At 65.8% G+C, this 57,366-nt stretch carries 47 protein-coding genes, 1 tRNA gene and 1 pseudogene (2 of these 49 running past the window's edge); 18 read left to right on the plus strand and 31 right to left on the minus strand.

Translation table 11 applies throughout. From position 1 onward, the window contains the following. Positions 1–174: the 5' end (the start) of a DsbA family oxidoreductase gene (locus ACOYJQ_RS03265; protein ID WP_433456306.1), read on the minus strand. 486 nt of this gene lie to the left of the window's left edge; only the first 174 of its 660 coding nucleotides appear in the window; it begins with the start codon at positions 172–174; its stop codon lies off the left edge, out of view. A gap of 30 nt (positions 175–204) precedes the next feature. Further along, a complete protein-coding gene (locus ACOYJQ_RS03270) occupies positions 205–2,106 on the minus strand; it encodes an extracellular solute-binding protein (protein WP_433456307.1) in 1,902 nt (633 codons plus the stop codon). A gap of 319 nt (positions 2,107–2,425) precedes the next feature. Between ACOYJQ_RS03270 and ACOYJQ_RS03275 the strand changes: the two genes are divergently transcribed. After that, positions 2,426–3,142, plus strand: coding sequence for an invasion associated locus B family protein (locus tag ACOYJQ_RS03275; RefSeq protein ID WP_433456308.1), 717 nt, complete (start codon positions 2,426–2,428; stop codon positions 3,140–3,142). A 42-nt stretch (positions 3,143–3,184) separates the two neighbouring features. On the opposite strand, the gene ACOYJQ_RS03280 is transcribed toward ACOYJQ_RS03275, so the two are convergent. Continuing rightward, positions 3,185–5,092 carry an AsmA family protein gene (locus ACOYJQ_RS03280; protein ID WP_433456309.1) on the minus strand — a complete coding sequence of 636 codons (1,908 nt, stop codon included), beginning with the start codon at positions 5,090–5,092 and terminating at the stop codon, positions 3,185–3,187. Between the two features lie 445 nt (positions 5,093–5,537). Here ACOYJQ_RS03280 and secE point away from each other — a divergent pair, with 445 nt between their 5' ends. The 9 genes from secE to ACOYJQ_RS03325 all read left to right on the plus strand — a co-directional run bounded on the left by secE (position 5,538) and on the right by ACOYJQ_RS03325 (position 18,730). Further along, positions 5,538–5,732 (plus strand): preprotein translocase subunit SecE, encoded by a 195-nt coding sequence (gene secE / locus ACOYJQ_RS03285; protein WP_433456310.1) that lies wholly within the window; start codon positions 5,538–5,540, stop codon positions 5,730–5,732. 86 nt (positions 5,733–5,818) lie between these two features. Next, the gene (nusG, locus tag ACOYJQ_RS03290; RefSeq protein ID WP_433456311.1) at positions 5,819–6,352 is read left to right on the plus strand and encodes a transcription termination/antitermination protein NusG; all 534 of its coding nucleotides are present in this window, start codon (positions 5,819–5,821) and stop codon (positions 6,350–6,352) included. Between the two features lie 219 nt (positions 6,353–6,571). Continuing rightward, complete coding sequence (gene rplK, locus ACOYJQ_RS03295) at positions 6,572–7,003, plus strand: 50S ribosomal protein L11 (RefSeq protein ID WP_433456312.1); 432 nt, start codon at positions 6,572–6,574, stop codon at positions 7,001–7,003. A gap of 10 nt (positions 7,004–7,013) precedes the next feature. Next, the gene (gene rplA, locus ACOYJQ_RS03300) at positions 7,014–7,715 is read left to right on the plus strand and encodes a 50S ribosomal protein L1 (RefSeq protein ID WP_433456313.1); all 702 of its coding nucleotides are present in this window, start codon (positions 7,014–7,016) and stop codon (positions 7,713–7,715) included. 481 nt (positions 7,716–8,196) lie between these two features. Next, entirely contained in the window at positions 8,197–8,712 is a 516-nt protein-coding gene (rplJ, locus tag ACOYJQ_RS03305) for a 50S ribosomal protein L10 (RefSeq protein WP_433456314.1), read from the plus strand. A 45-nt stretch (positions 8,713–8,757) separates the two neighbouring features. Then, positions 8,758–9,132, plus strand: coding sequence for a 50S ribosomal protein L7/L12 (rplL, locus tag ACOYJQ_RS03310; protein ID WP_433456315.1), 375 nt, complete (start codon positions 8,758–8,760; stop codon positions 9,130–9,132). Between the two features lie 377 nt (positions 9,133–9,509). After that, the gene (gene rpoB, locus ACOYJQ_RS03315; protein WP_433456316.1) at positions 9,510–13,631 is read left to right on the plus strand and encodes a DNA-directed RNA polymerase subunit beta; all 4,122 of its coding nucleotides are present in this window, start codon (positions 9,510–9,512) and stop codon (positions 13,629–13,631) included. A 191-nt stretch (positions 13,632–13,822) separates the two neighbouring features. Further along, complete coding sequence (rpoC, locus tag ACOYJQ_RS03320; protein WP_433456317.1) at positions 13,823–18,028, plus strand: DNA-directed RNA polymerase subunit beta'; 4,206 nt, start codon at positions 13,823–13,825, stop codon at positions 18,026–18,028. A gap of 138 nt (positions 18,029–18,166) precedes the next feature. Then, positions 18,167–18,730, plus strand: a complete 564-nt coding sequence (locus tag ACOYJQ_RS03325) for a chloramphenicol phosphotransferase CPT family protein (protein WP_433456318.1) — start codon at positions 18,167–18,169, stop codon at positions 18,728–18,730. Positions 18,731–18,867: 137 nt separating this feature from the next. On the opposite strand, the gene ACOYJQ_RS03330 is transcribed toward ACOYJQ_RS03325, so the two are convergent. After that, on the minus strand, positions 18,868–19,554 hold the full coding sequence (locus tag ACOYJQ_RS03330; protein WP_433456319.1) for an HAD family hydrolase: 687 nt from the start codon (positions 19,552–19,554) through the stop codon (positions 18,868–18,870). A 30-nt stretch (positions 19,555–19,584) separates the two neighbouring features. Further along, a complete protein-coding gene (gene hrpB, locus ACOYJQ_RS03335; protein WP_433456320.1) occupies positions 19,585–22,047 on the minus strand; it encodes an ATP-dependent helicase HrpB in 2,463 nt (820 codons plus the stop codon). Positions 22,048–22,405: 358 nt separating this feature from the next. Between hrpB and ACOYJQ_RS03340 the strand changes: the two genes are divergently transcribed. After that, positions 22,406–23,281: a GNAT family N-acetyltransferase gene (locus ACOYJQ_RS03340; protein WP_433456321.1), complete on the plus strand. Its 876-nt coding sequence runs from the start codon at positions 22,406–22,408 to the stop codon at positions 23,279–23,281. 81 nt (positions 23,282–23,362) lie between these two features. Here the strand turns inward: ACOYJQ_RS03340 and hrcA are convergent, their stop codons facing one another. Then, entirely contained in the window at positions 23,363–24,454 is a 1,092-nt protein-coding gene (hrcA, locus tag ACOYJQ_RS03345; RefSeq protein ID WP_433456322.1) for a heat-inducible transcriptional repressor HrcA, read from the minus strand. Between the two features lie 204 nt (positions 24,455–24,658). Between hrcA and rph the strand changes: the two genes are divergently transcribed. Together rph and rdgB are read left to right on the plus strand one after the other, a co-directional pair. After that, positions 24,659–25,372, plus strand: coding sequence for a ribonuclease PH (gene rph / locus ACOYJQ_RS03350; protein ID WP_433456433.1), 714 nt, complete (start codon positions 24,659–24,661; stop codon positions 25,370–25,372). After that, entirely contained in the window at positions 25,372–25,980 is a 609-nt protein-coding gene (rdgB, locus tag ACOYJQ_RS03355; RefSeq protein ID WP_433456323.1) for an RdgB/HAM1 family non-canonical purine NTP pyrophosphatase, read from the plus strand. The genes rph and rdgB overlap by 1 nt, the downstream gene beginning before the upstream one ends. 54 nt (positions 25,981–26,034) lie before the next feature. Here rdgB and recQ read toward each other — a convergent pair whose 3' ends face one another. The 9 genes from recQ to ACOYJQ_RS03400 all read right to left on the minus strand — a co-directional run bounded on the left by recQ (position 26,035) and on the right by ACOYJQ_RS03400 (position 38,311). Further along, a complete protein-coding gene (gene recQ / locus ACOYJQ_RS03360; RefSeq protein WP_433456324.1) occupies positions 26,035–27,906 on the minus strand; it encodes a DNA helicase RecQ in 1,872 nt (623 codons plus the stop codon). Next, positions 27,903–28,559 carry a LysE family translocator gene (locus ACOYJQ_RS03365; protein ID WP_433456325.1) on the minus strand — a complete coding sequence of 219 codons (657 nt, stop codon included), beginning with the start codon at positions 28,557–28,559 and terminating at the stop codon, positions 27,903–27,905. Before ACOYJQ_RS03365 ends, recQ begins: the two co-directional genes overlap by 4 nt. Positions 28,560–28,607: 48 nt before the next feature. Beyond that, entirely contained in the window at positions 28,608–29,753 is a 1,146-nt protein-coding gene (gene recF, locus ACOYJQ_RS03370; RefSeq protein ID WP_433456326.1) for a DNA replication/repair protein RecF, read from the minus strand. 4 nt (positions 29,754–29,757) lie between these two features. Beyond that, a complete protein-coding gene (gene dnaN, locus ACOYJQ_RS03375) occupies positions 29,758–30,876 on the minus strand; it encodes a DNA polymerase III subunit beta (RefSeq protein ID WP_433456327.1) in 1,119 nt (372 codons plus the stop codon). Between the two features lie 246 nt (positions 30,877–31,122). Further along, positions 31,123–32,700 carry a chromosomal replication initiator protein DnaA gene (dnaA, locus tag ACOYJQ_RS03380; protein WP_433456328.1) on the minus strand — a complete coding sequence of 526 codons (1,578 nt, stop codon included), beginning with the start codon at positions 32,698–32,700 and terminating at the stop codon, positions 31,123–31,125. A gap of 1,221 nt (positions 32,701–33,921) precedes the next feature. Further along, entirely contained in the window at positions 33,922–34,188 is a 267-nt protein-coding gene (rpsT, locus tag ACOYJQ_RS03385; RefSeq protein WP_433456329.1) for a 30S ribosomal protein S20, read from the minus strand. Positions 34,189–34,435: 247 nt separating this feature from the next. Next, a complete protein-coding gene (locus ACOYJQ_RS03390; RefSeq protein WP_433456330.1) occupies positions 34,436–35,257 on the minus strand; it encodes a TSUP family transporter in 822 nt (273 codons plus the stop codon). Positions 35,258–35,290: 33 nt separating this feature from the next. Continuing rightward, positions 35,291–36,301, minus strand: a complete 1,011-nt coding sequence (locus ACOYJQ_RS03395; RefSeq protein WP_433456435.1) for a polyprenyl synthetase family protein — start codon at positions 36,299–36,301, stop codon at positions 35,291–35,293. 171 nt (positions 36,302–36,472) lie between these two features. Beyond that, positions 36,473–38,311 (minus strand): ABC transporter transmembrane domain-containing protein, encoded by a 1,839-nt coding sequence (locus ACOYJQ_RS03400; RefSeq protein ID WP_433456331.1) that lies wholly within the window; start codon positions 38,309–38,311, stop codon positions 36,473–36,475. Between the two features lie 262 nt (positions 38,312–38,573). Here ACOYJQ_RS03400 and rpmE point away from each other — a divergent pair, with 262 nt between their 5' ends. After that, positions 38,574–38,807: a 50S ribosomal protein L31 gene (gene rpmE, locus ACOYJQ_RS03405; protein ID WP_433456437.1), complete on the plus strand. Its 234-nt coding sequence runs from the start codon at positions 38,574–38,576 to the stop codon at positions 38,805–38,807. Positions 38,808–38,950: 143 nt separating this feature from the next. Here rpmE and ACOYJQ_RS03410 read toward each other — a convergent pair whose 3' ends face one another. Together ACOYJQ_RS03410 and ACOYJQ_RS03415 are read right to left on the minus strand one after the other, a co-directional pair. Continuing rightward, the gene (locus tag ACOYJQ_RS03410) at positions 38,951–39,757 is read right to left on the minus strand and encodes a MetQ/NlpA family ABC transporter substrate-binding protein (protein WP_433456332.1); all 807 of its coding nucleotides are present in this window, start codon (positions 39,755–39,757) and stop codon (positions 38,951–38,953) included. A 132-nt stretch (positions 39,758–39,889) separates the two neighbouring features. Beyond that, positions 39,890–40,669, minus strand: coding sequence for a chromate transporter (locus ACOYJQ_RS03415; RefSeq protein WP_433456333.1), 780 nt, complete (start codon positions 40,667–40,669; stop codon positions 39,890–39,892). Between the two features lie 360 nt (positions 40,670–41,029). Here ACOYJQ_RS03415 and purU point away from each other — a divergent pair, with 360 nt between their 5' ends. Both purU and folD read left to right on the plus strand, forming a co-directional pair. Next, a complete protein-coding gene (gene purU / locus ACOYJQ_RS03420) occupies positions 41,030–41,890 on the plus strand; it encodes a formyltetrahydrofolate deformylase (protein WP_433456334.1) in 861 nt (286 codons plus the stop codon). Between the two features lie 3 nt (positions 41,891–41,893). After that, a complete protein-coding gene (gene folD, locus ACOYJQ_RS03425; protein WP_433456335.1) occupies positions 41,894–42,772 on the plus strand; it encodes a bifunctional methylenetetrahydrofolate dehydrogenase/methenyltetrahydrofolate cyclohydrolase FolD in 879 nt (292 codons plus the stop codon). A 148-nt stretch (positions 42,773–42,920) separates the two neighbouring features. On the opposite strand, the gene ACOYJQ_RS03430 is transcribed toward folD, so the two are convergent. The 7 genes from ACOYJQ_RS03430 to ACOYJQ_RS03460 all read right to left on the minus strand — a co-directional run bounded on the left by ACOYJQ_RS03430 (position 42,921) and on the right by ACOYJQ_RS03460 (position 48,338). Continuing rightward, positions 42,921–43,652 (minus strand): AprI/Inh family metalloprotease inhibitor, encoded by a 732-nt coding sequence (locus ACOYJQ_RS03430; protein ID WP_433456336.1) that lies wholly within the window; start codon positions 43,650–43,652, stop codon positions 42,921–42,923. Between the two features lie 246 nt (positions 43,653–43,898). Beyond that, a complete protein-coding gene (locus ACOYJQ_RS03435; RefSeq protein WP_433456337.1) occupies positions 43,899–44,684 on the minus strand; it encodes a succinate dehydrogenase iron-sulfur subunit in 786 nt (261 codons plus the stop codon). 34 nt (positions 44,685–44,718) lie between these two features. Next, positions 44,719–46,539: a succinate dehydrogenase flavoprotein subunit gene (gene sdhA / locus ACOYJQ_RS03440; RefSeq protein ID WP_433456339.1), complete on the minus strand. Its 1,821-nt coding sequence runs from the start codon at positions 46,537–46,539 to the stop codon at positions 44,719–44,721. A 2-nt stretch (positions 46,540–46,541) separates the two neighbouring features. Then, a complete protein-coding gene (gene sdhD / locus ACOYJQ_RS03445) occupies positions 46,542–46,937 on the minus strand; it encodes a succinate dehydrogenase, hydrophobic membrane anchor protein (protein WP_433456341.1) in 396 nt (131 codons plus the stop codon). 52 nt (positions 46,938–46,989) lie between these two features. After that, complete coding sequence (gene sdhC, locus ACOYJQ_RS03450) at positions 46,990–47,403, minus strand: succinate dehydrogenase, cytochrome b556 subunit (RefSeq protein ID WP_433456343.1); 414 nt, start codon at positions 47,401–47,403, stop codon at positions 46,990–46,992. A 239-nt stretch (positions 47,404–47,642) separates the two neighbouring features. Further along, positions 47,643–48,032 carry a DUF167 family protein gene (locus tag ACOYJQ_RS03455; RefSeq protein WP_433456345.1) on the minus strand — a complete coding sequence of 130 codons (390 nt, stop codon included), beginning with the start codon at positions 48,030–48,032 and terminating at the stop codon, positions 47,643–47,645. A gap of 15 nt (positions 48,033–48,047) precedes the next feature. Continuing rightward, entirely contained in the window at positions 48,048–48,338 is a 291-nt protein-coding gene (locus ACOYJQ_RS03460) for a YggT family protein (protein ID WP_433456347.1), read from the minus strand. A 268-nt stretch (positions 48,339–48,606) separates the two neighbouring features. Here ACOYJQ_RS03460 and ACOYJQ_RS03465 point away from each other — a divergent pair. Both ACOYJQ_RS03465 and ACOYJQ_RS03470 read left to right on the plus strand, forming a co-directional pair. Next, positions 48,607–48,682: transfer RNA gene (locus tag ACOYJQ_RS03465), tRNA-Ala, on the plus strand. A gap of 200 nt (positions 48,683–48,882) precedes the next feature. Next, on the plus strand, positions 48,883–49,749 hold the full coding sequence (locus ACOYJQ_RS03470) for a CPBP family intramembrane glutamic endopeptidase (RefSeq protein WP_433456349.1): 867 nt from the start codon (positions 48,883–48,885) through the stop codon (positions 49,747–49,749). A 240-nt stretch (positions 49,750–49,989) separates the two neighbouring features. On the opposite strand, the pseudogene ACOYJQ_RS03475 reads toward ACOYJQ_RS03470, so the two are convergent. From ACOYJQ_RS03475 to ACOYJQ_RS03505, 7 genes and pseudogenes are all read right to left on the minus strand, one after another. Next, positions 49,990–50,411, minus strand: a pseudogene (locus ACOYJQ_RS03475) (IS5 family transposase); the annotation flags it as partial. A gap of 72 nt (positions 50,412–50,483) precedes the next feature. Then, positions 50,484–52,376, minus strand: a complete 1,893-nt coding sequence (locus ACOYJQ_RS03480) for a LysR family transcriptional regulator (RefSeq protein WP_433456351.1) — start codon at positions 52,374–52,376, stop codon at positions 50,484–50,486. A 201-nt stretch (positions 52,377–52,577) separates the two neighbouring features. Continuing rightward, positions 52,578–53,915, minus strand: coding sequence for an MmgE/PrpD family protein (locus tag ACOYJQ_RS03485; protein WP_433456353.1), 1,338 nt, complete (start codon positions 53,913–53,915; stop codon positions 52,578–52,580). Between the two features lie 76 nt (positions 53,916–53,991). Then, entirely contained in the window at positions 53,992–54,777 is a 786-nt protein-coding gene (locus ACOYJQ_RS03490; RefSeq protein ID WP_433456355.1) for an amino acid ABC transporter ATP-binding protein, read from the minus strand. A 1-nt stretch (position 54,778) separates the two neighbouring features. Continuing rightward, positions 54,779–55,546: an amino acid ABC transporter permease gene (locus ACOYJQ_RS03495; RefSeq protein WP_433456357.1), complete on the minus strand. Its 768-nt coding sequence runs from the start codon at positions 55,544–55,546 to the stop codon at positions 54,779–54,781. Between the two features lie 88 nt (positions 55,547–55,634). Continuing rightward, a complete protein-coding gene (locus ACOYJQ_RS03500) occupies positions 55,635–56,357 on the minus strand; it encodes an amino acid ABC transporter permease (protein WP_433456359.1) in 723 nt (240 codons plus the stop codon). A 343-nt stretch (positions 56,358–56,700) separates the two neighbouring features. Continuing rightward, on the minus strand, positions 56,701–57,366 hold the 3' portion of the coding sequence (locus tag ACOYJQ_RS03505) for an ABC transporter substrate-binding protein (protein ID WP_433456361.1). Its footprint extends 234 nt past the window's final position; the window shows 666 of its 900 coding nt (coding positions 235–900); its start codon lies off the right edge, out of view — the gene reads right to left on this strand; the stop codon is at positions 56,701–56,703.

Below are 57,366 nucleotides of genomic sequence, written 5' to 3' on the forward strand. Positions count from 1 at the left end.
CGGCACCGCAGGATCGAGCTGGAACGGCCGCCAGTTGACGGAAACGTCGAGCGCCGGGCGCAGGAGAAGCGCGCGCGAGAGATGCTTCGAGCCGAGATAGCACCAGGGGCAGACGACATCCGAAACGATGTCGACGGTGAGGGCCTTGCGGGCGGGGGAATCCGTGACGGTCATGCGCGTTCCGCTTCGTTGCTTCTGTCGATGTTACGGCTCTCGCCACCAGCTGTCGATGACCGGGCCGAACAGCGGCACTTTCTCCGGCCGCCTGATCCCGGCGCGGCGCGCCATCCATTGCCCGTCGGCGTGGAACAGCGGCACGACATAAAAGCCCGAAAGCAGCGCGCGGTCGAGAGCGCGCACCGCGTCCGTGAAGCCTTCCGCCGTCCGGGCGCCGACGAGGGCGTCGATGGCGGCGTCGATGGCCGGCGATTTCGCGCCGGTGATGTTGAGCGATCCCGGCCTGTCGGCCGCGGCGGAGGACCAGCGGTTCAACTGCTCCGAGCCCGGCGACGCCGAAACGTTCCAGGTGTAGAGAATGACGTCGAAATCGGCCGCGAGCAGCCGCTTCCAGTATTGCGCCTCGTCGACGAGACGCACGCTCGCGGCGACGCCGGCGGGTTCCAGCGCCCGGGCGAAATTGAGCGCAAGGCGCTCCTGATCGCGCGAGACCACCATGATCTCGAAGGCGAGCGCCTCGCCGTCGCGCCCGCGCAGCACCCCGTCCTGCAACGCGAAGCCCGCGTCTTCCAGCAGGCCGAGCCCCCTGCGGATCATTTGCCGGTCCCGCCCCGATCCGTCCGCCTGCGGCGGCCGCCACGCGCCCTCCAGAATGTCGGCGCGCACCGCGCCGGGGAAAGGGGCAAACAGCGCCCGCTCGCCGGCGGAAGCCGGGATGCCGGCCGAGGATAATTGAGAGCCGGCGAAATAGCTGTCGGTCCGGCTGTAGAGATCGTAGAACAGGTTGCGGTTGATCCACGGAAAATCGAGAAAATAGCCGAGCGCCTCGCGCACGCGGACATCGGAGAGCGGCTCCCTGCGGCTGTTGAGGGCGAAACCGTACATCGCGCGCGGCGTGCCGACCGGCAGCCTCTCCCGAATCACCGCGCCGTTCTGCACGGCCGGGAAATCGTAGCCGATGGCCCAGCGCGCCGCGCTCGTCTCGATCCTCACGTCATAGAGCCCGGCCTTGAACGCCTCGAACTGCGTGTTGACGTCGCGATAATAGTCGAAGCGGATTTCGTCGAAATTGTAGAGGCCGCGCGTGACCGGCAGGTCCCGCGCCCAGAAATCGGGATTGCGCCGGAAGGTGATGCTGCGGCCCGCGTCCACCGCCGCGACGACATAGGGGCCGGAGCCTACGGGCGTGCGGAAGGTCGTCTGCTCGAACGTTTCGGGATCGATGAGATGGGCCGGCAGCACCGGCATCTGCGCGAGGATGAGCGGCGTTTCCCTGTTGCCCGGCTTCAGGTCGAAGCGCACGGTCAGCGGATCGATGACTTCAGCGGCTTCCACCTGGCCGTAGAAGCTGCGATAGTACATCTGCCCCTTCTCGCGCAGCAGGCGGAAGCTGAACAGCACGTCCTCGGCGGTGAGGGGATGTCCGTCCGAAAAGCGGGCGCGCGGGTCGAGGTGAAAGACGATGAAGCTGCGGTCGTCGGGCATGCGCGCCGCCTCGGCGACGAGCCCGTAGAGCGAGAAGGGTTCGTCGGCGGAGCGCGCCATCAGCGGCTGGAACACCAGCGTCGTGATGCCCTGCGCCGCGATGCCCTTCGGCACATGGGGATTGAGGTTGTCGAACGTGCCGATGATGCTCTGGACGAGCCGGCCGCCCTTCGGGGCATCGGGATTGGCGTAGGGCAGCGCCGCGAAACCTGCGGGCAACCGCGGCTCGCCGTGCATGGCGATCGACGTGCGCCGCGGCAGCGGCGTCCAGTCGTCGCGCCCGGCGGCCGCGCCCGGCCCCGCGGCGGCGAGCAGCAGGAGCCAGAGGCCGGCCGCAAGCAGCGCGGCGAAAACGCCGCGGCGCGGGCGCGCCGCCGCAACGGCGGTCGATGGCCTGGGCGTTAGGGGCAGCTTGGGCATCATGGGCACGGACGATCCCGTCATGGTGATTCGCATCGGAGTTTAGGCGATCCTCCCGTCGGCGCGGAGCGCACTTATCGCCCGATAACCGCACCAATTCGTGAACGGCGCTGGAAAGCGATCGCCAGACAGGGTAAACACCGCCTTGTCGCATGTCATCCCGGACGCCGCGCCGGCGTTCACGTGGCATGAAACTGTGGCATGAAACTGATGCCGCGCTGTCCCGTTTTCCGGGGGGCGGCCATCCGGTGCGGGCATCGGGACAGCGGGTTCGTATTATTTGCCGGGAATGGGCCGGGGGGCGATGGTCGTGTATCTGTCAATCATGAAAGAGGATCAGTCGATGAGCCGCGTGAAACAATCGGCGCCGCTGCGGGCCGCCAGCGGGATAGCGATGGCGCTGGTGGCGGGGATGAGCGCGCTTGCGCCCGTCGCAACCTACGCCCAGACGGCGCCCGCCCAGGGCCAGCAGCAGCAGCCGACCGGCCCCACCGTCGTCCAGCTCAAGGCCGAGCCGTCACAGGCGGAATGGACGAAGGTCTGTGGCCGCGACGAGGGCGCGAACAAGGAAATCTGCTACACGACGCGCGATTTCGTGAGCGATCAGGGCCAGCCGGTGCTGGCGGTGGCGGTTTATGACGTGAAGGGCGAGCCGACCAAGATCGCGCGCTTCCTCATGCCGCTCGGCCTGCTGCTGCGGCCGGGCCTGCGCTTCTTCGTGGACAAGAACGATCCGATCGCCGGGCAATACGCGATCTGCTTCCCGAACGGCTGCTTCGCCGAGGCGCCCGTGCAGGACGCGTTCATCAACTCGCTCAAGCGCGGCAACATCCTCAACATCAGCGCGCAGAACCAGGTCGGGCGCGAGGTTACTTTCGCCGTTCCGCTCGCCGGCTTCACCAAGGGTTTCGACGGCAAGCCGATCGATCCGCAGGCGCTGGAGCAGCAGCAGCGGCAATTGCAGGAGGCGCTCCAGAAGCGCTCCGAGGAGCTGCGCCAGCGTGCCGGACAGCCGGGCGGCGCACCCGCACCGGCGCCTGCACCCGCGCCGGCCCAGTAAGCGCGCCGGCCCGATCGGCGGCGGCAACGACCCCGGTGAACTTCACCGGGGTTTTTCATTGCCGGTGTCGCCGCCCGGCGAAACGGCCGGCACGGTCGCGTTCGACCGCTCGATCAGCGAGCGGATGTCGGGCGTCACAACCGGATAATCCCACGATCCTTCGATCTCGATGGGAAAGGCGGGCGAGTCGCTGCCTTCGCCGGCCTTCGCCGCCATCGCCACGGCGCGCAGGGCGAGCGTCCGCTCGGCGATGTCGACGATGCCCGACATGACGCCGTCGAGCCCGCCGTGCCCGTGCATTCTCCCCTCGAACGCGCCGACGCCGCCGTCGATCTGCAGGTTCGCCTCGATGGTCTCGAAGGGCGTGCGCCCGCCCCGCCAGTCGAGCGCGGTGGCGAGCGGACGTTGCTCCATGCGCCGGACGACGCTGTTCAGATCCACCGTCGACAGTTCGCCATCGGTGATTCGCGCCGATACCTGACCCGAGAGACCGCGCATGATGACCTTGACGGAGCGGCCCGCGCCGCGCAGGACGACCTGCCCGCCGGCTTCACCCGACAGAAACGGTGTGCCGGTGAGATCGAGCAGCGTCGCGCGCGCATCCACGCCCTCGAACGCGCCGGCGAGTTGGGCGGAGAGTCCGTCTTGATCGGGCAGCAGTTGCAGGCGGCCCTTGACGAGACCGTCTCCCAGCCGGGCCTGGTTGAGCGCGACTTCGAGCTTTCCGTTGGCGGCCAGAATGCCCGCCGCCACCTCCTGGAAGGTGAGCGGCCCCGCCCTTGCCCGCGCGACGGAAAGGCGGATGTCCAGATCGTTGCTGTCGCGCCCGGCATCACCCGATCCGTTGACGAGCGGCGTGCGCGGCCATTCGGTCCCCCCGCCTTGAGGGCGCGCGGGAGCGGGAAAGCGGTCGGGCATGAAAATGCGGTTGAAATCGAGCGTGCCGGCATCGAGCGTGGCGGAAACATGGACGCGTCCGCCGGCGGTCGTTCGCGCCGCGAGGGCGCCCTCCAGCGCGCCGCCGCCGGTATCGATCCGCGCGTCGGGAATCGACAGGCCGTCGCCTGAAAGACTGACGCTGCCCTTGATGGCGAGCTGCCCGAGCACGTCCGCGAAGGCGAGGGGAGTGCGCAGCCAGGCGGCCGTCTGGCGCAGCGAGCGCGTGCGGAAGGCGACATCGCCGGTGAAACGCGGCACGAGATCGGCCGAGACCGTGCCGGAGAACGAAAAGGTTGCCGGCCGGGCGGAAAGGCGCGCCGATACGGGAGATGCGAAGCCCGCCGCGAGGGAAGCCGGCAGGAGCTTGTCGATTCGCAGGTCGACCGGCTCGCCGCGCCACAGCGCGGATGCGGTCGCTTCGAGCGGCCGGCCGACGGAGGGCCAGTTGACGGCGGCGTTGACGCGCTGCATCAGGCGGCGATTGCCGGTGCGGTAGAGGACGGCTCCTTCGCTGATGGCGATGCGGGAGGGCAGCATCGCGGCCAGCGCCGCCACGTCGCGGCTGCCGTCCGCAGAGTCCGGCGTCGCGTTGCTCGCGGCGACGAGGGCGGACAGATGCTCGCGCGTCAGCGTCCATATCTGATGCGGATGCTCCGGCCCGAGCCATCGGATTTGCGGGTTGATCAGCGTGACGCTCGACGGCTCCGCGCGCCCGAACAGGAACGGCCACGCCTTCAGCCCGATCCTGACCTCACGCGCCCGCAGCAGTACGGCATCCGCCGTGCCCGCGCCGGAAGAGGAGAGCGAAACCCGCGATATCTTGAGACGCGGCGACGGCAGCAGACGCAATGAGGAACGCTCGATCGCCACATCGAGGCCGGTCGCGGCTTCGATCCGCCCGACGAGCTGCCGGGCGAACGGCAGATGCGTCGCGGGCCAGGACAGGGAACCGGCAGCGATCACGACCAGAGCGGCAAGCGCGGCGATGATAGAACGTCGACGTAAGGCCATATGACCTGCTTATTCCAATCCGCCCGCCAGCCCAACGGGATCGTGTCCACAATATATCTCATGCCGATGGGGAAATGCATCCGCTAAAGCCCAACACGAAAGCGTGTCCGCGAATCGGCGGGAGGGCGGCGGACGTGCATCGATTTTTATGTAAGAATTTGTTTTAGCAATAAAATTGATCCGTGGCCGACGCTTTCCTCACGGTTCGGAATGATGCCGGAGGTCCCGGCGTCACCGGCCTGCGTTCCCGCCGGCGCGTTTGGGCCTTGTGTTTCCCGCTGTGGACATTTATGTGGAGAGGGAATCCATGTTCGTGCCGGAAAGGCGCGGGCATAATTGGTGTTGGCTGGATTGCCTCCGGGCCGTCGTGTTCCCGTTAAGCGAGGCGGCGCGATTCGCGGCGATTCCGGCAGGTTCTGCCCGCAGGTCGGGCCTTGGAGCGACAATGGCGAAGACGAATCCGGTCGAGTTTCTTCAGCAGGTTCGCGCCGAGACGAAGAAGGTGACGTGGCCCACCCGCAAGGAGACGCTGGTGACGACGGCGATGGTCTTCGTGATGGTGTTCGTGGCGAGCGTGTTCTTCTTCGTCGTCGACCAGTTGATTCAACTCGGCGTCGGCGCCTTGCTCGGCCTCGGCTGAGGCGCCGCTGTCGCGCGCCGTTTCATGATGAGGATTGTCCGGTCCGGCCGGTCGCGCGGCGTCGCGGGCCTTTGGGAGAGTCGTTGATGACCAAGCGTTGGTACATTGTCCACGCCTATTCGAATTTTGAGAACAAGGTGGCCCAGTCGCTGCGGGACCAGGCGGTCCAGCGCGGGCTGGAGGACAGGTTCGACGAAATTCTGGTGCCGACGGAAAAGGTCGTCGAGGTGCGGCGCGGGCGCAAGGTCGACACCGAGCGGAAGTTTTTCCCCGGCTATGTCCTGGTCAAATGCGACCTGACCGACGACGTGTATCATCTGATCAAGAATACGCCGAAGGTGACGGGCTTTCTGGGCGCGGACAAGTCCAAGCCGCTGCCGATCCCCGATTACGAGGCGGAGCGCATCAAGGGCCAGGTGGCGGAAGGGGTGGATCATCCCAAGCCGTCGGTCAGCTTCGAGGTGGGCGAGCAGGTGCGCGTCTCCGACGGGCCGTTCGCCTCCTTCAACGGCATCGTGGAAGAGGTCGACGACGCCCGCGCCCGCGTCAAGGTGGCGGTATCGATCTTCGGGCGCGCCACGCCGGTGGAGCTTGAATACGGGCAGGTCGCCAAGATCTGACGCGAGGCTGTCCGGCGGCAGATTCCGCAAGGCGGGCGCTTGTGCGCGCCGGACTCATGGTGTATAAGGCCGCCTTCGTTCATTTCATGACGATTAACCAGCGCGGGAGATCCGCCCGGCCAGCCTGCCGGGAGTACGGATCGGACCGCGGACTGCAACGCACTACAACTCGTGGCAGCCGATTCGCTTCGGTTGCCGTTCAGTTCGGGAGCAGCCATCATGGCAAAGAAGATCACGGGTTACGTGAAGCTTCAGGTTCCGGCGGGCGCGGCCAATCCGTCGCCGCCGATCGGTCCTGCGCTTGGTCAGCGCGGCCTGAATATCATGGAATTCTGCAAGGCGTTCAACGCCAAGACCGCGCAGCTCGAAAAGGGCACGCCGATCCCGGTGATCATCACCGCCTATCAGGATCGTTCGTTCACCTTCGAGACCCGCCAGCCGCCGGTTTCCTTCTATCTGAAGAAGGCCGCCGGGCTCAAGAGCGCGTCGAAGACGCCGGGCAAGGGCGGTTCCGTCGGCAAGGTGACGCGCGCGCAGGTGCTTGAGATCGCGCAGGCGAAGATGTCCGACCTCAACACCGACACGGTCGAGGCGGCCGCGTCGATGATCGAGGGTTCCGCCCGTTCGATGGGCATCGAGGTCGTGGGCTGAGGGGGCACGCATGGCACATGTCGGAAAGCGCGTCATCGCTGCCCGTGAAGGCATCGACCGCAAGAAACTGTACACGATCGACGAGGCCGTGAAGGCCATCAAGGAGCGCGCCACGGCGAAGTTCGACGAAACCGTCGAGATCGCCATGAATCTCGGCGTCGATCCGCGCCACGCCGACCAGATGGTGCGCGGCGTCTGCCAGTTGCCGAACGGCTCCGGCCGCTCGGTGCGCGTCGCCGTGTTCGCCCGCGGGCCGAAGGCCGAAGAGGCGAAGAAGGCCGGCGCCGAGGTCGTGGGCGCCGAGGATCTGCTGGAGCAGATCCAGGGCGGCAACATCAACTTCGATCGCTGCATCGCCACGCCCGATCTGATGCCGCTCGTCGGCCGTCTCGGCAAGATCCTCGGTCCGCGCGGCCTGATGCCGAACCCGAAGGTGGGCACGGTGACGACGGACGTCACGGGCGCCGTGGCGGCCGCCAAGGGCGGCGCCGTCGAGTTCCGCGTCGAGAAGGCGGGCATCATCCATGCCGGCATCGGCAAGGTGTCGTTCGACGAGCAGAAGCTGATCGAGAACATCCGCGCTTTCGCTGATGCGGTGGCGAAAGCCAAGCCGTCGGGCGCCAAGGGCACCTACATCCAGCGCATCGCGATCTCGTCGACGATGGGGCCGGGCGTGAAGGTGGAGCCGGCTTCCGTGCTCGCGGCGGCGTGATGCGTCTTCGCGGCGCGAACGGCGAGGCTCGTGTCGACCTTGCGTTTTGTGCGTGAGGAGATTAAATAGGTTGGCTGACCCGGTTCGCCGGGTCAAGCCTTTTCTCGAGATTCCGATCGTTTGATCGGTGGAGCGGCGGTTTCGAGGCGTGTTTTTCGGAAGTGTCTTCCGGGAAGCTGCTTCCGGGGCCGCCGGTGTCCTGTCCAAGACTGCAGGTGCCGCAACGATTTGCGTTCGGCCTAATCCCGCCCGGGGCCTGCATAGACGGGTAAGGCTGATACCGCCTGTCGCCGCGTTGCCGGCGGCGGGCGCAGATCGGTTCGTACCTTCGCATCCGTGAGGCGGTTTCGTGCCGTCGAGCGGGGACAGGGCTCGCAAGCGCCGCTTTCCGGTGCCGGGCCTGATGGTAGTCGGTATCGCGAGGGCGGCATGTGTAGCTGGCGGGTGGGCGTGCGTCCATCCGTCTTTTGGAGAGAGCCCCGTGGATAGAACGGCAAAAGCTGAGCTTGCGGCTTCGCTCGGAGAGGTGTTCAGCACTTCCGGCGTCGTCGTCGTTGCTCATTATGCCGGCCTGAGGGTCGCCGAACTGCAAAAGCTCCGTCAGGAGGCGAGGCAGGCCGGCGCCCAGGTGCAGGTCGCGAAAAACCGTATCGCCAAGATCGCTCTCGAAGGCACGGACGTTGCCGGAATCGCGCCCCTGCTGAAGGGGCCGACGTTGCTGGCCTATTCCAGCGATCCGATTGCGGCGGCCAAGGTCGTGACCAACTTCGCCAAGACGAATGACAAGCTCGTCATTCTGGGCGGCGCGGCCGGCACGTCCACTCTGAACGTCGACGGCGTGAAGGCGCTTGCCTCGCTGCCGTCGCTCGACGAACTGCGCGCCAAGCTCGTGGGCCTCATCCAGGCCCCGGCGACGAAGATCGCGCAGGTCGTTACCGCGCCGGCCGCCAAGGTGGCCCGTGTGTTCGGAGCCTATGCCGAAAGAGATGCGGCCTGAGGCCGATTACCCGAAAACTGACGAACCGATACAGGAATTATGATCATGGCTGATTTGACCAAGCTCGTCGACGAACTGTCGAGCCTCACCGTTCTCGAGGCCGCCGAACTCGCCAAGCTCCTTGAAGAGAAGTGGGGCGTTTCCGCCGCCGCCGCCGTCGCCGTCGCCGCTGCTCCGGCTGCCGCCGCCGCCGCTCCGGTCGAGGAGCAGACCGAGTTCACGGTGGTTCTGGCCGCCGTCGGCGACAAGAAGATCGAGGTCATCAAGGAAGTCCGCGCCATCACCGGCCTTGGCCTGAAGGAAGCGAAGGACCTCGTTGAGGGCGCTCCCAAGCCCGTCAAGGAAGGTCTGGCGAAGGACGAGGCCAACAAGCTCAAGGAACAGCTTGAGAAGGCTGGCGCCAAGGTCGAGCTCAAGTAAGATCGGGCAGGGCGGAGCCGGGGTTTCCGGCTCCGGCGATGTCTTTTCGGTCCGGCCCGATCCATGGGGCGGCCGGACCGATCGAAGCGCTGGGCAGGTTCTTGAGCACAAGCACCGTCAACCGAATCTGAAGCAATCGCGGTTCCGGGGGAGTCCCTCCGGGGCCGTATCGTCGTCCGAAAAGGCCTTTGCGCGCGAGCGCGGCGTTTTCGGGTGTCGCGCGGCTCCGCCGCGTCCGTCCGACCGTCGAGCGGCGGAACCGTTCATTGACCCTGCCGCGGGATCGCGGCCCGCCTGACCCGGCGGCCCCTTCATCGGGCGCCGCCAGCCGAACCGGGACCGCCCGGTCAGGCGTGCGTTGAGGAGCAAGAGTCCACATGGCCCAGACGATCACAAGCCGCAAGCGTGTTCGCAAGTTCTTCGGCAAGATCCGGGAAGTTGCGGAGATGCCGAACCTGATCGAGGTTCAGAAGGCGTCCTATGACCAGTTCCTGCTGATCGACGAGCCGGAAGGCGGGCGGCCTGAGGAAGGGCTGCAATCCGTGTTCAAGTCGGTGTTCCCGATCTCGGATTTCTCGGGCGCATCGCTGCTGGAATTCGTCAAGTACACGTTCGAGACGCCGAAATACGACGTCGACGAGTGCCGCCAGCGCGGCATGACCTTTTCGGCGCCCCTCAAGGTGACGCTGCGCCTCATCGTGTTCGACGTGGACGAGGACACCGGCGCGCGCTCCGTCAAGGACATCAAGGAGCAGGATGTCTACATGGGCGACATGCCGCTCATGACCGACAACGGCACCTTCATCGTCAACGGCACCGAACGCGTCATCGTCTCGCAGATGCACCGTTCGCCGGGCGTGTTCTTCGATCACGACCGCGGCAAGACGCACTCGTCCGGCAAGATCCTGTTCGCCGCGCGCATCATTCCGTACCGCGGATCGTGGCTCGACATCGAGTTCGACGCGAAGGACATCGTTTACGCCCGCATCGACCGGCGCCGCAAGCTGCCGGTGACGACGCTTCTCTACGCGCTGGGGCTCGATGCCGAGGAAATCCTCGATACCTTCTATAACAAGATTCTCTATACGAAGGATGAAAACGGCTGGCGCGTGCCGTTCGATCCCGATCGTTACAAGGGCTTCAAGGCGAGCGTCGACGTGATCGACGCCGACACGGGCGAGGTCGTGCTCGAAGCGGGCAAGAAGCTCACCGTGCGCGGCGCGCGCCAGCTCATCGAAGGCGGTCTCAAGGCGTTGCGCGCGGCGGACGAGGATCTCTTCGGCCAGTATATCGGCGAGGATATCGTCAACCCGCACACCGGCGAGATCTATGCCGAAGCGGGCGAGGAAATCACCGACAAGGTGCTGAAGACGCTCGATGACGCCGGCATTTTCGAGATTCCGGTTCTCGACATCAACCACGTCAACATCGGCCCCTACATCCGCAACACGCTGGCGCTCGACAAGAACACGACGCGCGAGCAGGCGCTGTTCGACATCTACCGCGTCATGCGCCCCGGCGAGCCGCCGACGCTGGAAACGGCGGAAGCGATGTTCCATTCGCTGTTCTTCGATCCCGAGCGCTACGACCTGTCGGCGGTCGGCCGGGTGAAGATGAACATGCGCCTCGATCTCGACGCGCCGGACACCACGCGCATCCTGCGCCGCGAGGACATCCTCGCGGTGGTGATCGCGCTCGTGGGCCTGCGCGACGGGCGCGGCGAGATCGACGACATCGACCACCTCGGCAACCGGCGCGTGCGCTCCGTCGGCGAACTGATGGAGAATCAGTATCGTCTGGGGCTGCTGCGCATGGAGCGCGCCATCAAGGAGCGCATGTCCTCGGTCGACATCGATACCGTGATGCCGCAGGATCTCATCAACGCCAAGCCGGCGGCGGCGGCGGTGCGCGAGTTCTTCGGCTCGTCGCAGCTCTCGCAGTTCATGGACCAGACGAACCCGCTGTCGGAAGTGACGCACAAGCGGCGCCTCTCCGCGCTTGGTCCGGGCGGCCTGACGCGCGAGCGCGCCGGCTTCGAGGTGCGCGACGTGCACCCCACGCATTACGGCCGCATCTGCCCCATCGAGACGCCGGAAGGGCCGAACATCGGCCTGATCAACTCGCTGGCGACCTTCGCGCGCGTGAACAAATACGGCTTCATCGAGGCTCCTTACCGGCGCGTGCGCGACGGCAGGGTGACGAGCGAGGTGAATTATCTCTCGGCCACCGAGGAGATGAAATACGCCGTGGCGCAGGCCAACGCCGAGATCGACGCCGAAGGCCGGCTCATCGAGGATCTGGTCGTCTGCCGCCAGGCGGGCGAGGTGGTCGTGGTGCCGCCGGAGCGCGTCGATTACATGGACGTGTCGCCGAAGCAGCTCGTGTCGGTCGCCGCGGCGCTCATCCCGTTCCTTGAGAACGACGACGCCAACCGCGCGCTCATGGGCTCGAACATGCAGCGTCAGGCCGTGCCGCTGGTGAAGGCGGACGCGCCCTTCGTGGGCACGGGCATGGAGGCGGTCGTCGCGCGCGATTCGGGCGCGGCCATCGCCGCGCGCCGCACCGGCATCGTCGATCAGGTGGATGCGACCCGTATCGTCATCCGCGCCACCGAGGATCTCGATCCGACGAAGTCGGGCGTCGACATCTATCGCCTGATGAAGTTCCAGCGCTCGAATCAATCGACCTGCATCAACCAGCGGCCGCTGGTGCGCGTGGGCGATTTCGTGAAGAAGGGCGATATCGTCGCCGACGGTCCGTCGACGGAACTCGGCGAACTGGCGCTCGGGCGCAACGTGCTTGTCGCGTTCATGCCGTGGAACGGCTACAACTACGAGGACTCCATCCTGCTCTCCGAGCGGATCGTGAAGGAGGACGTGTTCACCTCGATCCATATCGAGGAGTTCGAGGTCGCCGCCCGCGATACCAAGCTCGGGCCGGAGGAAATCACGCGCGACATTCCCAACGTGTCGGAAGAGGCGCTGAAGAACCTCGACGAGGCGGGCATCGTCTACATCGGCGCGGAAGTGCAGGCCGGCGATATCCTGGTCGGCAAGATCACGCCCAAGGGCGAGAGCCCGATGACGCCGGAAGAGAAGCTGCTGCGCGCCATCTTCGGCGAGAAGGCGTCGGACGTGCGCGATACCTCGCTGCGCGTGCCGCCGGGCGTCACCGGCACCATCGTCGAGGTGCGCGTGTTCAACCGCCACGGCATCGACAAGGACGAGCGCGCCCAGGCCATCGAGCGCGAGGAGATCGAACGTCTCGCCAAGGACCGGGACGACGAGCAGGCCATTCTCGACCGCAACGCCTATGCGCGCCTTGCGGACGTGCTGGTCGGCCAGACGGCGATCGCCGGCCCCAAGGGATTCCGCAAGGATACCGAGCTGACGCGGCAGGTGCTCGCGGATATTCCGCGCTCGCAATGGTGGCAGTTCGCGGTGGCCGACGACGCGGTGACGGCCGAGCTGGAGGCCATGCGCAAGCAGTACGACGAATCGAAGAAGCGGCTGGAACAGCGCTTCCTCGACAAGGTCGAGAAGTTGCAGCGCGGCGACGAACTGCCGCCCGGCGTGATGAAGATGGTCAAGGTCTTCGTCGCGGTGAAGCGCAAGATCCAGCCCGGCGACAAGATGGCCGGCCGCCACGGTAACAAGGGCGTCGTGTCGCGCATCGTTCCCATCGAGGACATGCCGTTCCTGGCTGACGGCACGCATGCCGACATCGTGCTCAACCCGCTCGGCGTGCCGAGCCGCATGAACGTGGGGCAGATTCTCGAAACGCATCTGGGATGGGCCTGCGCCAATCTCGGCCGGCAGATCGGGCAGGCGGTGGACGCCTATCGCCGGGCGCAGGACGTGGCGCCGCTGAAGCAGTCGCTGAACAGCGTCTACGGCGAGAACGCCGTCTCCGACGAGGTGCTGCCCGAGGATCTGGCGGAACTCGGGGAGAGCCTGCGGCGCGGCGTGCCGATCGCGACGCCGGTGTTCGACGGCGCCAAGGAAAGCGACATCGAGCGCATGCTGGAGGAGGCCGGTCTCGACGCCTCCGGCCAGTCGACGCTCTATGACGGGCGCACCGGCGAGCCGTTCGACCGCAGGGTGACGGTGGGCATCATCTACATGCTCAAGCTGCATCACCTTGTCGACGACAAGATCCACGCGCGTTCCATCGGCCCCTACTCGCTCGTCACCCAGCAGCCGCTGGGCGGCAAGGCGCAGTTCGGCGGCCAGCGCTTCGGCGAGATGGAGGTGTGGGCGCTCGAAGCCTATGGCGCGGCTTACACCTTGCAGGAGATGCTGACGGTGAAGTCCGACGACGTGGCCGGCCGCACCAAGGTCTACGAGGCCATCGTGCGCGGCGACGACACGTTCGAATCCGGCGTGCCGGAAAGCTTCAACGTGCTGGTGAAGGAAATGCGCTCTCTCGGCCTCAACGTGGAGCTGTTGTCGTCCAAGCAGGCCCCCGGCGACGACTTCCCGGCGGAGGCGGCCGAGTGAACGGGCGGCATGCGCGCGGCCCCTGTGCCAATTGGCGGCATTGATATCTGAGGCGGCATCCGGCCATAAAACGGCCGGGTGTCGCTGGCATATTGAGAAATTTGAGGCGTCGCACCTGGGGCAGGCCAGGGCAGATGCCGGCGGGAGCTGATCCGGACCGACGGGGCTCACGCAGACTTGAGGAGACGGCGATGAATCAAGAGGTGATGAATCTCTTCAATACTCAGGCTCCCGCGCAGACTTTCGATCAGATCAAGATCTCGATCGCGAGTCCTGAGAAGATTCTGTCATGGTCCTACGGCGAAATCAAGAAGCCGGAGACCATCAACTACCGCACGTTCAAGCCTGAACGCGACGGCCTGTTCTGCGCGCGCATCTTCGGTCCGATCAAGGATTACGAATGCTTGTGCGGCAAGTACAAGCGCATGAAGTACAAAGGCGTCATCTGCGAGAAGTGCGGCGTCGAGGTGACTTTGGCGCGTGTGCGGCGCGAGCGCATGGGCCATATCGAACTCGCGGCGCCCGTCGCGCATATCTGGTTCCTCAAGTCGCTGCCCTCGCGTATCGGCCTGCTGCTCGACATGACGCTCAAGGATCTTGAGCGCATCCTCTATTTCGAAGCCTATGTGGTGCTCGAACCCGGCCTCACGCCGCTGAAGATGCTCCAGCTCCTGACCGAGGAAGAGCACCTGCGCGCGCAGGAGGAATACGGCGAGGACAGCTTCACGGCGTTCATCGGCGCCGAGGCCATCCGCGAGATCCTGCGCAATCTCGATCTTGAGAAAACCGCGCAGGAGATCAAGGAAGAGATCGCCACCACCACGTCCGAGCTGAAGCCCAAGAAGCTGATGAAGCGCCTCAAGATCATCGAGGCGTTCCAGCTGTCGGGCAACAAGCCGGAATGGATGATCATGACCGTCGTGCCGGTCATCCCGCCGGATCTGCGCCCGCTGGTGCCGCTCGACGGCGGCCGCTTCGCGACGTCGGACCTCAACGATCTCTACCGCCGCGTTATCAACCGCAACAACCGCCTGAAGCGCCTCATCGAGCTGCGCGCGCCCGACATCATCATCCGCAACGAGAAGCGCATGTTGCAGGAAGCGGTGGACGCGCTGTTCGACAACGGCCGGCGCGGCCGCGTGATCACGGGCGCCAACAAGCGGCCGCTGAAGTCGCTCGCCGACATGCTGAAGGGCAAGCAGGGCCGCTTCCGCCAGAACCTGCTCGGCAAGCGCGTCGACTATTCCGGCCGCTCGGTGATCGTGGTCGGTCCCGAGATGAAGCTGCACCAGTGCGGCCTGCCCAAGAAGATGGCGCTTGAGCTGTTCAAGCCCTTCATCTACGCGCGTCTCGACGCCAAGGGCCTGTCGGCCACCGTCAAGCAGGCCAAGAAGCTCGTGGAGAAGGAAAAGCCGGAGGTCTGGGATATCCTCGACGAGGTGATCCGCGAGCACCCGGTCATGCTGAACCGCGCGCCGACGCTGCACCGCCTGGGCATCCAGGCGTTCGAGCCGGTGCTGATCGAGGGCAAGGCGATCCAGCTTCATCCGCTGGTATGCTCGGCCTTCAACGCCGACTTCGACGGCGACCAGATGGCCGTGCACGTTCCGCTGTCGCTCGAGGCGCAGCTCGAGGCGCGCGTGCTGATGATGTCCACGAACAACATCCTGCACCCCGCCAACGGCCAGCCGATCATCGTGCCCTCGCAGGACATGGTGCTCGGGCTCTACTATCTGTCGATCATGGCGGACGGCGAGCCGGGGCAGGGCAAGGCCTATGCCGATCACAACGAGATCGAGCACGCGCTCAACGCCGGCGTGATCACCTATCACAGCAAGATCCGCTACCGCTGGGAAGGCGTGGACGAGGACGGCGCGCGGATCACGAAGATCCACGAGACCACGCCCGGCCGCGTGTTCCTGTCGCGCATGCTGCCCAGGCATCCGAAGATCACCTTCGACGTCGTGAACAAGCTCATGACCAAGAAGGAAATCTCCGGCATGATCGATGCCGTCTACCGCAATTGCGGCCAGAAGGAATCGGTGATCTTCTGCGATCGCATCATGTCGCTCGGCTTCTATCATGCGTTCAAGGCCGGCATCTCGTTCGGCAAGGACGACATGGTGGTGCCCGAGAACAAGTGGGAGATCGTCGATCAGACGCGCACGCTCGTGAAGGACTACGAGCAGCAGTACAACGACGGCCTGATCACGCAGGGCGAGAAGTACAACAAGGTCGTCGACGCCTGGGCGAAGTGCTCGGACAAGCTCGCCACCGAGATGATGGCGCGCATCTCCGCCGTGCGCAAGGACGACGGCGGCCGCGACCGGCCGGTGAACTCCATCTACATGATGGCGCATTCCGGCGCGCGCGGCTCGCCCGCCCAGATGAAGCAGCTCGCCGCCATGCGCGGCCTGATGGCCAAGCCTTCCGGCGAGATCATCGAAAGCCCGATCATCTCGAACTTCAAGGAAGGCCTTGACGTTCTGGAGTACTTCAACTCGACCCACGGCGCCCGCAAGGGCCTCGCGGACACCGCGCTGAAGACCGCCAACTCGGGCTACCTGACCCGTCGTCTCGTCGACGTGGCGCAGGATGCCGTCATCCGCGAGACGGATTGCGGCACCGAACGCGGCATCTCGATGCGGGCGATCATCGACGCCGGACAGGTCGTCGCGACGCTTGCCTCGCGCATTCTGGGCCGCACGGCGGCGGAGGATGTGGTCGATGCGGAAGGCAACGTGATCGTGCCGACCGGCGTGATGATCGAGGAGAAGGATATTCCCGCGATCAACGCGGCCGGCGTCCAGCAGGTGAAGATCCGCTCGGTGCTGACCTGCGAGTCGCGTAACGGCGTCTGCGCCACCTGCTACGGCCGCGACCTGGCGCGCGGCACGCCGGTGAACCACGGTGAGGCGGTCGGCGTCATCGCGGCGCAGTCGATCGGTGAGCCGGGTACCCAGCTCACGATGCGCACGTTCCACATCGGCGGGGCGGCGACCATCGCCGACCAGTCGTTCCTCGAAACCAACTTCGAGGGCGAGGTGAAGCTGCGCAACCGCAACGTGGCGCGCAACTCGGACGGCGACCTCGTGGTCATGGGCCGCAACGTCGGCGTCATCATCCTGGGGCCGGACGGCAAGGAGCGCGCGGTGCATCGCGTGCAGTACGGCTCCAAGCTCAAGGTGGACGACGGCGACCAGATCAAGCGCGGTCAGCGCGTGGCGGAATGGGACCCCTACACCCGCCCCGTGATGACCGAGATCGACGGCATCATCGGCTTCGAGGATCTGATCGAGAACATGTCGATGTCGGAATCCATCGACGAGGCGACGGGCATCGCCAAGCGTGTGGTCATCGACTGGCGCGGCTCCGCCCGCACGGCGGACCTGCGCCCGGCGATCGTCATTCTGGGGCTGGACGGCAAGGTCGCCAAGCTGCCGCGCGGCGGCGAGGCGCGCTACCTGTTGCCGGTCGACGGCATCATCGCCGTCGATCCCGGCTCGCGGGTGAAGGCGGGCGACGCGCTGGCGCGTATCCCGCTGGAGAGCGCCAAGACGCGCGACATCACCGGCGGTCTGCCGCGCGTGGCGGAGCTGTTCGAGGCGCGCCGTCCGAAGGACGCGGCGATCATCGCCGAGAAGTCGGGCACCATCCAGTTCGGCCGCGACTACAAGAACAAGCGCCGCCTGACGCTCACCCCGCACGACGGTTCGGAGCCGGTGGAGTATCTGATCCCGAAGGGCAAGCACATCCATCTTCAGGATGGCGACGTCATCGAGGTCGGCGACTTCATCGTGGACGGCAACCCCGCGCCGCACGACATCCTGGCCATCAAGGGCGTGGAGGAACTGGCCGCCTATCTCGTCAACGAGATTCAGGAGGTCTACCGGTTGCAGGGCGTGCATATCAACGACAAGCACATCGAGGTGATCGTTCGCCAGATGCTGCAAAAGGTCGATATCACGGACCCCGGCGATTCCGAGTTCCTGCACGGCGAGCAGGTGGACCGCACCGATTTCCGCGATGCCAACGATCGGCTCATCGAGGAAAACAAGCGGCCGGCGCAGGGCACGCCGGTGCTGCTCGGCATCACCAAGGCGAGCTTGCAGACGAAGTCGTTCATCTCGGCGGCCTCGTTCCAGGAAACGACGCGCGTGTTGACGGAAGCGGCCGTCAACGGCAAGTCGGACACGCTGGAGGGGCTGAAGGAAAACGTCATCGTCGGCAGCCTGATCCCGGCCGGCACGGGCGCGATCGCTGCCAAGCTGCGTGAGATCGCCCAGCGGCGCGACGAGCTGATTCTCGGCCAGCGCGCCCGCGAGAGCGCGGAAGCGGCCCGCGCCGTCACCCAGCCGGCGGTGTCCTCGCTGTCGGAGCCGCAGCCGGACGTGTGATGCGCCGACGCCGGTACTATCGATCGTGATATTATGAGACAAGAAACCCGCAACCGTCAGGTTGCGGGTTTTTTTGTCGCCGGCCGGCGTCTACGGTCGATCGGGGCCAATGTCGTGAAAACGGGCGAGGGTGTCGCCATGGCGCAGATCATTTTTCTTCACGGCGCGTCGAGCAGCGGAAAGTCGACCATTGCGAAGGTGTTGCAAACGCGCATCGAAAAGCCGTTTTGGCATGTTTCGATAGATCACCTGCGCGACTCCGGGGTTCTGCCGCTGAGCCGTTTTCGAAGCGGTGAGTTCGTCTGGTCCGATGCGCGGAAAGCCTTCTTCGACGGGTTTCACGCTTCGCTTGCCGCCTACGCCGACGCGGGCAACAACCTCATCCTCGAACACATTCTGGATACCGACGGCTGGCTGGAGACGCTTCGCGGCCTTCTGGCCCGGCATGACGTCTTCTTCGTCGCCGTGCATTGCCCGCTCGATGTGCTGATCGCGCGCGAAATCGCGCGTGGCGACAGGCCGGTCGGCAGCGCGCGGCGCGACCATGAAACGATTCATATCGGCAAGTCCTATGACCTTGAACTGAACTCCGTGGACGGCGTGGAGGTGAACGTCGACAAACTGCTCGCGGCGTGGCGCAACGCGCGGCGGTCTTCGAGCTTCGGCCAGGATGGAATTGAGAGCGGGATGCGATCGGGTTGAATCGCCATGAAAGTCTCGGCGGGACTTCGGTTCGCGAGACTTCGATTCATTTGCGCATGATCATCGCTTGCGGGCCACGACGTTGGGCGGGCGGCGGGCACGCCGGATGCAACTCATCGATCATGCGGACATGTCGATCATCCTGCCTTTTCCCAACCTTCTATAAGGTCGCGTATCTCCGGCAGCGAGCCGATCACGGCATCCGGCTGCCAATCGTAGTGTTCGGGCCATACCGCGCCGTTCGGAAACCAGATCGTTTTCATGTTCAGCGACCGCGCGCCGATCATGTCCGCTTCGGGCGAATCTCCGACGAATACGCAGTCGACAACGGAGACGCCCAATCTCTCCGCGGCGCGACGGAAAATGGCCGGCTCCGGTTTGCGGCATCCCTCCTGTTCGGAAATGAGATAGGTATTCACCAGGCGGTCGAGGTTCAGCGCCAGCAAGCTGCGCAACTGGATATGCGTCTGCCCGTTGCTGACGATCGCGGTACGCCGTCCCGAGTTCGCGAGCCACGACAAGAGTTCCGCCATGCCATCGAAGGCCCGGGCGAAACGCCATGCGTTCGTTTCGTAATCGTCGAATAATGTCGCGGAGGCAGCGGAATCGGGAAACCCGGTTTCGGCGAGGAGCGCGTCATAGACCTCCCGCTTGGATGTGCGCCCGCGGCGATCCAGGGCCAGGAAGCGATCACCGACCGCACGCAGGTTTCCAAGGTTTCCGAGCGCCCTGCCGGAGAATTGGTTCTCCACGAAGGCGCGCAAGGAATCCGACCTGTTGAACAGCGTCTCGTCGAGATCGAACATGACGGCAGAGACCGACATTGCTTTTCGCCTCATTTCGCCGGGATTTCCTCACGTTCCGCGCGGCTTCGCCCGCGTCGTGGCGGCGGTATTGGCCGGGTCTTCCGGCCAGACGTGTCGGGGATACCGCCCGCGCATGTCGGTGCGCACGGCGGCCCATGAGCCGCGCCAGAAGCCGGGCAGGTCGCGGGTGATCTGGATGGGACGATGCGCCGGCGACAGCAGTTCCAGTGTCAGCGGCAGGCGCCCGCCCGCAATGGCGGGGTGGGTGTCGAGGCCGAACAGCTCCTGCACCCGGATGGCGATGACGGGGCTCTCGCCGGAATAGTCGACGGCGATGCGCGAGCCTGTCGGCGCGGTGAAATGCGTCGGCGCCTCGCGCTCCAGCCGCTGTTGCAGATCCCACGGCAGCAGGGACTTCAGCGCCGCGTCCAACAGGCCGGCGTCGATCTGGGCGAGCCCCGTCACGCCCGCCAGATGCGGCGCGAGCCACGCTTCGACAGTTGCGGCGAGGGCTTCGTCCGAAAGGTCGGGCCAGATGTCCGCGCCTTCGGCCGCGCGCAGGAAGGCGATGCGGGTGCGCCATTGCGCGAGCTGCTTCGTCCACGGCAGCGCGGCGATGCCGATGGAGGCGATGCCGCGCGCCAGCACGGCGGCCGCGGTGTCGTCGGCGGGCACGGGCAGCGGCTTCCGGTCGAGCACGACGGCATCGAGCCGGCGCGTGCGTCGGGCGCGCAGCGCGCGCGCCTGCGCGTCGAAGGTGACTTCGGTCGCCTCGGTGATGCGCTCTCCGGCGAGCCGCTCGACATCCTCGCGCGTCAGCGCGGCGGCGGAAACGATGCGCGCGGAAGCGGCCGAGCCGACGATTTCCGCGACAGCCAGAAATTCCTCGCGCGCCAGCGGTTCGGCCGGATCGAGCGCGGCCCCGCGTCCGTTGGCGAGCAGATAGGCGCCGTCGCGCCCCCGCGCCCTGGCGATGCGATCGGGAAAGGCCAGCGCCAGCAGCGGCCCCACCGGCGCGTCGCCGGCCGCCGCGCCGCCCCATTGGCGCGCGAGATGGCGCATGTCGTCGGCGCGCGGCGAGCGGTCGCGGCCGAACAGGCGCACCCGCTCGGCGAGGTCGACGGCATTGCCGCCGAGCCCCCGCTCCACGAGGACGGCCGCGATATGCGCGGCCAGACCGCTTTCCTTCATGCGCCGCGCCTCCACCACCATGCGGGCGAGGCGCGGCGGCAGCGGCAGCGCCTGCAACGCCCGCCCGGTGTCCGTGAGCCTGCCATCGACATCGAGCGCGCCGATGCCTTGCAGCAGCTTGCGCGCTTCCGTCACGGCCGCGGCCGGCGGCGGATCGAGGAAGGGCAGGCGCGCGGGATCGTCGACGCCCCAGGCGGCGCAGTCGAGCAGCAGCGGCGCGAGATCGGCGGACAGGATTTCCGGCGTGGAGAAAGGGGCGAGCGCGCCGGTCGCCGCCTCCTCCCACAGGCGGATGCACACGCCGGGCTCCGTGCGGCCGGCGCGGCCCCGGCGCTGATCGGCGGCGGCGCGCGAGGCGCGTACCGTCTCAAGGCGGGTGATGCCGATATCGGGCTCGTAACGCGGCACGCGGGCGAGGCCCGAATCGATGACGACGCGCACGCCGTCGATGGTGAGCGAGGTTTCGGCGATGGAGGTGGCGAGCACCACCTTGCGCCGCCCCGGCGGGCTCGGGCGGATGGCGAGGCTCTGCGCCGCGCGGTCGAGCTGGCCGTAGAGGGGCGCGATGTCCACGCCGCTTGCGCCCGCGAGCCGCTCTTGCAGCAGCGCCTGCACGCGGCGGATCTCGCCCTGTCCGGGCAGGAAGACAAGGATGGAGCCGGTTTCCGCCGCCAGCGCGGCGCGCACGGCCTCGGCCACATCCTCTTCCAGCCGGCGGGAGGGATTGCGGCCCCGGTAGCGCGTCTCCACCGGGAATGCGCGGCCGGCGGATTCGATGACCGGCGCGGGCGTTTCCCCGCCGAGAAGCCCGGCGACCCGCGCGCCGTCGAGCGTCGCCGACATGACGAGCAGGCGCAGATCCGGGCGCAGGCCGGCCTGCGCGTCGAGTGCGAGGGCAAGGCCGAAATCGGCGTCGAGCGAGCGCTCGTGAAACTCGTCGAAGATGACGGCCGCGATGCCGGAAAGCTCGGGATCGTCAAGGATCATGCGGGCGAAAACGCCCTCCGTGACGACCTCGATGCGCGTGCGCGCGGAAATCTTCGACCCCAGCCGCACGCGGATGCCGACGCGCTCGCCCACCGGTTGCGACAGCGTTTCCGCCATGCGCGCGGCCGCGCCCTGCGCGGCGAGCCGGCGCGGCTCCAGCATCACGATCCGGCCGTCGCCCACCCACGGCTCGCTCAGAAGCGCGAGCGGCACGCGCGTCGTCTTGCCCGCGCCGGGCGGTGCGACCAGCACGGCGTTGCGTCCCCGCGCCAGCGCCGCGCGCAGGGGCGCCAGCACCTCGTCGATGGGTAGCCGGGGAGATGCTTCGGTCATGAAAATCCCGAATGATTCGTCATGACGGCATCTTGCGTGTCTGCCGGGCGCCCGTCACCTGCCTGTCGCGGACAACTCACCATTGTCATCGAATTGTCGAACGCCTATGCTCTTTTCGGGGGATGATCAGGCGTCTCGAATCCGGGTACCCGGCGGGGAGCGGGTTCGCGAGGTGCCGTGATCCGTCGTGAGGGGCGGGGTGAGGACATAGATGGGTGCCAGAAATCCGGCAGGTGCCAAAAGTTCGGCGGGCGCCAGGTTGTTCGGGGGGGATGCCGCGATCGCAGCGGCGCGAGGCGGGCGGGTTCCCGTTTTTCTGCAACCGAAGGTATGGGGAAATCCGAAATCCTGGCAGTGGATGCAGAACGGCCGTCTCGGCGGCGGTCTGAAATTCGGTCTGCCGCTCGATACCGGCGGGCTTGATCCCGTGCTCGGCCGCATCGGTTCGCTGGAAGTGCGGCTCGCGACCACGAAGCGCGAGGTGCGCCGGGCGCAGCGCCTGCGCTACCGCGTGTTCTACAACGAGATGTCGGCGGTGCCCAATGCGGCCTGCATGCTGGCGCAGCGCGACATGGACGAGTACGACGCCATTTGCGACCATTTGCTGGTGCTCGATCACGATGCGCCGCGCAAGCCCTTCCGGCCCAACAAGCCGAAGGTGGTCGGCACCTACCGGCTGCTGCGGCAGGAGGTGGCGGATCGCTTCTTCGGCTTCTACACGGCGAGCGAGTTCGACGTGCAGCCGGTGATCGACGCCAACCCGCAATTGCGCTTTCTGGAACTCGGCCGCTCCTGCGTGCTGAAGCCCTATCGCAACAAGCGCACCGTCGAGCTTCTGTGGCATGGCATCTGGACCTATGTGCTGCACCACCGCATCGACGTGATGTTCGGCTGCGCCAGCCTTGAGGGCACGGACCCGGCCAAGATGGCGCTGCCGCTGAGCTTCCTGCACCATTTCGCCCGCGCGCCGGAAGAATGGAACGTCAAGGCCCTGCCGGAGCGCTTCGTCAGCATGGACCTTCTGAACAAGGAAGGCATCGACGCGCGCGCCGCCCTGCACAGCCTGCCGCCGCTCATCAAGGGCTATCTGCGCCTCGGCGGCACCGTGGGCGAGGGCGCGGTGATCGACCGGCAGTTCGGCACCACCGACGTGCTGGTGATGCTGCCGGTGAAGGCCATCAATCCGCGTTACATCGGCCATTTCGGCGCGGACGCCGGCCGCCACGCGGCATAAGGCCCTGAGCCGGAAAGTGTACCCGCTTTTCGGCTCGAAGCGTCCCGGAGCGCTTTCCGAATGCGCTCAAAGTCGGACGGCCTACCGCTTGCGCTCCAGAATGCGCGACACGACGCGGGCGGTGTAGTCCACCATCGGCACGATGCGGGAATAGTTAAGCCGCGTCGGTCCGATGACGCCGACGACGCCGAGAATCGTCTGGCTCGAATCGTGGAAGGGCGCGGCGATCATCGAGGAGCCGGAGAGCGAGAACAGCTTGTTCTCCGAGCCGATGAAGATGCGCACGCCCTCGCCGTCTTCCGCCCGCGACAGCAGGTCGATGACGTCCTTCTGCGTTTCCAGATCGGTGAACAGCAGGCGGATGCGTTCGATATCCTCGGCGGCCTTGAGGTCGTCGAGCAGGTTGGCCTGCCCGCGCACGATGAGCTGGCGACCGTCCGACGGGCCGACGCTCACGGCGAGCCCGGCGTCGATCAGGCCGGTGACGAGTACGTCGAGTTCCCGCTCCATGATGGTGCGGCGTTGCTCCACCTGCGCGCGCAGTTCGCCGAGCGTGAGGCCGAGCAGTTGCGCGTTGAGGAAGTTGCCGGCCTCGACGAGCGCGCTGGACGGCAGGCCGGGCGGCAGGTCGAGCAGGCGGTTTTCCACCGTGCCGTCCTCGCCCACCAGCACGACGAGCGCGCGCGCGGCGTCGAGGCGCACGAACTCGATGTGTTTCAGCGGCGGATTCTGCTTGCCCGCGACGACGACCCCGGCGCCGCGCGTCAGGCCGGAGAGCATCATCGTGGCTTCCGACAGCAGGCTGTCGAGCGAGGCGCCGGTGGCCGCGGCCGCAACCTGCGCCTCGATGCGGCCGCTTTCCTCCGCGTCGAGATCGCCGATTTCCAGCATGGCGTCGACGAAGAAGCGCAATCCCCGCTCGGTCGGCATGCGCCCGGCGCTGACGTGGGGCGCGTAGAGCAGGCCGGCCTGTTCGAGGTCCGCCATCACGTTGCGCACCGAGGCCGGCGACAGCGACACTTGCAGCATGCGCGCGAGATTGCGCGATCCCACGGGTTCGCCGGTGGCCAGATAGCCTTCGACCACGCGGCGAAAAATCTCGCGCGACCGCTCGTCGAGGTCCGCGAAGAGGCGCGCGCTGTCCGTGGTCGGGACGGAGAGAAAGGAATTCATCGGAGGAAATCGAGTCCGTCTGGTCCTGCCCTGCTGCACCTGATTATCGCCAGCGGCGGGGTGTGTGCAAGGGGGAGCCGGCGAGAGGCATCGGCGAGGGGCGTCGGCAAGCGGATCGAATCGGGTTGCCGGCGGCGCGCAAGATGTTACAAGCCGCTCTGGATCATCGGTATCATTATCGGGGAAAATGAGTTGAGCACCTCCATCCGCCCCTCCGGGCGCGCTCCCGACGAGTTGCGCAAGGTCACGCTCGAACGCGCCGTGGCGCGCTATGCCGAAGGCTCGTGCCTTGTGAGGTTCGGCGATACGCATGTGCTGTGCACGGCCTCGCTGGAGGACCGGGCGCCGCCGTGGCTGCGCGGGCAGGGGCGCGGGTGGGTCACGGCGGAATACGCCATGCTGCCGCGCGCCACGCTGGAGCGTACCCGCCGCGAGGTGACATCCGGCAAGCCATCGGGCCGCACGCAGGAAATCCAGCGTCTCGTCGGGCGCAGCCTGCGCGCGGTGGTCAACCTCGCCGCCATCGGCGAGCGGCAGATCGTCGTCGATTGCGACGTGTTGCAGGCGGACGGCGGCACGCGCACGGCGGCCATCACCGGCGCATGGGTGGCGCTGCACGATTGCCTCGCCTGGATGCAGGCGCGCTCCATGCTTTCCGCCAAGGCGCTGAAGGATCACGTCGCGGCCGTCTCCTGCGGCATCTACAAGGGCCAGCCGGTGCTCGATCTCGATTACGCCGAGGATTCGAGCGCCGAGACGGACGCCAATTTCGTGCTCACCGGCGCCGGCGGCATCGTCGAGGTGCAGGGCACGGCGGAGGGCGCGCCGTTCAGCGAGGAGGAGTTGCTGAGGCTGCTGGCGCTCGCCAAGGCGGGCACGACGCATCTCGTCGCCTTGCAGAAACAGGCGGTGGCGTGATGGCGCGCAGGCTCGAGGGGCGGCTCGTCGTCGCCTCGCACAACCCCGGCAAGCTGCGCGAGATGCGCGAATTGCTCGCGCCGTTCAGCGTCGAGGCGGTATCGGCGGGCGAACTGAACCTGCCGGAGCCGGACGAGATCGGCACGACATTTGCCGAGAACGCGGCGCTGAAGGCCCGGGCGGCGGCCGTGGCCACGGGCCTGCCGGCCTTCGCCGACGATTCGGGCCTGTGCGTGGCGGCGCTGGACGGCGCGCCGGGCATCTTTTCGGCCCGCTGGGCCGGACCGGCCAAGGATTTTGCCGCCGCCATCGGCCGTATCGAGCGGGAACTCGCCCTGCGCGGCGCGCTCGATGACGCGCAACGGCGGGCGCATTTCGTCTCGGCGCTCGTGGTGGCGTGGCCCGATGGCCATGAGGAACTGTTCGAGGGCCGCGTGTTCGGCACACTCGTTTTTCCGGCGCGCGGCGACCGGGGCTTCGGCTACGACCCGATCTTCCGCCCCGATGGTCACGCGGCGACTTTCGGCGAAATGACGTCGGCGGAAAAGCACAGCCTGTCACATCGGGCGCAGGCGTTCGCGCTGCTGAAGCAGGCGCTGCTGGATTGACATCGATAAAGCGGCGGAATCCCGCCGCCGCTTTGAACGCGAACCGCTCGATGTTCAGGCCCCGCCTGTTTCCGCTCCCCGCAGGAACGCGGCCACGGCGTCCGCGAATGTCTGGCCGTAACGCGCCAGCTTGTGCTCGCCGACGCCCTGCACCATGCGCATGGCATAGAGGTCGACGGGCTTGAGGCGGGCCATGTCGATCAGCGTGCGGTCGGGAAAAACCATGTAGGCGGCGACATTCTCGGCCTTCGCCAGTTCGAGCCGCACGCCGCGCAGATGCTGAAAGAGCGCGTTTTCCGCCTCCGAAAGGTCGGAGGCGGCATCCGCCGCGCGCAGGCTCTCGCGCTTGCGCTTCGGCTCTTCGGCGACGGCGCGCAACGTCAGTTTCTCGCGGCCGAACAGGATGGCCTCGCCCTTCTTCGTCAGGCGATAGCCGCTGTAGGTGTCGCCCGTCTCGCTGACCGCGCCGGTGGCGAACAATTGCCGGATGACGGTGAGCCAGCCGCGCTTGCTCTTGTCCTTGCCGACGCCGAAGGTCTTCAGCTTGTCGTGACCGAGGCGCGACACCGTATCGTTCTCGGTGCCGGTGAGGATATCCGCGATATGCGCCGCGCCGAAGCGCTGGCCGGTGCGCGCGACGGCCGACAACACCTTCTGCGCGTCGATGGTGGCGTCGTAGAGGGTGACGCCGCCCCGGCAGAGATCGCAGCCGCCGCACGGCTCGCTCGTTTCGCCGAAATAGGCGAGCAGCGCCTGCCGGCGGCAGGTCGCCGTCTCGCACAGCTCGATCATGGCGCCGAGACGCCTGTGCTCGATGCGGCGGCGCTCGTCGTCGATGTCCTTCTCGTCGATCTGGCGCCGGCGCAGCGCCATGTCGGAAGCGCCGTAGAGGGTGAGCGTCCACGCCGGCAGGCCGTCGCGCCCGGCGCGGCCGATCTCCTGATAATAGCCCTCGATGCTGCCGGGCATGTCGGCATGGGCGACGAAGCGCACGTCCGGCTTGTTGATGCCCATGCCGAAGGCCACCGTCGCCACCATCACGATGTCGTTCTCTTGCAGGAACTCGTCCTGCCGCCGCCCGCGCAGCGCCTGATCGAGCCCGGCATGGTAGGCGAGGGCGCGCACGCCCTTCTGCGACAGGCTGTCCGCGATCTCTTCCGTGCGCTTGCGGGCGGAGGTGTAGATGATGCCGCTCGATCCCTTGTGCGACAGCACGAAATCGGCCAACTGGCTCGCCGGCCGGTCCTTCGCCGCGAAGCGCAGGTCGAGGTTGGGCCGGTCGAAACTGTGCACCACCGTGCGCGGCGGCTGCGGAAAAAGCTGCTGGACGATATCGTCGCGGGTGGCGCGGTCGGCGGTGGCGGTGAGCGCGATGGTCTGCGGCGAGCCGAGTTCGCCGCGCACCTGCCGCAGATTGCGGTAATCGGGCCGGAAGTCGTGCCCCCATTGCGAGACGCAATGCGCCTCGTCGATGGCGAGGCGGCGGATGCCGGTGTCGCGCAGCGCCGCGAGCATGTTGTCGCCGGCGAGCTTTTCGGGCGAGACGAACAGCAGCTTGAGCGTTCCCCGGCGCATCGCCCGCCAAGCTTCGCGGTTTTCCTCGTCGCCGTTGGCGGAATTGATGGTGGCGGCCGGCACGCCGAGCGCCGTCAACTGCCCCACCTGATCGCGCATCAGCGCGACGAGCGGTGAAATCACCAGCGTCAGGCCGCCGTCATCCACCATGGCGGGCAACTGGTAGCACATCGACTTGCCGCTGCCCGTCGGCATCACCGCGAACACGTCCTCGCCGTTGAGAACGGCGGCGATCACCTCATCCTGGCCGGGGCGGAAATCGTCATAGCCGAAGACGGACTTGAGCACCGCCCGCGCGCGCTGCGCCAACGCCGGGCTCACCGGACGAACGGGCGCCTGCGCCGTGTTCATGAGCGCGTCGCAACCGCCACCGCCGTGCCGACCATCACGGCGCCCGTCGCGCGATTGACCAGCGTGAGCGCGCGGGGGCTCGCGAACAGGCGCCGCGCGCGGGCGGCGGCGAAGACATAGGCGGAGAAGATCACCGCGAGCACGGCGAACGTCATCGCCGCGAGTTCGGCGAAGGCGAGCGGTGTGACGTCGGCGAGCGGGATGAAGCCCGGCAGCAGCGCCAGATAGAACATCATCGCCTTCGGATTGGACAGGCCGACCATCAACCCGCCGAGAAAGGCGGTCAGGCCGCCTTCGCCGACCTCAATCGGGGCGGCGGCGATCGACGCCGCGGGCGTGGTCCAGAAGCGCCACGCCAGCCAGAGCAGATAGGCCACGCCGACATATTTGATGGCGACGAACACGCCGTGGAACGTCTGCGCGAGCATGGCGAGGCCCGTGACCGCGAGCGTGAGCCAGATCACGTCGCTCAGGATGATGCCGAGCAGGAACGGCGCGAGCCCCCGCGTGCCCCGCGCGAGCACGCGCGCCACGATGGCCGCGACCGCGGGGCCGGGCACGGCGGCGGCGATGGCGAGAGCGCCGGCGAAGATCATCAGCGCGGGGATATCGATGCCGGGGATGTTGACGCCGGATATGTTGACGCCGGGCATGGCGGCTCCTGAAAAACGGGCGCGGGGCGAATCCGCCTGCCGCGCAAATCATGCGACGTCATGGATAGCGTGTCCGGGCGTGACGAGGCAAGTGACGGCGGAGGCCGGCAGGTCCGCGAACAGCGCAGGGTCGGCGCCGGTCATGAAGATCTGCCCGCCGAGCCCCGCAAGCGCGGCAAACAGTGCCGCGCGCCGGCGGGGGTCGAGATGGGCCGCGATTTCGTCGAGCAGCACGAGCGGCGCGATGCCGCTCATGTCGGCGACGAGGCGCGCGTGCGCGAGCACAAGGCCGATCAGCAGCGCCTTCTGCTCGCCGGTGGAGCATCGGGCGGCGGGAACGTCCTTTTCCGCATGGCGCACGGCGAGGTCGCTCGTCTGCGGGCCGGCGAGCGCGCGCCCGGCGGCGCGGTCGCGCGCCCGTCCTTCCCGCAGCGCGCGGCGGAAGCGGTCTTCCACCTCCACGGCGGGGAGGCGGGCAAGCTCCTCCTCCAGTGTGCCGGTGAGGGCGATCCCGGCGGCGGGAAAGGGCGAGGCCGCGTCATGGCCCGTCGCGATCAGCGCCGCGAGACGCGCCGTCGTTTCGAGCCGCGCGGCGGCGACGGCGACGCCAAGCTCCGCCGCCTCGTGCTCCACGGAATCGAGCCAGCGGACATCGGCGGGTGTTTCGGTCAAGATCCTGTTGCGCGAGGACAGCGCCCGCTCGTAGGCGCCGGTACGCCGGCCGTGGGCGGCGTCGATGGCGAGCACCAGCCGGTCCAGAAAACGCCGCCTGTCCCCGGCCGGGCCGAGGAACAGCCCGTCGAAGGCCGGCGTCAGCCAGACGATGCGCAGATATTCTGCGAAGGCGGCGGGCGATGCGGCGGGCGCGCCGTCGATGCGGCATTTGCGGCTCGACGCCGGCGGCTCCAGCCCGGTGCCGAGCCGCGCGCCGCCGGTAGCCGCATCAAGCGTCGCGGAAACGGCGAAACCGCCGCCGCCTCCCTGGCGCGCCATGTCGGTGAAGGCCGCGCGCCGCAATCCGCGCCCCGGCGTGAACAGCGACAGCGCTTCGAGCAGGTTGGTCTTGCCCGCGCCGTTTTCGCCCGCCAGCGCGACGATGGGGGCGTCGGTATCGAGATCGAGCGCCGCGTAGCTGCGAAAATCAACCAGCGCCAGCCGCGTCACCCGGCGCTGCGCGGGCGGCGTGTCAGACACATCGTCAAACCCGCATCGGCATCAGGACATAGAGGGCGGGCGCGTCCTCACGGTCCTGAATGACGGTGGGGGAGCCCGGATCGGCCAGCAGCAGCAGCGCGGTGTCGCCGTCGAGCTGGGCGGCGATGTCGAGCAGGTAGCGGGCGTTGAAGCCGATGTCGAGCGGCGCCGATCCGTATTCGACTTCCAGCTCTTCCGTCGCGCTGCCCGAATCGGGATTGGTGACGGAAAGCGTCATCCGGCCCTCGGTCAGCGACAGCTTGACCGCGCGCCCGCGCTCCGACGAGATGGTCGACACGCGGTCGACGGCGGTGGCGAACTCGGCCCGGTCGACCACGAGGCGCTTGTCGTTGCCCTGCGGGATGACGCGCTGATAATCCGGGAAGGTGCCGTCGATCAGTTTCGACGTCAGCACCACGGTGCCGGCGGTGAGGCGGATCTTGCTGGCCGACAGCTCCACCTGCACCTCGGCGTCGATGCCGTCGAGCAGCTTGTGGATCTCCGTCACCGCCTTGCGCGGCACGATGACGCCGGGGATGTCGCGCGCGCCGGCGGGCGCGTCGATCTCGACGCGGGCGAGGCGATGGCCATCGGTGGCCACCGCGCGCAGCCGCGCCGCGCCGTCGCCGTCGAGCGCATGGAAGTAGATGCCGTTGAGATAGTAGCGCGTCTCCTCGGTGGAGATCGCGAACTGCGTCTTGTCGATCAGCCGCTTGAACGCGTCCGCCTGCACGGAGAACGTATGCGGCAACTCGCCCGCGGCAAGGTCCGGGAAGTCGCTTTCGGGCAGCGCCTGCAAGGTGAAGCGCGAGCGGCCGGCGCGGATGACGACCTGCGTGCCGTCCTGCGCCGATTCGAGCGCGATCTGCGCGCCGTCCGGCAGTTTGCGGATGATGTCGTAGATGACATAGGCGGGAACGGTCGTCGCGCCTTCCAGCGCCACATCGGCGGCAAGCGTCTCCGTCACCTCCAGGTCGAGGTCGGTGGCGCGCAGTCGCAGCGTCCCGCCTTCCGCCCGCAGGAGCACGTTGGACAGGATCGGGATCGTATTACGCCGTTCCACCACGCGATGGACATGGCCGAGCGATTTGAGGAGCGCAGCCCGCTCGACTGTAACCTTCATCGATACTTCCATTCAACTGAAACGCCGGATGGCGGTAAGGCCAGCACTTTCCGCGCCTGCAAAACCGGCAAGCGGGGACGGCACAATGGCGTCTTGCGCGTCGAAGTGCAAGGGGAGAGAGCGAAATGCTTTCGGCATAATGCGGAATTTTGCGTTAACAGCCTGTTTTCAGATGAAGTTTTGCCGAAGCAGGCTCACGTCCGCCGATGCGGCGTCAGGGCGCGCCACCCGCGCCCGTGACCGACATCATTCCTGCAACATGCGCTTGAGCAATTCGATTTCCTCGCGCAGCACGGCATCGTCCGCGACGAGCTTCTCGATCTTGCGCACCGCATGCAGCACGGTGGTGTGATCGCGCCCGCCGAAGCGCCGGCCGATCTCCGGCAACGAGCGCAGGGTGAGGATCTTCGACAGATACATGGCGATCTGGCGCGGTTTCACCACCGCCGCCGTGCGCCGCTCCGACAGGATATCGGCGCGCGACACGTTGTAGCGGCTGGCCACCAGTTTCTGAATATCCTCGATCTTGACGCGGCGCGGCTCGCGCGTGCGGATGAGATCGCGGATGGCGGCCTCCGCCGTCTCCATCGTCAGCGGCGTGCCGGTCAGCGTGGTGTGGGCGAGCAGGCGGTTGACGGCGCCGTCGAGATCCCGCCCGTTGGTGGCGATGACCCGCGCCACATAGGCGACAACCGCATCGGGGACCTGAAAGGTCGGGTTGACGGCGCGCACCGCCTCGATCCGCGCGGCGAGGATGCGCGCGCGCAGGTCCTCGTCGAGCGCGTTGATCTCCACGACGAGACCGCCGGCCAGCCGCGAACACACCCGTTCATCGAGCGCATCGAGATCGGAAGGGGTGCGGTCCGCCGCCACGACGATCTGACGCCCGGCGTCGATCAGCGAATTGATGGTATGGCCGAATTCCTGCTGGATCGACTTGCCTTGCAGGAATTGCACGTCGTCGATGATGAGCAGGTCGATGGCGCGCAGCTTCTCCTTGAAGGCCAACGCCGTCTGCGCCTTCAGCGCGGCGACGAAGCCGTACATGAAGCGGTCGGCCGTCAGATAGATGATTCGCTTGCCCTGGATGCGCGCCTCATGGGCCACGGCCTGCAACAGATGCGTCTTGCCGAGGCCCACCCCCGCGTGAAGATAGAGCGGGTTATAGAGCGCCGGTCCGTTCGCGTGGCGGGCGACGCGCTCCGCCGCCGCATGGGCGAGCGCGTTGGAATTGCCGATGATGAAGCTCGCGAAAGTAAGACGGTTGTCGAGCGGGTTGCCGCCGAGATCGCCGTCCGCCGCCTCTTCCTGCGGCACGAACGTCGCCGCGGGCGCAGCTGCGCGCGTCGGCCGCGCGGCTTCCTGCCGCGCGACGGCTTCCTGCCCGGCGGCGGGAACGATCGCGGCCGGGCGCGGCGTCTCCGCGCTGCGCGGCTGCGCCGCCGCGACATTGCCGGCGGAATCGCGCACGCTGAAGGAAACCCGCGCGAGCTTGGGATATTCCGCCCGGTAAAGCGTCAGCACGCGATCGGCATAATGCGATTCGATCCAGCTCTTGAGAAAGCGCGTCGGCACGGTCATGTGCGCGGTCTGCCGGCTGACGGATTCCAGCTCCAGCCGCCCGAACCAGCTTGCGAACACATCCTCGCCCAGCTCGACGCGCAGGCGGCGCTTGACGCGCGGCCAGGCCGCCTCGGCAGTTGTTTCCTCTTCCACCTGCCCGTCCTCGTCAGGACATGACAATGCATCCGCGGCGTGGAAAGGCGGCGTGGCGCCGTCCTGAATGCCACGGGCGTATTTCGCATTGTCATCTGTCTTGTACATCGTCTGGCCGCTCCGCCTTGACACGGGAGCCCGGCGTTTGTCGCGCCGCGCTCCGATTGCCCGCTCACTGCACGGCTTCGCCGATCCGCTGCCGTCGTACGGCGCGTTCCGGGCGGAGCCGCAATTCGAAATAGCGCCGCAGCCCGGCCATGCCGGCGCGACACCGATGCGCTTCCTCGCGCGCCCGTCCCGCCTCGGGAGGCGCTTCTTGTCAAAACCGCTCGCTCCCGGGCGATCGCACGTCCGGCAACGCTGGCTGTCTATAATCTTACATCCAGACGGGAGCCGTCTGGAAAATACATTCCACCAGCGGGTTCGCTAGAACCTTCTGTCGATGACCTGCAACCCTTGGTGAGATCAAATGAAATGCAGAACCGGTGGCGTATCTGATAAAAGTATGTGCAAGTATAGATATATCCCTGCAAACTATATAACTACCCCATAAACATAAAATACGCACACTCCGCATACCAGGCGCCGCTCGAAGGTTCCCGAATAACAGTATATCCGGCGCATTTGAGCGGGCGCATCCTTGCCGAAACCTCCTCCGAAGCGGAGGAACTTTGTCACGGCTGCCCTTCAGTCTGGAATGGGCATAAGATGTCCCGAAGGCAGTTAGACCTTACTTCATCCGGCCCGCATCGCGCAACTGCTCAAAAGCCCAACGCTCCCTCCGGGCGGGCTCGATCGCGATTCGCCGCCGGTGGCGGGTGCCGATCCGGGCTTGCAACGCTTTGTCCGAGCGGCCGGATTTTTCTTTGGATGTTTTTTGCCGGCATAGACAATCGGCTCCATTTTACCTTCCCGTGACGCCCCGTCCGCTCACGGTTTGGGGACAGATTCGCGGGCGCTTGAGACCTTTGCCCCCTAACAGTTTGTTTTGCCGATGGATTATTTGCGCGGTCGGCAGGGTCGGTTCCGATCGCCCGGCGCGGGGCAGGCGGAGGCTTGTCAAGGTGTTTCTCGCCACATCGATCGCCGAAATTGCGCGGTATCATGGCGTTCCGCGCATGCCTCGTGCAACTGCCCGTTCCGGGCCGGATCGGCCGGCGTCAAGTCGGTTTCGGCGTCTTGCGCGGCTTGCGCACAGCCGGTTGCGGGCCGTCCCGTTCCGGCGTGTCCGTGCACCCCTTGCAAAGCAATGAAAAAAGCCGCGAAGCAATGAAAAAGCCCGGCGCTTGGCCGGGCCTGTATGCCGTCATCGCTCGCGCGGGCGTGCGATCACGCCTGCAATGTCTTGACGCGGCTCGTGAGGCGCGAGACCTTGCGCGAGGCGGTGTTGCGGTGCAGCACGCCCTTCTGGGCGGCGCGGACGATCTCCGGCTCCGCCAGGCGCAATGCGGCGAGCGCCGATGCATGATCGCCGGTCTTGATGGCGTCTTCCACCTTGCGCACGAACGTCCGCATGCGGCTCTTGCGAGACTTGTTGACGGCGGTCCTTAGAGCGATTTTACGCACCGCCTTCTTTGCGGACGCGGTATTGGCCATGTGATCCTCGTATCGTCCCGATCGACGCCGCGTGGATGTCTTGCCACGCAACCGGGATCGGCTCTGCTGTTGATCGGCGTCGGAAGCCGGAGTGAACCGGACGCCCGCCCGCAGGCGAACATCCAGAAAGAATATTCATGAAGGCGCGCTTATAGTGCGTTCTTCACCGTTCGTCAATGCCCCGCCGTGATCGCGCGGTCTTGCCGCCGGGGCGCGTTCCGGTCGGGGCGCGCGGAAGGCGGATGCTTCAGGGGCCGGGCGCGCCGGCGAAAAGCGCCTCTATCGCCGACACGATGGCGATGCGCAGCGGATTGGCGGGATCGAGCAGCAGGCGCGCCGCCATCGCGGTGCTGACGATGACGAGCAGCGGGCGGACGATGCGCGCGCCGTTCCTCAGCGCCACGCCTGCGCCGAGGCGGGCGCCCGCATATTGCCCGATTCCCATGGCGATGCCGATAGGCAGATGGATGCCGCCCGCCAGCGCGAAGAAAAGCAGCGCACCGACATTGCTGGCGAAATTCAGCAGCTTGGTCTGCGCCACCGCCTGCATGACGGGCAGGCCCAGCAGCGCGACGAAGCCGATCATGAAGAACGACCCGGTGCCCGGGCCGAAGCTGCCGTCGTAGAACCCCACACCCAACGCCACCGTCAGCGTGAAGAGGCGCGGCGACAGGAGCGGCCGTCCTTCGCGCGCCGACAGGCGTGGCGAGAGCAGGAAATAGACCGCCACCGCGATCAGCAGCAGCGGCATGACGCCCGCCAGCAGATGCGCCGGCATCGCCTTGATCAGCGTCGCTCCGGCCACCCCGCCGATGAAGGCGGCGACGGCCATCGGCACGGCGTCCCGCCAGCCGATCTTGTCGGCGCGCGCGAAGGTGAGGGCGGCGGAAAACGACCCGAAACTGCTCTGGAGCTTGTTGGTGGCGAGCGCCGCCGCCGGATCGAACCCCGCCGACAGCAGGGCGGGCACCGTGAGCAGGCCGCCGCCTCCCGCGATCGCATCGATGAAGCCCGCGAGAACGCCGACGAGAGCGAGGAGCGCGACCAGCCAGATATCCGTGTCGGGCAATTGGCGTCGTCCGGTGCGCTGGTTTCGCCGGCCTCAGTAGGCCCGGCTGATGCAGAATGCCACGGTGTCGATCAAGGCGCGCTTCATGGGGCTGTCGGGGAAGGCGTCGAGCGCCTGCACGGCGCTGTCGCCATAGGCGCGGGCGCGACCGATGGTCGCTTCGAGCGCGTCATGGCGGCGCAGCGTGGCGATGGCGGTGTCGAGATCGCCCTCCGCGATTTCCCCCTTCTCCAGCGTGCGCGACCAGAAGGCGCGCTCCGCGTCATCGGCCTTCCGGAGGGCGAGCACCACCGGCAGGGTGATCTTGCCCTCGCGGAAATCGTCGCCGACGTTCTTACCGAGCAATTCCGCGACGCCGCCGTAGTCGAGCGCGTCGTCCACGAGCTGGAACGTGACGCCGAGCGCGTTGCCGTAGGCGCGCGCCGCGCGCCGCTCGCGACCGTCCAGCCCGCCGAGGATCGGGCCGACTTCGGCGGCGGCGGCGAAGAGGGCGGCGGTCTTCGCCGTCACCACGCCGAGATAGGTCGCCTCGTCGGTCGCCAGATCCTTGGCGGCGGAGAGCTGCCACACCTCGCCCTCGGCGATCACCGCAGCCGCGCTGGCGAGCACGTCGAGCGCGGCGAGCGAGCCGACCTCCACCATCATCTTGAACGCCTGCCCGAGCAGGAAATCGCCGACGAGCACGCTGGCCTCGTTGCCCCAGAGCATGCGGGCCGCGAGCTTGCCGCGGCGCATGTCGCTTTCGTCGACGACGTCGTCGTGCAGCAGCGTCGCGGTGTGCATGAATTCGACGCTCGCCGCGAGCTTCACGCCCCCGTCGCCCGAGTAGCCGCACAATCCGGCGAAGGCGAGGGTGAGCATCGGCCGCAGCCGTTTGCCGCCGGATGAAATCAGATGGTTCGCCAGTTCGGGAATCAGCGTTACGTCCGATCCCGTGCGCGACAGGATGACGTGATTGACGCGCTCCATGTCATCCGTGACGAGCGAGACCAAAGCCTCGATTCCGCCCCGTTGCGCCGGTCTGTCCGCGAGAGGAGCCGCCATGACCACGATATCGACCTCCGTTACCCGCCCCATCGGGCGACAATCCGCCTTGCGCGGCCAACCGTCCGCACAGGCATGCCGCAATCACCCGGCAGCCGCAAGAGCGGGTATATCGCTTTCTGCCTGATTTCAAAAGGGGACCGCCGCATTTCCGGCGCCGATGCCCAGTTTTCACGCGCTGAACTGAAGCTGCGCCAGACGGGCGTAAAGCCCGCCCCTGCCGACCAGTTCCTCATGTCTGCCCTCTTCCACGATCCGTCCGCGCTCCATGACAAGGATGCGGTCGGCCGACAGCACCGTCGCGAGGCGGTGCGCGATGACGAGCGTGGTGCGCCCCTGCATCAGCCTGTCCAGCGCCGTCTGCACCAGCCTTTCGCTTTCCGCATCAAGCGCGGAGGTCGCCTCGTCCAGCAGCAGGATCGGGGCGTCGCGCAGGATGGCGCGCGCGATGGCGAGGCGCTGGCGCTGGCCGCCCGAAAGCGTGACGCCGCGTTCGCCGATGAGCGTATCGTAGCCCTGCGGCAGTTCCACGATGAAATCGTGCGCCGCCGCCAGCCGCGCCGCTTCCTCCACCTTGGCGCCGGGCGCGTCGGGCGCGCCGTAGCGAATGTTTTCGGTGACGGTTGCGCCGAAAATGACGGGATCCTGCGGCACAATCGCGAATCGCCGCCGCAATTGCGCGATGTCTGCCTGACGTGCGTCGATTCCGTCGATCAGCACGCGCCCTTCCGCCGGGTCGTAGAAGCGCTGCAACAATTGCAGGACCGTGCTCTTGCCCGCGCCCGACGGCCCGACGATCGCGACGCGCTCCCCCCGCGCCACGGAAAAGTCCAGCCCTTCCAGCGCCGGCGTCCCGGCGCGCGTCGGATAGGCGAAGGAGACCTGCTCGAAAGCGATCTCGGCGAGCGGCGGCTCGGGCAGCGGCGCGGGCGACGGCGGCGACACCACCGTGGCGCGCGTCGCGAGAAGTTCGCTCAGACGTCCCGCCGCGCCGGCCGTCTGCGACACCTCGCCCCACACCTGGCTCAATTCGCCGAGCGACGAGGCGGCGAACACGGCGTAAAGCACGAACTGCGACAGGCGCCCGCCGGTCATCCGCCCCGCCAGCACGTCCTGCGCGCCATACCACAGCACGGCGACGACGCTGGCGCTGACCAGAAACATCGCGACGGCGGTGAGCAGCGCGCGGGCGCGGGCGGAGAGGCGGGCGGCGGCGCAGGCTTCCTCCGCGGCGTCGCGGAAGTGGGCGGCCGTCTGCGCCTCGGCGTTGAACGCCTGCATGGTGCGCACGGCGCCGATGGCCTCGGTGGCGTAGGCGTTGGCGGCGGCGAGCCTGTCCTGCGCCGCCCGCGCGCGCTTGCGCACGCCCCGCCCCGAGAACACCAGCGGCAACACGATCAGCGGGATCGCCGCCAGCACCAGTGCCGACAGGCGCGGGCTGGAATAGACCATCATCGCGCTCGCGCCTGCGAAGATGACGAAGTTGCGCAGCGCCTGCGAGATGCTCGAACCGAAAGCCGACTTGATCTGCGTGGTGTCGGCGGCGAGGCGGGAGGTCAGTTCCCCCGTGCGCGCGGTGTCGTAGAACGACTGGTCGAGCGTCGTCAGATGGCTGAAGACGGACGCGCGCAGGTCGGCGACCACGCGTTCGCCGAGCGTCGTGACATAATAATAGCGCGTGGCGCTGGCGACGGCGAGCACGAACGCCACCAGCGCCAGCGTGAGGAAATAGGCGTTGATCAGCCAGCCGTCGATGCCGGAGAAGCCGTAATCGATGACCCGCCGCACGGCGAGCGGCAGCACCAGCGTGGCGCCTGCGGCGACGAGCAGCGCGGCGAGCGCGACGAGAACATGGCCGCGATATCGCCAGGCGAACGGCGCGAGCACGGCCAGCGCGCCGGGGTGCGGGCGGCGCGGCGCCTCGCCGTCTCGCGCGCTTTCCCCCGCATCCTCGCGCAGCGCGCCTGCGGGGCCGGCTGCGGCCTCGCCCGTCTTCGCTCTGGTCAGCACCCCTCCGGCTCCGTCCGTTTCCGCTACGATAGCGCATGGCTATAGATGTGCGCGAGGCGTTCCGCAAGACGTTCGTTGCAAGGGTTATAAACTGCGACGAGGCGTCGCTCTCCGCCTTCCCGCGCCGCCGCGATCGAAATGTTCGCTTGTGTCGCGCCCGATCCTGCGGTATAGGGTCGCGACTTCATCTTTTTCACAGACAGTCGTCAAAGGTCGCCCGTTCATGGTTGGCCTCGACGGAGACTTTTTCGAGGGCTGCGCCATGAAGGCCGATATCCATCCCGACTACCACTTCATCAAGGTCGTGCTGACGAACGGCACCGAGTATGTGACCCGCTCCACCTACGGCAAGCCGAACGATCAGTTGAACCTCGACATCGACCCCACCAGCCACCCGGCCTGGACGGGCGGCTCCCAGCAGCTTCTCGACCGTGGCGGTCGCGTGTCGCGCTTCAACAGCAAGTTCGCCGGCATCAGCTTCGGCGCGAAGAAGTAAGCCGGCCGGAACGGTCGCCGCGTTTCAATACGAAAGCCGGTTCCTGCGGGAACCGGCTTTGTTTTCGGCGCATGGTCGTTGGAGCACGGAGCGTCAGACGATTCCGTATGGTCGGAGCGCGCTCCATGTCGATAAGGTATGGCTCACCACGCCGGCAGGATCGAGCCCTTGAAGCGGGTTTCGAGGAAGTCGGCCACTTCCTTCGACTGGTAGGCGTCGACGAGCGTCTTCAGCGCCGGCTTGTCCTTGTCTTCCGTGCGCACGGCGATGAAGTTGCCATAGGGGTTGTCGGTCCGGCTTTCCTGCACGATGGCGTCGGTGACAGGGTTAAGCCCGGCGCCGAGCGCATAGGTCGTGTTGATCACCGCGCCGTCCAGATCGTCGAGCTGCCGGGTGATCAGCGCCGCGTCGAGCTCCTTGAACGCCACCTTCTTCGGGTTTTCGGATATGTCGAGCGGGGAGGCGTCGGCCTTCGCGGGGTCCTTGAGCGTGATCAGGCCGTTGGCCGCCAGCAGTTTGAGCGCACGGGCGCCGTTGCTGGGATCGTTCGGGATGCCGACGGCCGCGCCTTCGGGCAGATCCGCAAGCGTCTTGACCTTGCGCGAATAGAAACCGATGGGCTGGACGATCGTGTAGCCGATCGGCTCTATCCTGTAGCCGCGCGCGGCAATCTGCGCGTCGAGATAGGGCTTGTGCTGGAAGGCGTTGGCGTCGAGATCGCCGCGCGCCAGCGCCTCGTTGGGCAGCGAATAATCGGCGAAGATCACGAGTTCGACGTCGAGGCCCTTGCCGGCCGCGACCTTCTTCACCACCTCGGCGATTTCCTCTTCCTCGCCGCCGATGACACCGAGCTTGATCTTGTCCGCAGCCTGCGCCGGCGAAAGAGCCGCCAAACCCGCGAAAGCCGCACCGATGGCCAGCGCCGCAATCCTGCGCGTAATCCTTGTCATGATCGTCTCCTGAAATATATCGCGATCGCGCGCCCCGCGCCCGATCCCCGCCATTGATGTGGCCATATTCTACAGAGAATGTCTATGGATTTTATTTTTCCACAATCGTCGGCGGGTTTTGCATCCGTCGCCCTATCGTAGCAGGGCGAGGCCCGCGCCGCCGAGCGCCGTCAATGCCACGACGAGCCACGCCGGCGTCTTCCATGTCATGAGAAGCAGGATGGCCGCCAGCGCCAGTGACCATCGGGCTCCGGCGGGCGAAATGCGTGCGGGGGAGGGCGGTTCACCCGTACCGGTCGCCGTCCCGTCCGCCGTGCCGGCCAGCAAGCCGACTGTGGCCCCGAGCGCGATGGCGAGCAATTGTCCCGCCGTTCCGCCGGGGGCGATCGTGACGGCGACGGCCGCGACGGCCAGCGTGGCATGGACCCGGCCGACGCAGAAGCTGCGCGCCATGCCCCAGACGGCCTGTGCGACCACCGCGACCGCCACGACCTTGAGGCCGTGCAGGATGCCGGCCGCGACGGGCCCGGTGAGGAAGGAGGCGCCTTGCGCGAAAGCAAGCAGCAGCAAGACGGACGGCAGCGTGAAGCCGGCCCAGGCCAGCACGCCCCCCGCCAGCCCGCCGCGCATCACGCCCACCGCGAAGCCTGCCTGGCTCGATGCCGGCCCCGGCAGAAACTGGCAGAGCGCCACGAGATCGGTGAAATCGCGATCGGACAACCAGCCCCGGCGCACGACGAAACGCTCCCGAAAATAGCCGAGGTGGGCGATGGGGCCGCCGAACGACGTGATTCCGAGGCGGGTGAATTCCAGCAGAATATCGCCGAGATTCGCAAGACGATCCGCCGCAGGCGCCGGGTTGCCGGCAGGGTCGACGGCGGCGGGATCCGGATTTTGCTCTGCGTTGCTCATGGTCGCTCGTTCGGGTCGGCAAGATGGCCATATATTCATAACCGTTCCAATCTAGGAAAGGCGAGATGAATATCATGTGACGCCGTCGTGTTATCCGGTGCGCAAGGGCGCGGGGCCGGGGCGATAGCGCCTTTGGAATCCTGCGGAAAAGTGCTAGAGCGTGTTCCGGTCAGGCGGAATCGCCTGATCGACAAGAACTCGCTCAGACCAAGGCATGGCAGGGCAGGAGCCGACCCGCTCAGATCGACTTTTGCCCCGGGTGCCTGAGGCGATGTCTTCTGATGCGGAGCGCGGCGGCCTGCCCGTGCGAGCCGTCGGCGCCGCGCGGCCCGGATCCGCGCGCTTGCGGGAAATGGATTGATGCCAGAAAACACGTATTTTTTGAGCCTGTCGTGCCGCAATCGCCCCGGCATCGTGGCCGCCGTCGGGCGCTGCCTGTTCGAGGGCGGCGCCAACATTCGCGAGGCGCACCAGCATGACGATGTCGAGACGGGGGTGTTTTTCTCCCGCATCGGTTTCAATTTCGTCGACGGGGGCGATCTGGACGACCTGCGCCGCGCGTTCGCGCCGGTGGGCGACGCATTCGGCATGACATGGTACATGCGCCCCGTCGCCCGGCCGCAGCGGGTGCTGGTGCTGGTGTCGCGTTTCGACCACTGCCTGACGGACATCCTTTACCGCTGGCGGATCGGCGAGCTGAACATGGCGATTGCCGGCATCGTGTCCAATTATCCGCGCGAGACCTACCGGCATCACGATTTCGACGGCATCCCGTTCGACTATCTGCCGGTGACGGCCGCGACCAAGGCGGAGCAGGAAGCGCAGCTCTGGCGCATCATCGAGGAGCGGCAGGTCGATCTCGTCATTCTTGCGCGCTACATGCAGATTCTGTCGTCGGAACTTGCCGGCAGGCTCGCCGGGCGCTGCATCAACATCCATCATTCGTTCCTGCCCGGCTTCAAGGGCGCCCGGCCCTATCACCAGGCGCATGAGCGCGGGGTGAAGCTCATCGGCGCCACGGCCCATTACGTCACCGGCGATCTCGACGAAGGCCCCATCATCGAGCAGGACGTGGAGCGCGTGACGCATCAGGACACGCCGGACGCGCTGGTGCGCAAGGGCCGCGACATCGAGCGGCGCGTGCTCGCCCGCGCGCTGGCATGGCATCTCGACGGCCGGGTCATTCTGAACGGCCGCAAGACCGTCGTTTTCAGGGATTGAACGATGAGCGCCAGGATCATCGATGGCAAGGCCATCGCCCAGCATCTGCGTGAAACCATCGCGGCGGACGTCGCCCGGATCGCCGCCCGCCACGGCGCGCAACCGGGGCTCGCCGTCGTCCTCGTGGGCAACGACCCGGCAAGCGAGGTCTATGTCGGCTCGAAAGCCCGCCAGACGGTTGCGGTGGGCATGCGCTCCTTCGAGCATCGCCTGCCCGCCGACGTGCCGGAGACCGAGCTGCTCGCGCTGGTGGAGCAACTCAACCGTGACGACGCCGTGGACGGCATTCTCGTGCAATTGCCGCTGCCGGCCCATATCGACACCAACCGCGTGATCGAGGCCGTCGATCCCGGCAAGGACGTCGACGGTTTCCACCCGGTCAACGCGGGGCGGTTGATGATCGGTCTGCCCGGTCTCGTCGCCTGCACGCCGCTCGGCTCGCTGCTGCTGCTGCAAAGCGTGCATGCGGATTTTTCGGGCTTGTCGGCGGTGATTCTCGGGCGCTCGAACATCGTGGGCAAGCCCGTCGCGCAGCTTCTGTTGCAGCAGAATGCGACCGTCACCATCGCCCATTCCCGCACCCGCGATCTGCCGGGCCTGTGCCGCACGGCGGATATCGTCGTCGCGGCCGTAGGCCGGCCGGAACTCGTGCGCGGCGACTGGATCAAGCCGGGCGCGACGGTGATCGATGTCGGCATCAACCGCCTGCCGCCGGCGGCAGGCGAGGCCAAGGGGCGGCTCGTCGGCGATGTCGCCTTCGAGGAAGCGAAGAGCGTCGCGGGCGCCATCACGCCGGTGCCCGGAGGCGTCGGGCCGATGACGATCGCCTGCCTGCTGCGGAATACGTTGCAGGCGTTCAAGGCGCGACGCGGGATCGACTGATCCGGCAGCAGCAAACGCCGAAACATCCAGCCGGAAAATGTGTGCACTTTCCGGCTGGGCGTCTTATGAGACCGAAGACCGTTTCGGATCGATGCTTCTCGCTCCGGCTGTCCGTTCAAGCCGATGGATCGGCTTGAACGCAAACTGCTCAGCGGGACAGGGAGACGGGAGCGCCGGATTTGGCCAGCACGCCATTGAAGTTGCCGCCGCTGCCGCGCAGGCGCGCCACCACGTTGCCGCGCGCGTAGAGATAGACCTCGTTGCCGCGCAGATCCCAGGCGTTGACGCTGCCCAGATCCTGAGAGGCGCAGCCGCTGGACGATGCCTTGTAGAGATCGAGCGACGGCGAACTCGACAGCGTGACGCGGCAGGAACTGCCGGATGCTTCGCTCGCGCGCCAGCTACCCGTCACGGAAGTGCGCGAAGGCGCGACAGCCGGCGGTGGGGCCGCAGGCGGCGGCGAGGAGGGCAGCGCGGCGACCTGAGCGGGCGACGGCTGGCTCTGGTTCAGCGTTGCGGCGGGGTCCTGCCCGCGCGACAGGTCAATCGCCGGGTCGGGCGTTGCGGGCGGCTGGGCCGCGTCCGCGCCGGGAGGCGGCGGCAACGGCGTGGACACGACCGCTGGCGCGGGCGCCCGGCCCGGTGCCGGCACGATATCGTCGACAGGGGCGGGAATGACGCGGGCGGTGCTGTAAGGGCTCGTGCTGTAGCGACCCGTACCCTGGACGCCGGTGGAAAACCGCGCCGAATCGGCGCAGGCGCCAAGCAACAACGCAATACCCAGCGCCGGCGAAACCTGCATCGCACGCCGCTGCAACCGGCCCGGCGGCCGACGACGGGAAGCCGGGGCGCCGCTCATCGCTTTTGCGACCGAAATCATGCCGGAATTCATCTCATGCCCTCGCTACGGCCGGTGCCTTCAGCGCAGCCGGCCAAACGCCGCCACAACCCTTTGATGGGCGACCGCGTCAACTCGCCCACCTGTATGTTCTTGTGCCACGAATACCGACGAACGGGGAGAGAATTTTGACCCGGCGCGACAAACCCGATACGACATGGCGCATTCCTGCAACAGAATGCGCCATATTTTGCAAGACGTTGTGACGAGCGAACGATTCCGTGGGGCTTACACCTGCCGCACGACCATCATCTGCTTGATTTCGGCGATGGCCTTGGCGGGGTTGAGACCCTTCGGGCATGCGTTGGCGCAGTTCATGATCGTATGGCAACGGTACAGCCGGAAGGGATCTTCGAGATCGTCCAGCCGCTCGCCGGTGGCCTCGTCGCGGCTGTCGATGAGCCAGCGATAGGCCTGCAACAATGCGGCGGGACCGAGATAACGGTCGCCGTTCCACCAGTAGCTCGGGCACGAGGTCGAGCAGCAGGCGCAGAGAATGCACTCGTAAAGCCCGTCGAGCTTCTGGCGATCCTCGTGGCTCTGACGCCATTCCTTTTCAGGCGCGGGCGTCACGGTGTGCAGCCAGGGTTCCACCGAGGCATGCTGGGCATAGAAGCGCGTCAGATCCGGCACGAGATCCTTCACCACCGGCATGTGCGGCAGCGGATAGATGTTGACGATGCCGTTCTGCGCCACCTCGTCGATGCCGCGCGTGCAGGCCAGCGTGTTGGAGCCCGAGATGTTCATGGCGCACGAGCCGCAGATGCCTTCGCGGCAGGAGCGGCGGAACGTCAGCGTGGGATCGATGGTGTTCTTGATCCAGATCAGCGCATCGAGCACCATCGGGCCGCAATCGTCGCGGTTGACGTGATAGGTGTCCATGCGCGGATTGGCGCCCGTATCCGGGTCATAGCGGTAGATGTTGAACAGCGTGGTCCGGGTGGCTCCGGCCGGAGCAGGCCAGACCTTGCCGGACGTCACCCGCGAGTTTTTGGGAAGCCTGAACTCAGCCATTGTCTTTGCTCTCTTCGCTCATCCGTCCGGGAGATCAGTACACGCGCGCCTTGGGCTCGATGTACTGGATTTCGTTCGACATCGTGTAGGTATGCACCGGACGGTAATCGAGCGTCACCTTGTGGGAGTGGGTATCGAGCCACGCCAGCGTGTGCTTCATCCAGCTTTCGTCGTCGCGGTTCGGATAATCCTCGCGCGCATGCGCACCCCGGCTCTCGAGCCGGTTGAGGGCGCCTTCCATCGTCACCACCGCCTGGGTGATGAGATTGTCGAACTCCAGCGTCTCCACCAGATCGGAGTTCCAGATCAGCGAACGGTCGGAGACGCGCACGTCCTTGGCCGAGGTCCAGACGTCGTGAATGAGCTTCACGCCTTCCTCCAGCACCTCGCCGGTGCGGAACACCGCGCAGTTGGACTGCATGGTGCGCTGCATGTCGAGACGGAGCTGCGCGGTCGGCGTGCCGCCGGATGCATGGCGGAAGCGGTCGAGGCGCGACAGCGCGAGATCGGCCGAGTCCTTCGGCAGCTCCGGCTGCTTCTCGCCGGCGGTGACGACTTCCGCCGCCCGCAGGCCGGCGGCGCGGCCGAACACCACGAGGTCGATCAGCGAGTTCGAGCCGAGGCGGTTCGCGCCGTGCACCGAGACGCAGGCCGCTTCGCCGAGCGCCATCAGACCGGGAACGATCGAATCGGGATCGCCGCCGCGCTTCGTCACCACTTCGCCGTGATAGTTCGTGGGAATGCCGCCCATGTTGTAATGAACGGTCGGCAGAACCGGGATCGGCTCCTTCGTCACGTCGACGCCGGCGAAGATATGCGCCGATTCGGAAATGCCGGGCAGGCGTTCCGCGAGGATGGCCGGATCGAGGTGATCGAGGTGCAGGTAGATGTGGTCCTTGTTCTTGCCCACGCCGCGGCCTTCGCGAATCTCGATGGTCATCGAGCGCGACACCACGTCGCGCGAGGCCAGATCCTTGGCGGAAGGCGCGTAGCGCTCCATGAAGCGCTCGCCCTCGGAATTGGTGAGATAGCCGCCCTCGCCGCGCGCGCCCTCGGTGATAAGGCAGCCTGCGCCGTAGATGCCGGTCGGGTGGAACTGGACGAATTCCATGTCCTGAAGCGGCAGGCCGGCCCGCAGCACCATGGCGTTGCCGTCGCCGGTGCAGGTATGGGCGGAGGTGGCCGAGAAATAGGCGCGCCCGTAACCGCCGGTCGCGAGAATCACGAGCTGCGACCGGAAGCGGTGCAAGGTGCCGTCGTCGAGCTTGAGCGCGATCACGCCCCGGCAGCGACCTTCCTCATCCATGATCAGGTCGATGGCGAAATATTCGATGAAGAACTCGGTGCTGTTCTTCACCGCCTGCCCGTAGAGGGTGTGCAGCATCGCGTGGCCGGTGCGGTCGGCGGCGGCGCAGGTGCGCTGCGCCGTGCCCTGGCCGAAGTGCGTCGTCATGCCGCCGAAGGGCCGCTGGTAGATCTTGCCTTCCTCGGTGCGCGAGAACGGCACGCCCCAGTGCTCCAGCTCGTAGACGGCGGCAGGCGCGTTGCGCACCAGATATTCGATGGCATCCTGATCGCCGAGCCAGTCCGACCCCTTCACGGTGTCGTACATATGCCATTGCCACTTGTCGTCGCCCATGTTGCCGAGCGAGGCGGAGATGCCGCCCTGCGCCGCGACGGTGTGCGAGCGGGTCGGGAAAACCTTGGTGACGCAGGCTGTGCGCAGGCCGGCCTGCGAACAGCCGACGGTGGCGCGAAGGCCGGCGCCGCCAGCGCCCACCACCACCACGTCGAACGTGTGATCGGTGATCGGATAGGCGTTGCCGACGACGGCGGGAGAGGAAATCGTGGCCATCGTTAAACCCCGAACGAAATCTTGAGAACAGCGAAGATCGCCGCGATGGCGACGGCGCCGGCGAAGAGCGTGTTGGCGATGACGGCCAGCACCTTCAGCCCTTCGTGATGAACGTAGTCCTCGATCACCACCTGCATGCCGAGGCGCCCGTGAAAGGTCGCCGCGAGAATGAACAGCAGCAGGATGATCGCGGTCAGCGGATGGCCGACCAGCGCCCGCGCGGACTCATAGTCGCGGCCGGAAGCGCAGATGATGATCGCGATGAAGGCGAGAGCGAGGGGCACCAGCGCCACGGCGGTCAGCCGCTGCTGCCAGAAATGCCCGGTGCCGGACTTCGCCGAGCCGAGCCCGCGAACGCCCTTGACCGGCGTGCGGATGGAGAAATCGAACTGTCCCATGACGGCCTCCTTTGCCGGTCTCCTGTTGGCGGGTTCCTGCCCGATGTCGGGCTCAGCCGATGCTCAGGCCGACGGCCCACACCAGCACCGTCAACACGAGGGAGACGATCAGCGTGCCGCGGGCGAGCCCCATGCGCGCCTTGAGGTCGTAACCGTAGCCCAGATCCCATATGAAGTGCCGCAGGCCGCCCGCGAGGTGATGCAGCAGCGCCCAGGTGTAGCCGAACAGCACGAAACGCCCGATCGCCGAGCCGAACACGTCCTGCGCCGTGGCGAACGCTTCCGGCCCCGCCGCCAGCGCCACCAGCCAGTACACCAGCAGCAGCGTGCCGGCGTAAAGGGCGACGCCCGTCAGGCGGTGGATGACCGACATGGCCATCGTCCACGTCAGCTTGTAGATCTGAAGATGGGGGGACAGCGGGCGAGCCGCTGCGCGCTGGGGGGTGGGGGCTTTCGCCTCAGCCATGATCTCGGGTCTCCTCCACGACCACGGCGTCCCGAGCGGACGCCGACGGCAAACCGGAGCACGCTCCATAGTCTAGAGCTACTCGAAGTTGCAATGTTCGTATCCAATCTGCCGCGCCTTCGCAACGGATTGCGCTCGATTGCCGGTGACAAAAATCTGCGTCTGTCACCGCGCCGGGGAAGAGGATTGAGGCCGGAAGGCGGCGGCCGCGGCGGGAAAGGCGGGAGCGGGCGGCCGCCTCATGCGTCTGGCCGGCTCCGCTTGTGTCGGCCACCCTTGCCGTGCCGGCCGTCCCCCGCGGCTGCGGCGTCGGCGACGCTCGCGAGGGCCTGCGCGATGCCGGCGGGATCGCCGGCAAGGCGGATGGTTTTCAGGCGTGAGGTATGGCCGGAGGCTACCTCCGCGGCCGACGCCGGCAGACCGGCGCTTTTTGCGACCAGCTTCAGCAGGGCGGCGTTGGCGGCGCCGTCTTCCGGCGCCTGGCGCACGCGCGCGAGCAACACGGCACGCCCGTCCGAGAGCATGCCCCGCCCGTCGATCGAATCACGTCCTCCCCTGGGAGTGAGGCGAACGGAGAGGAGAACGCCTCCTTCTTCCGTTCGCCACGGTTCAGCCGTTTCGGCGTTCATCGCGGCAACGTTCCGTCAGGGCAGGAGCGGACGCAGGTAGCGCTCGATGAAGCTTTGCAGGAAGAACACCAGCAGCAGCAGAATCACCGGCGAGATATCGATGCCGCCGAGATTCGGCAGCAGGCCGCGAATCGGCCGCAGCAGCGGTTCGGTCAACTGGTGGAGAAAGTGCAGCGCCGAACGCACGAATCCGTTGCGCGTGTTCACGACGTCAAAGGCGATCAGCCAGCTCAGGATGGCGCTGGCGATGATGACGTAGGTATACAGGTTCAGCACGAGCTGAACGACGTCGAGAACCGATTGCATGTCGTCTCCTTGGGGCGCTTTCACTTTGGCGCCGCACCGTTCGGCGGCCAAAGCGGATATTGCCGCACCGTTATATCGCCCCCTTTCGTCAAGAGCCAGATGCCGGAAGCCGGATAGTGGGGGCGAGGTGACGGGAGTTGCCGGCCGGCATGGGCCTCCGGCGCGGACATCCGACAGGGCGCGCGAAAAACCCTGTGCACAATTCGCGCGATCGAGCGACGGAAGTCATTGACAGCGCGCCAGCCGGGACCTACAACGCCTCAATCTTGGGGCTGTAGCTCAGTTGGGAGAGCGCTGCAATCGCACTGCAGAGGTCGTGAGTTCGAATCTCATCAGCTCCACCAGTCACCTTTTGTCGTCATAAGTGGCTGATTTTCTTTGGGAAATAGGAACGAGAGTTTCAGTGCGTACCTATAAGACTCCCCTAGAATCGTACCTCAATACTAGGGGCAGGGCAGGCGCCGGCGAATCACAACAAGGCGTAATTGAACCATCAAGGTAAACGCCTATAAGAGATGGATCGCGCTGAAGCAGGGACGCCTCTATGACCCTCGCCGCCGGCATAACCTTTCCAGCCGACCACACGGCCCCGGCATGGCGTGCTGTCTGGGGCCTGTTCCTTCTGTGCGTGATCTTTCGGCTACTCGACGTCTTCGTGTTTCGGTCCGACGAGTGGTTTGGCGAGCAGGTTCTGACCAAGGCCCTAGGGTTGGCGGCGATCCTGGCCTATCTGTGGTTCGCGGGCAGGTCGGCAAGCGCCATCGGCGTACGCGCCGGAGGCTGGGACCGGGCCGTATTGATGGGCGTCGCCGTCGCCGGTGCTGCACTGGTGGCTGGATATACTGCCGAGGTTATCACTCTCTTCGTGTCCGGGCAGGCCCCTTCGCTGCGCATCGGATTTCAGGGCCATTCTCTTCTGCCCGACACGGCGATGCAGGGAGGACTGACCTTCGGGCTCGGACTCCTTGCGGGTAACCTGCTGAACTCGGCCATGGAGGAAAGCCTTTTTCGCGGGCTGATGATCAGCCATTTTCTTCTACGCATGAGCTTTGCGCGGGCGAACCTGTTGCAGGCGGTGTTGTTCGGCCTGTGGCATGTCATCTGGCCTCTACGTGGATGGATGGATGGCGAAATGAGCGCCCCCGTCGCGCTAGGCATTGCGGCAACTTACGTTATCTCGGCCGGTGTCGCGGGTTACGCGTGGGGTCTGCTGTTTCTGGCGACACGAAGCCTGTGGTCCGCCTTCACTGCGCATACCGTTCACAACAGCGTATTGAATGCTTTGCATGTCGATACCGGACTCGGGGAGGCGCCTCTGCTCGGCGTCCGGGTGAGCGTGGCCGTGATCGTCCTACTTGCGTTGTCGGCTCTGACCCTTTGGCGCAGGCGGTCTCAACCGTCCGACATCTGACCTCGGCCATGAGAAGCCTGCCAACGCCAAGCCCTATGCGCGGCAGTTTAAACGATCTATTGCGGCCCTTAAATGGGCTGCGAAAAGTTGAGATTGGTCAGCTTGGCAAGATAGCGGCTATTTGTCGCTGCTGTGGGGCTATCTCGCTTCCGACAGCTTCCAGCCGGAACGACCTCGCCCATACCTTCCCGTAACCCTTGAGAAAGAACCCGTAGTGAACGCTGTCCGCTTCCTCGGGAACAGGGTGACGGGACGGCCTTCGGCGTCGACCAGCGCATGGATCTTGCTGGTCAGACCGCCGCGGGAACGTCCCATGCAACCATCGTCTCCATCCCCTTTTTTCCCGTGGCCGCGTGCTGGTGGACACGGACACAGGAGGAATCGATCATGACGATGTCGCCGTCATAGGCTTCCGAAACCGCTGCGAGCAGGCGGTCCCATACGCCGGCTTTTCGCCAGCGAACGAAACGGTTGTAGCAGGTCGTTGGCGGGCCATAGCGTTCGGGAACCTCCGCCCATGGCGACCCCGTCCGAAACCGCCACAGAATGCCGTTCAACACTCGCCGGTCATCGACACGCGGCACACCACGCGGCTTGTTCGGCAGAAGCGGTGCAATGATGGCCCATTCCCGGTCGGTGAGTTCGTAACGGCGACGTGTCATCAAGGGCCTCCCTGTCGGAACCCTTGAATCACCAATCCATTCAAACACAAAGCGTATTTATGAGTTCACGGCCTAGGATTCAGCCGCAGCCAGGGGTTGTTTTGCATCTTCGAGAGCGTCGGCGAACGCATTTTTGATAAGCGCGATGAGGTGGCGTTCCATCTCGCTCAGTGGATTTTCCGTGGAGAAGATCGCCCAAAGACGGCGCCGGGGCACGATGTGGTCCAGCGGAAAGGCCTCGACCAGGCCCGCCTCAAGCTCTTTACGAACAACCGAAGCGGGAAGGATGGTTCCGAACGGCGAGCGACGGATGATGGAGACGATCAGCGGAATCGAGCCGAGCCGCATGACCGGTTCCAACTGGACGGTGGCTTTGGCGAGCGCCGCAATAAGCGTCTGATGCATTGTCACGTGGGCCGGCGCCAGTATCAGGGGGATCCTGCGCAACTCGTCGGCGGAAACCCGGCGGGAGTGCGGACGGAAACCGGCGCGCCGGTTCACGACCAATGAGATATCTTCGCTGGTGCCTATGGCGATGGAGCCCACCTGTAGAGCCACCCGTCCGACGATCGCAATGTTCAACCGCCCGCTGCGGATGCCCCCGTGCAGAACATCGCGCGGTCCTTCATCGACCTCGATATGGCATTCTGGATATTCACGGTGGAATGCGCTCAATGCCACCGCCATGCACTCGGACGTGCGCGAGTCGCTGCTCCAACTGGGCGGGAGACCGATGCGGATGGATTGCTGAAAATCGGCTGCGACCTTTCTGCTCATCCTGATGGCGGCATTGAAACAATGTTCGATCCCGACGCACATCGGATGAAGCTCCGCCGCGGACCCGGTGGGCGTGGAGCCGCCGCGTCCCTTCACCATCAGCGTGGTTCCCAGGGCCGCTTCAAGTTGAGCGATCTGCGCCGGGATCATCGGCGCCGTCAGGCCGACGGCGCGGGCGGCGCTTCGCATGCTGCCGGTTTTCAGGACGAGGTTCAGCGTACCGATTTGTCTCATTGTTGCCGCGGGGCGGAACGGCCGGCGGCTTTCGGATGGATCTTCCGTCGCGAGACGGCGCCGCAGTTCCGCCAGAAATGCTTTCACGACTGAATCATCGCCGGATTCGGCAACCTCGATCAGGCATGCAGGTGCGCCCGGCACCGCGCTCACCCGCGGGCCGGAAGCCGCAACGCGAGCGGGCAAAAGCGCGCGGGGCAAGAGCAGGTCATGGCTGGACAGGAGGCGGGCAATGCCGAAATAGTCCTGAAGACCCACCGCAGCGGCCGCAATATGATACGATGGTCTTATCTCGCTGAAATAGTGCGCGATATCATCGCTCAGAGTTCCCGGAAGTTCGGGAATAAGCAAATCCTTGAGCGTTTCTTTTCCTGTTCTTATATCCGATGGCGCCTCACCCGCCCTGATCCATATGTCCGCCGGCAACAGGGAGGCGCCGCGCGCACGGCTGTTTCCCTCGGTGCAGCGAACGGCGATCTCCAGTGACTGCGAGGAGGTGGATATCAGGGGAGCGCGATCGGTGTGCTGCTCGGCCGGCGAGCGTCGTGACAGGATAAGGTCGATGAAGCAAGCCGTCTGGATGGAATGCACATGCCGAATGGCATCGAGAACGGCATGCGCCAGTATTGTGCCGGTATATGCTTCATCCAGTTGAACGCCGAAGCTTCGGATGGCGCCATCGGTGGCCGAGGCGGTTCTCCGTTGCAGAAATTCCTCCGCCGATAACAGGCGGAGGCTGCGGTTATAAAGAAAAACAGATGCCGGCAATGGGAGCATGTTGCGACCGTGACGCGCGAACAGTTTCAATCCCAGCCGTGTTTCCAGCCCATGCAGCCGCGCGCTCAAAGCCGAGGTCGTCAGTTCAAGCGCATCCGCCGCTTGCGACATGCTCACGCAGTCGCAGGCGGCGACAAAAGCCGCAAGATGTGAAAAGTCTATTCTGGGCAGACTCATCCTGTGGTCGCTCTACACATCGTCAGTCTCCGGAGCGCTTTCCGATCAAACGAAATCATTTGATCGGAAAGCGCTCAAAGCAAGGAATCTGGAATATGTTCCGTTTCAACCAGGCAAGAGATATTCCAGACGGTATGTCTCCCATGCGAGACAGATATTGCCATCTCCCGCACAAATCAGGCCCCCGACAATTGTGAAACCCTATATACGCAACAGATCGCTGAATTCAGCTTGTCCATCCATTCCGCGCAGTGCGAGAAACAGCATTTCAGGTTGGGTGAGCGTCCTTTTGTTTGTGACTGCGATACATTGTTGTAGCTTGCCGAAAATGTCGTCCCAGTCCGGCGGATCTTCCGGCGCTCCGCGAGGGACTTTCCGGCGTGTCGTCAAGCGCCTTCCGTCTTTCAGAACAACCTCGATTTCTCCGGCGTCCTCCTCGTCGGGAGGAACGATCATGCAAACTTTAGGAACGAGATTGGCCACTTTCTCGCGCGCGAGCGCCGCCGTATCGAAATCTCCCAGTGTCACCTTGCCATGCGCCAACGCCACGGCAACGGTATAGTTCATGCTGAACTTCGCCTCGATGCCTGTTCTCGGGTCGGGGAAACGCAGATAATGCGTACACTCCTCCCGTACCGAACATGTTATCCGGTCTATGCTTTCCGTGTCGAGTGCATGGCGTTGCCGGAGTTCGAGCGCCCCGTCGATCGCAAGATGGGTACAACTGCAACACGGATAAAGTTTTACCGCAAGGCCGGGCGATATGAGCTCCCAGACTTCGCCGATCCCGGCCGGATCGATTTCGGAGAGCGACCGGTCGGTGAACGTGTCCAGGAAGCCGGCTTCGGCTTCGAGAATGTCGGCGCCGGCGGTGAAGCCCTCGCCGGCGAGGGCCGCCGCGATATAGCCTGCCTGCGCGGCGCGGCCGCAATGCAGGCTCTTGGTCATGGTTCCCGTATTGCCCAATATGCCACCGGCAAATGAACATGCGATGGCGAGGGCCCGTTCGGTTCCGCCGGCGTCCAGAGCGCGGAGATTGGCCGCGGCGGCTGCGGCGCCGAGCGCGCCCAGCGTGGACATGGTGTGCCAGCTGCGGCGCGTGTGCGCGGCGCCGACAGCGGCGCCGAGCTTGCATGCCACTTCGATGCCGACCGCATAGGCGCGAACGACATCCGCGCCGGCGGCTCCCACCATGCATGCGGTCGGGATCAGCGCGCTCAGGATCGGCGCGCTTGGATGGCCGTTCATCGAGCCTTCGCTGGTGTCGTCGAAATCGTCGGCATGCGCGCATACGCCGATGAGCATCGCCGCGATCGCCGGGTCGTTCCAGCGCCCGAGGCCGGGGACGATTATCCTGCCGTTGTCATCCGGCAGCGCGCTGACCCGCGTCAGCAACGCCGCGGCCCGGGAAGCGGAGCCGGCGAAAATACAGGCCAGAGTGTCGGCGATATGGAGCTTCGCCCGCTCGGGAACGCCCGGCGGCAACTCCCGTGTGTCGGCGATGAATTCCGCGAGGCGGGCGGTTGCGGACCGGGGCATGACGTCGGCTCCCTTGCGGCGGCTTGTGCGCTGGAAAAGAGTGGTTTGGCGAAGGCGCTCGCGACTTCCGGCACGCTCAGGCGATGCGTTCGAGGAACGAGGCCGTACGTGCGTTCTTGGGCCGCATAAAAATTTGCTCCGGCGGTCCTTCCTCGATGATGGAACCCTTGTCCATGACGACGACGCGGTCGGCAACCTCACGCGCGAAACCCATTTCGTGCGTGACGATGATCATGGTCATGCCTTTTCCGGCGAGTTCCTTCATTACCGCGAGCACCTCGCCGACCATTTCGGGGTCGAGCGCACTGGTCGGCTCATCGAACAGAACGATCTCGGGCTTCATGGCGAGAACGCGGGCAATCGCCACACGTTGCTGCTGCCCGCCCGATAGCTGGGCCGGATACTGGTCGCGTTTATCTGCCAGGCCGACACGTTCGAGGAGGGCAAGCGCCCCTTCCATCGCCTCCTGCCTTGGCTGTTTGAGAACATGGACGGGGGCTTCGATGATGTTCTGAAGCGCCGTCAGATGCGGAAAGAGATTGAAACGCTGGAAAACCATGCCGACGTTTCTGCGGATCACCGCCTTTTCCTTTTCGCTCAAGCTCGCTTTCTTGCTGCCGATGAGCTTGTTGCTTACAAGGACGCCGTTGAGAAAAATCTCGCCGCTCTGAATTTCTTCCAGGTGATTGATACAGCGGATGAGGGTTGTCTTTCCCGATCCCGAAGGCCCGATGACGACCACCGTCTCCTGCGGCTGAACGGTCATGGAGACGTTTTCGAATACGCTGAGCGTGCCAAACGACTTGCTCACACCGCGCAGTTCGACGGCGGGCGCGGCGCCGCCGCGGGGTTTTTCGGCCATATCAAGTATCCATCTGCAAGAGGTTGGTGGCTTTCGTGTCCGGCTTTCGTGCCGCCGTGCGCGGGCTCCAGGAAAGCTGCCTTTCGATCCACTGCTGGAGCAGAGTCCAGGCGCCGGTAAGAAGAAGATAATAGATGGAGATCACGGCATATGGCTCAAAGGTCTTGAAGGTGGCGGCGCGCAGACTGTCCGCGAAATGGACCAGCTCGGGCACCGCGATGATGCTGAGGAATGCCGTGGTCTTGAACATGATGTTGCACTGGTTGCCCAATGGCGGCACGATGATGCGAATGGCCTGGGGAAGGATGATCCGCCGCATGGCAAGCGCGGGAGACATGCCAAGCGCCTTGGCCGCCTCGCTTTGCCCGCGGTCGATCGAGCTTATCCCGGCCCGGGTGATCTCGCTCATGTAGGCGGCCTCATGGAGGCTGAATGCCGCGATGCCGGCCAGTATGGCGCCGCTGATGGAGAAAAACGGCGTATTCAATGTGGAGGGAAAAAGATCGACGCCCGCCAGGGCAGGCAGTCCGTAGTAGATCAGGAACATCTGGACAAGTATCGGCGTGCCGCGAAAGAACCAGACGTAAGCTTGATTGAGCCCGCGAAGCGCGCCGTATCGGCTCAGGCCGAACAGCGCCAGCGCCAGACCCATGACGATGCCGACGATCATGGACACGATAGTGACCGAAACGGTGATCCAGACGGCATGGAGCAGGGATGGGGGAGGCGTGAGGACAAGCTCAAGAAAGTATTTCACATCGAAGTTCACCGGCGACCTCCCCGAGCGAATGTTCCGAACGTTCCGCCGTCACGCGAAACAACGGCAGGCATTTTTACCAGTGGCGGCGAAGCAACGTTCATATCGGCATGAACCCCTTCGAATAGCGACGCTCCAGAGACCTTTGCGCAAAGCTCCAGGCCGTCGTGAGTGCGAGATAGTAGACCGATACCCCGAGATAAACCTCGAACGTCTTGTATGTGACTGAATTGACGGCATCAGAAATGAACATCATTTCCGGCACCGCAATCAGGTACAGAAGAGAAGTGGCTTTGAACATGCCGTTTACCTGATTGCCCAATGGCGGAAGCATGGTTCGGATTGCCTGGGGCAGAATGACGCGCTTCATCAGCAAGGCCGGCGGCATCCCCAGCGCCTTGCCCGCATCCCGTTGCCCGTCATCGACCGACGCGATCGATGCGCGCGCGATTTCGCTGATGTAGGCGGCCTCGTGCAAGGTGAACGCCACTACACCCGCGACAATCGCCCCCTGGATGGGGAAAATGCCGAATACCTGCACAGTCTGCGGAAAAAGATCGATGTTGATGAGATGAGGAAGGCCGAAATAGATCAGGATGACCTGAACCAACAGCGGCGTCCCGCGAAAGACGAAAATATAAGAACTGTTGAACCAGCGGAGCGCCCGGAATCGCGACAGGCCGCACAGGGAAAGCAGCAGCCCCAGCAACATCCCGAATGCCATCGACACGACTGTCGTCGTAATGGTTGTCAGCAACCCGAACAGCAACGCCGGCCGGGGATTGAAGACGAAGTTGAGGAAAAATGGCACATCGAACTGCATTTCGATAACGTTCCCGTTATGAGGACGAAGCGACCGGCCAGAGCATCGTTTCCGGTTTCGGAGCCAGCGCACCGGGTTGGAAAGCGCAGGCGCCGGTTAAGCCCGTGAAGGGCGATGGGCCCGCCATCCGCCGGGCCTTCCCGGAGCGTTCCTCGTTCAAGCGAAAGCGTTTGAACGACAGGAATTCGCTCGAAACAAGAAATTCAGCATATGTCCTTTTTCAATCCCGACAGAACATATGCTGGAGCGGAATGCGCTCAGGCTGAATCGCCATCCCGCTCTATCTTATCGATTCAACGCGTTTTCTTCACGCAAAGCAGTATCCGCTTTGCGTGAAAACGCTTTAGGGGCAGGGCACCTCGGCGCCGCAGAATTCCACCAGACCTTTCATGCCCCACGCTTCGGCCGACTTTTCGATGAAGCCGTTCTTGTAAAGCGTCGCATAGGCCTTTTGCACGGCATCCCGCATGTGAGAGTCGTCCTTGCGCATCACGATACCGATGGTGAGCGGATCGATGGGCATGCCACCGACTTCGAACTTGTCTCCCGCGATGTTGACGAAGTAACCGATCGACATCGCATCGCCGATGAAGGCGTCGACACGACCAAGCTCAAGCTGGCGGGCGCCCGTCGTGTATTGAGGATAGGACTGGATCTCGATCGGCTTCTTCCCCTCGGAAACGGCCTTTTCGCTTGCCGCCTTCAGAAGGCGCTCCGTCGTGCTGGAGACGAGGACGGCGGCGCGACGACCGGAAAGGTCTGCGAAGGTCTTCAGGGCGAGCGGGTTCCCCTTCGGCACCATCAATCCCAACCGCATCGTCATGTATTCGACGAAATTGTACTTCTCGATGCGGGCGGGCGTTTTGGCGCTGTTCGCCATCACGGCGTCGCACTTGCCGGTTTCGAGCGCCGCGAAGATACTGGCAAACGGATAGTTCACCACCTCGCTCCTGATCCCCATCACCGGGCCGATTGCGGACATGACGTCGACGTTGAAGCCTTTCGGCGT

Origin of the sequence: Pseudochelatococcus sp. (assembly GCF_050946405.1) — a bacterium.
Classification (GTDB): Bacteria; Pseudomonadota; Alphaproteobacteria; order Rhizobiales; family Beijerinckiaceae; genus Pseudochelatococcus.

Excerpts from the sequence above, each read along its gene's own strand:
- ACOYJQ_RS03490 (WP_433456355.1), bottom strand. The coding sequence starts at position 54,777 with ATGGCCGAAAAACCCCGCGGCGGCGCCGCGCCCGCCGTCGAACTGCGC.
- ACOYJQ_RS03325 (WP_433456318.1), top strand. The coding sequence starts at position 18,167 with ATGGCGCAGATCATTTTTCTTCACGGCGCGTCGAGCAGCGGAAAGTCG.
- ACOYJQ_RS03485 (WP_433456353.1), bottom strand. The coding sequence starts at position 53,915 with ATGCCCCGGTCCGCAACCGCCCGCCTCGCGGAATTCATCGCCGACACA.
- dnaN (WP_433456327.1), bottom strand. The coding sequence starts at position 30,876 with ATGAAGGTTACAGTCGAGCGGGCTGCGCTCCTCAAATCGCTCGGCCAT.
- ACOYJQ_RS03480 (WP_433456351.1), bottom strand. The coding sequence starts at position 52,376 with ATGAGTCTGCCCAGAATAGACTTTTCACATCTTGCGGCTTTTGTCGCC.
- ACOYJQ_RS03330 (WP_433456319.1), bottom strand. The coding sequence starts at position 19,554 with ATGTCGGTCTCTGCCGTCATGTTCGATCTCGACGAGACGCTGTTCAAC.
- sdhD (WP_433456341.1), bottom strand. The coding sequence starts at position 46,937 with ATGGGACAGTTCGATTTCTCCATCCGCACGCCGGTCAAGGGCGTTCGC.
- secE (WP_433456310.1), top strand. The coding sequence starts at position 5,538 with ATGGCGAAGACGAATCCGGTCGAGTTTCTTCAGCAGGTTCGCGCCGAG.
- sdhC (WP_433456343.1), bottom strand. The coding sequence starts at position 47,403 with ATGGCTGAGGCGAAAGCCCCCACCCCCCAGCGCGCAGCGGCTCGCCCG.
- ACOYJQ_RS03340 (WP_433456321.1), top strand. The coding sequence starts at position 22,406 with ATGCAGAACGGCCGTCTCGGCGGCGGTCTGAAATTCGGTCTGCCGCTC.
- ACOYJQ_RS03395 (WP_433456435.1), bottom strand. The coding sequence starts at position 36,301 with ATGGCGGCTCCTCTCGCGGACAGACCGGCGCAACGGGGCGGAATCGAG.
- ACOYJQ_RS03435 (WP_433456337.1), bottom strand. The coding sequence starts at position 44,684 with ATGGCTGAGTTCAGGCTTCCCAAAAACTCGCGGGTGACGTCCGGCAAG.
- hrpB (WP_433456320.1), bottom strand. The coding sequence starts at position 22,047 with ATGACCGAAGCATCTCCCCGGCTACCCATCGACGAGGTGCTGGCGCCC.
- ACOYJQ_RS03415 (WP_433456333.1), bottom strand. The coding sequence starts at position 40,669 with ATGAGCAACGCAGAGCAAAATCCGGATCCCGCCGCCGTCGACCCTGCC.
- rplL (WP_433456315.1), top strand. The coding sequence starts at position 8,758 with ATGGCTGATTTGACCAAGCTCGTCGACGAACTGTCGAGCCTCACCGTT.
- ACOYJQ_RS03365 (WP_433456325.1), bottom strand. The coding sequence starts at position 28,559 with ATGCCCGGCGTCAACATATCCGGCGTCAACATCCCCGGCATCGATATC.
- ACOYJQ_RS03410 (WP_433456332.1), bottom strand. The coding sequence starts at position 39,757 with ATGACAAGGATTACGCGCAGGATTGCGGCGCTGGCCATCGGTGCGGCT.
- rpmE (WP_433456437.1), top strand. The coding sequence starts at position 38,574 with ATGAAGGCCGATATCCATCCCGACTACCACTTCATCAAGGTCGTGCTG.
- purU (WP_433456334.1), top strand. The coding sequence starts at position 41,030 with ATGCCAGAAAACACGTATTTTTTGAGCCTGTCGTGCCGCAATCGCCCC.
- rpsT (WP_433456329.1), bottom strand. The coding sequence starts at position 34,188 with ATGGCCAATACCGCGTCCGCAAAGAAGGCGGTGCGTAAAATCGCTCTA.
- folD (WP_433456335.1), top strand. The coding sequence starts at position 41,894 with ATGAGCGCCAGGATCATCGATGGCAAGGCCATCGCCCAGCATCTGCGT.
- recQ (WP_433456324.1), bottom strand. The coding sequence starts at position 27,906 with ATGAACACGGCGCAGGCGCCCGTTCGTCCGGTGAGCCCGGCGTTGGCG.
- dnaA (WP_433456328.1), bottom strand. The coding sequence starts at position 32,700 with ATGTACAAGACAGATGACAATGCGAAATACGCCCGTGGCATTCAGGAC.
- ACOYJQ_RS03470 (WP_433456349.1), top strand. The coding sequence starts at position 48,883 with ATGACCCTCGCCGCCGGCATAACCTTTCCAGCCGACCACACGGCCCCG.
- rdgB (WP_433456323.1), top strand. The coding sequence starts at position 25,372 with ATGGCGCGCAGGCTCGAGGGGCGGCTCGTCGTCGCCTCGCACAACCCC.
- ACOYJQ_RS03280 (WP_433456309.1), bottom strand. The coding sequence starts at position 5,092 with ATGGCCTTACGTCGACGTTCTATCATCGCCGCGCTTGCCGCTCTGGTC.
- ACOYJQ_RS03500 (WP_433456359.1), bottom strand. The coding sequence starts at position 56,357 with ATGCAGTTCGATGTGCCATTTTTCCTCAACTTCGTCTTCAATCCCCGG.
- ACOYJQ_RS03270 (WP_433456307.1), bottom strand. The coding sequence starts at position 2,106 with ATGACGGGATCGTCCGTGCCCATGATGCCCAAGCTGCCCCTAACGCCC.
- sdhA (WP_433456339.1), bottom strand. The coding sequence starts at position 46,539 with ATGGCCACGATTTCCTCTCCCGCCGTCGTCGGCAACGCCTATCCGATC.
- ACOYJQ_RS03275 (WP_433456308.1), top strand. The coding sequence starts at position 2,426 with ATGAGCCGCGTGAAACAATCGGCGCCGCTGCGGGCCGCCAGCGGGATA.
- ACOYJQ_RS03460 (WP_433456347.1), bottom strand. The coding sequence starts at position 48,338 with ATGCAATCGGTTCTCGACGTCGTTCAGCTCGTGCTGAACCTGTATACC.
- rpoC (WP_433456317.1), top strand. The coding sequence starts at position 13,823 with ATGAATCAAGAGGTGATGAATCTCTTCAATACTCAGGCTCCCGCGCAG.
- ACOYJQ_RS03455 (WP_433456345.1), bottom strand. The coding sequence starts at position 48,032 with ATGAACGCCGAAACGGCTGAACCGTGGCGAACGGAAGAAGGAGGCGTT.
- rplK (WP_433456312.1), top strand. The coding sequence starts at position 6,572 with ATGGCAAAGAAGATCACGGGTTACGTGAAGCTTCAGGTTCCGGCGGGC.
- nusG (WP_433456311.1), top strand. The coding sequence starts at position 5,819 with ATGACCAAGCGTTGGTACATTGTCCACGCCTATTCGAATTTTGAGAAC.
- hrcA (WP_433456322.1), bottom strand. The coding sequence starts at position 24,454 with ATGAATTCCTTTCTCTCCGTCCCGACCACGGACAGCGCGCGCCTCTTC.
- ACOYJQ_RS03430 (WP_433456336.1), bottom strand. The coding sequence starts at position 43,652 with ATGATTTCGGTCGCAAAAGCGATGAGCGGCGCCCCGGCTTCCCGTCGT.
- rpoB (WP_433456316.1), top strand. The coding sequence starts at position 9,510 with ATGGCCCAGACGATCACAAGCCGCAAGCGTGTTCGCAAGTTCTTCGGC.
- rplA (WP_433456313.1), top strand. The coding sequence starts at position 7,014 with ATGGCACATGTCGGAAAGCGCGTCATCGCTGCCCGTGAAGGCATCGAC.